Raw genomic sequence first — 57,266 nt, 5'->3', positions numbered from 1 at the left:
CTGGTGATCCAAGTACCCGGTCGCCATGGGCTTTCCATCTTTCTGAATGCCACCGCCAGCGTCGAGAATATACCTACCACGCAACACAATCCAGTGGCGAGACGCTAGCGCCTAAAGGACGCCCCTGAGGTCGATTAGACGTAAGCTTCCAAGGCTTGAGCCTTCGAGGCCGCACCGCCCTCCCCGTTCAAGCTATGGATGGCAGCCCACCCCTGCACACCTTAATATAGAGGCTCCTGAAACAGCGTCTTGTCGCCGTCCACCAGCGCCTTGATCTGGGCGGTGCCGTCGCTGGCCAGTGCAAGACGGATCCCGAACGGGCGTACCCGCATGTCGTTCTGGATTGCCATCCCCTCGCCTTCCGGCAGGTAGAACCGTTCGATGCCGTAATCCGGCGCGATCGTCAGTCCCTCGCCGCGAAGATCCCAGCCTCCGGCGACATGACCGCGAATATCGGCCTCGTCGGCACCGGTCGGTGTCGGCGCCGCGCCGAACCACGCGGCGCTCGGCGTCCAGTAGCCGTCGGCGTTCTTCTTCAGACGGACGACGATCGAGGTGTCGTCGCTGGAAAGTTTTCCGGCCGGGATGTTGGCGATCATCTTCACCGGTATGCGCGAGATGTCGTAGCCGAGGATGATATGGTCGCCGCGCAGCAGGTCGCGCGGATCGACAGGCTCGATCTTCAGCAGCACTTCCTTGCCGCTGCGCAGGATCGCCGCCCGGCCGGCGATGATCCAACCCAGGAAGCCGATCTGGACGAGCGCCAGCACCAGCGCCGAGATGACGAGCCTCTTTCCGGTCATCATGCCGTGGCTCCTCCGGTGGCCGGATCCTTCATGCGTTTCTCCACGCGGATGATGACGATCGCCAGGATGCCAAGCAGCACCGCCGCGGCAAGGAAGAAGCCGGCGGTGTCGAGCATCGACTGCAAGGTCACGACATAGATCATGGCGAGTTCGAAGGCGAAGCCGAGATAGGCAAGCCAGCGCAGGCCACGGCTCTCGCGCCCCGCGAGCACAATGGCGGCGACAATGCCGGCCAGCGCGACGACCGAAGCAATGGCGAAGCCTCTGTCGTAGCTGCTTTCGCCGGCCAGTTCGAACTGGATGATGGCCAGTCCGGTGAGGAAGCCAAGCAGAGCATGCAGCGGCAAGCGGCCGCCAAGCTGCACGATCCGGTCTACCGGTTCCGGCGCGAAGAGGGAAGCCACGAACAACAATACCGATACGATGACCAGCGGGATCGCCACAGGCAGCGTCTCGTGATCCACGGCGACCAGCACAAGATAGAAGAGCAGCGACAGGATGATCAGGTGCCGCGCCGCCTGGCTGCGGGTCCAGAACGAGACGGCAAACAGCACAGCCGCCATGACGAGGAAGAGATGCGGAAATTCGCTGCGATTGAAATAGTCGAACCCTTTCAGGAACAGCCAGGCGTCGGCGATGCCGACCGCGGCGACGGTCAGCGGGTTGGACCGCAGCGCCACCGCCGCCAATGCGGTGCCGGCGCCCCAGGTGATCAAGGCCGAGGCCTCGTCGCCCGACAGATGGTACATCTGGCCGATCAGCGCGATCGAACCGCCGAAAGCCGCCGCCGCCACGATCCACAACGCCTCGCCGATCGCCGCGTGGTCGCGGGTTTTCAGCACTGCACCGCCGACATAGCCGCCAAGGATCACGGCAAAGAGCGCGGCAACGCGCGCCAGCCGCGGGATGGCTTCCCAGTTGGCGGCGACGAAGATCAGGATGGCCGCGCCGAACAGCAGCGCCGCCATCATCGCCAGGATCGAACCGAAGCTCAACGACTGGCGCGCGTTGATCTCGACGTCGCGCCGCAATGCATCGGCCGTCGGGGCGTCGATCAGTCCGGCCTCAAGCCATCGCGCAATGTCCGACCTGACCCGTGTCGCGTAGCCCGCCATGCTTCCCCCTGCTGCTTGGTCGGTTTTTCAGCTGGAGCTGCCAAACCGTTGACGTCACGGCACTTTCTGATTCTGGCTTCTTTGTGTCAGGTCCGCGAAGGCTTGTTAATGTTGCATTGCACAATTTGCATTGCTGCCATGCAGCCATAGCGCTTTTAAATCGATATGGGCCCGCCTATTTATGGTTTGTACACAAACGGAATGATCCGCAAGAAAAGACGAAACGAGAAATACCATGAACCTGATCCGCAACTACCGCAACTGGCGCCGCTACCGGGACACAGTTTCCGAGCTGAGCCGCCTGAGCAACCGTGAACTGACCGACCTCGGCATCAGCCGCAGCGACATTCCTTACGTCGCTCGCAAGGCGGTCTAATCCTTCGGACCGCGAATGGTCCGAACCAGTTTCGAGAAGAGCATGACAATGAACCTGATCCGCAACTATCGTAACTGGCGCGTTTATCGCGAGACGGTTACCGAGCTGGGTCGCCTTTCCAACCGCCAGCTGCACGATCTCGGCATCGTCCGCGACGAAATCAAGATCATCGCCCGCCAGGCGATCTAACAACGGAATTTCGCCAGGGTCGACCTCCTCCCCGACCCTGACGAATACGGTCACCCCTTACCTCCTCCCAAGGGTTGACCACCAAAACGGCGCCCGCCGCACCTCCTCCCGCGGCGGGCGTTGTTTCTCGGAGCAAAACGAGTTTTGCTCCAGAGGCTTCGCCCCTCTTCAAAATGGCGAAAAGAATTTCGTCAAAGCCGACCTCCTCCCCGGCGATGACGGATAGGCCCGACCTTCACCTCCTCCCGAAGGTTGGCCACCCAAACGGCGCCCGCCGCACCTCCTCCCGCGGCGGGCGTTGTTTCCCCGGAGCAAAACGAATTTTGCTCCAGAGGCTTCGCCCCTTTTCAAACGGCGAAAGGAATTTCGTCAAAGCCGACCTCCTCCCCGGCGATGACGAATACGGTCGGCCTTCACCTCCTCCCGAGGGTCGACCCCCAAAACGACACCCGCCGGACCTCCTCCCCCGGCGGGTGTTGTTGTTTTCAGGGCAGCCTTCGCCGCCGCGGCCATGTCGTTCCAGGCGCAGCAATTGCAATCGTCCCGCCAAGCGATTATTCCGGCGCTCATGAGCAAAAACCCCATCCACATCATCGGCGGTGGCCTCGCCGGATCCGAAGCCGCATGGCAGGCAGCCCAAGCCGGCGTTCCCGTTGTGCTGCACGAAATGCGGCCCGTTCGCGGCACAGAGGCGCACAAGACCGACGGTCTGGCCGAACTCGTCTGCTCCAATTCCTTCCGCTCCGACGACGCCGAGAACAACGCCGTCGGTCTTTTGCATGCCGAAATGCGGCTGGCCGGCTCGCTGATCATGAGCGCCGGCGACGCCAACCAGGTGCCGGCCGGCGGGGCGCTGGCCGTGGACCGCGACGGATTTTCCGACGCGGTGACGGCCAGGATCGAGGCACATCCGCTGATCTCCATCCAGCGCGAGGAGGTTCCCGGCTTGCCGCCGGTCGAATGGGACCAGGCCATCATCGCCACCGGCCCGCTGACCGCACCGTCGCTTGCCCAATCGATCGCCGAGGCAACCGGCGCCGATGCGCTCGCCTTCTTCGACGCCATCGCGCCGATCATTCATTTCGACACGATCGACATGGACACCTGCTGGTTCCAGTCGCGCTACGACAAGGTCGGGCCCGGCGGCACCGGCAAGGACTACATCAACTGCCCCATGGACAAGGACCAGTATCTTGCCTTCGTGCAGGCACTGGTGGACGGCCAGAAAACAGAATTCAAGCAATGGGAAGGCACGCCCTATTTCGACGGCTGCCTGCCGATCGAGATCATGGCCGAGCGTGGCGTCGAGACGCTGCGCTACGGGCCGATGAAGCCGATGGGCCTGACCAATGCGCACAATCCAACCGTCAAGGCCTACGCCGTCGTGCAACTGCGGCAGGACAATGCGCTGGGCACACTCTACAACATGGTCGGCTTTCAGACCAAATTGAAGCACGCCGAGCAGGTGCGCATTTTCCGCACGATTCCTGGTCTGGAGAACGCCGAATTCGCCCGCCTCGGCGGCCTGCATCGCAACACCTACATCAACTCGCCGACCTTGCTCGACGCCTCGCTGCAGCTGAAGTCGCGCCCGGGCCTGCGTTTCGCCGGCCAGATCACCGGTTGCGAAGGCTATGTTGAAAGCGCCGCCATCGGCCTGCTCGCCGGCCGCTTCGCCGCTGCCGAGCGGCTCGGCCACGCGCCGTCGCTGCCGCCACTCACCACGGCGTTCGGAGCGCTGCTCAGCCACATCACCGGCGGACACATTGTTTCAGACGACGAGCCGGGAAAGCGCTCTTTCCAGCCGATGAACGTCAATTTCGGCCTGTTCCCGCCTGTCGAGGCGGTGAAGATCGAAGGCAAGCGCCTGCGCGGCAAGGACAAGACGGTCGCCAAAAGGCACGCGATCACGTCGCGTGCGCTGGGTGATTGCCGGCAATGGCTGGGGCTGCCGGCGCAAGCTCAAGCGGCGGAATAGCCTTTCAGATTGGCTTGCCGCGGAAAGTAGGATAGTATCCTACTCGCTCGATCATTGGAGTCATCGCTTGGAACCAGCCGAGAAACTGTCCGTCACCGTCACGCCCGCCATGGCGCGCATGATCCGCGAAAAAGTCGAGGACGGTTCCTTCGGCTCGGCGAGCGAAGTCATTCGCGCAGCACTTCGCGCTTTCCAGCGCGAAGAGGACGAGCATGCCGAACGCATGGCGTCGATCCGGGCGCGGGTAAAATCTTCGATTGAGGACACAAGGCCGAACCTTTCCGGAAAAGAGGTTCGCGACCAGCTTAAGAAATTCGCTGAGCAATATTCGAGCCGCATTGATGATTCGGCGGCTTGAGGTCGAGTATCGCGAAAGTGCCAAAGACGATCTTACCAACATTTTCAGATACATAGTTGAGTCGGGCGGAAGCCCCAACGCGGCGCTGAGATTCGTGCTTCGAATTGAAGACCATTGTCAAAACATCGGCAACGCACCTCGTGGCGGTCGCCTGCGCGACGACATCGTGCCGGGACTGCGAACCGTTCCGTTCGAGCACTCCGCCGTCATAGCCTATAATCGAGAGCGACATCATTCGCGTCGTCAACATCTTCTACAGTGGCCGCGACTACGAGACATTGATGCGAGATGGCGGATCGAGTGGCCTTTCCTAGAAAGGGCTACGAAATAACTACTCGGCCGGCTCGGCACGCGCCGGTCGCAGCCCGGGCTTCCCGGCCTCACCCGGATTTCGCCTGACATAGGCTGCTTTCAGGCTCTCGGAGGTTTCGCGCGAGCCGTCATGGCTCCAGCCGGGCGGCTTGATCAGGTAGTTCAGGCGGTCGCTCAGGGTCAGATCAGGTGCGAAGGCATCCCTGAACATGCCGATCCATTCGTGGAAAGCCACTTTCAGCGGATTGAAGGTGCCAAGATTTTTCACGATGCCGTAGCGCGGGCGGTCCTCTTCCAACTCTTCGACGAAGGTGGCGAACATGCGGTCCCAGATGATCAACGTGCCGGCGTAGTTGGCGTCAAGGTAGCGCGGATTGGTGGCGTGGTGGACGCGGTGGTGCGAGGGCGTGTTGAAGACGAATTCGAACCAGCCCCACATCTTGCCGATCGTCTCGGTGTGGATCCAGAACTGCCAGATAAGGTTGAAGCCGAAGGTGAAGGCAATCACCGCCGGATGGAAGCCGAGCAGCACCAGCGGCGCCTGCAGCACGAACATGAAGGTGAACAGGCCCGTCCAGCTCTGCCTGAGTGCCGTCGACAGATTGTAGTGCTGGCTGGAATGGTGGTTGACGTGCTCGGCCCACACCCAGCGCACCCGATGCGCGATGCGGTGGTAGATGTAGTAGCGCAAATCATCGAGCAGGAAGGCCGCCAGGAACACCCAGATCGACAGGCCGAGGTTGAAGAAACGGAACTGCCAGAGCCACAGCAGCGCCCAGTAGGAGACGACGCCGAGCAGCAGCCCGGCGACGACATTGCCGGTGCCCATCATCAGGCTGGTCAGCGTGTCGTGCGTCTCGAACGAGCCCTTGGCCCGGCCGGTGCGCACCAGCCACAGCTCGATCAGGATGACGGCAACGAAGAACGGGATGGCGAGCTGGGTAACCTGCGGGAAATTGTAATCGCCCATCACGCGGCCTCCTTGGTCGAACTAGGATGCTGCGGCTGAAGAACTCTTAGCACAGCGTGCGCGTCGGCAGCGTTAGCGAAGGTGAAGTGACCGCCTTTCCAGGTGAAATCGGCAAGGCGCAGCGCAATCGTCCCGGCACCATCGTCACTCCGCGCCAATACATCGCGCGGCGTGATGATACGCGTCAGGAAACGATCTCCGATGGCATGGACGATGCCAAGGCGCCCTCGCCCGAGTTCCAGGAACGCGGTTCGGCCATCGGATGTGAGGTGGATGGCGGCCGCCGGTTCATCCGGAAAATCCTCGGCAAAACGCTCTCGCGCCTGCTCTGCATCGGCCAGCCTGGCCTTGCGGCTGCCGCCGGTGAAATGAACGGCGGCGACCGACAACGCGATGCCGAATACGACGATCACGACCAGCACGGGCAGGCTCATGGACAGGCATCTCCTCCAGCCGGCCTGTTGTCTTGGCAACAGTTCCGGTTGAGCGATCCCTTATCACAATTGACGTTTACGTCAAACTGCTGGCCAGCCCACCATGGCGCGACGCAGCATGAGCCAGTGGCGGCGCATGGTCGAGAGTCGCACCGTGCCGTTGAGCGGCGGACCGCGTTCCATTTTCGTCAGGTAGGCTCGTGACAGGACCAGTGGCAGAAAGGCCGGGCGCAGCGAAGCCGGCAAATCCGATGCGCCTTTCTCGAAGGCCGAGAGATGCTCCCGCGCCAGCGCGATCATGGCGGCGACGGCGCGCTGCGCACCTGGTCCACCATGGTCGGTGACGAATTCCTCCGGAGACGAACCCGCCGCGGCCAGGATATCGGCCGGAACAAAACACTGTCCGCGACTGCGGTGCAGCGGCAGCAGGAGCAACAGTCCCGTAATCGCCTGCGCGCAACCGGCCCTACCGGCCAGTTCGGCGAAACGTGGCGCCACTCCTGGATCCAGCACCATTGCCGCCAGTTGAATAAGCGCGGCTGCCGTTTCGCCGCAATAGCCTTCGAGATCGGTTCGCGACGGCATCGGGTCGTCATAGAGGTCGAAGATGCGGGCCTCGAGCATATTCTCGAATGCCTGTTTCGGCAGGCCGTACCTGGAAATCGTGGCCTTCAGCACATCCGCGATCGGATGGCCCGTCTCGGACCCTTCGGCTGCGATGACATCGCGCCACCATTGCAACCGCACCTCGCCCGGCAAGGCCTCGCGGATGCGATCCCGAATGCCCGCGATTTCGGCATTGAAGGCGTAGAGCGAAAACAGCGCTTCGCGCTTGTCCGTCGGCGCGTAGAGCGCGCTGAGATAGCGGTCATGGTCGGCGGCGCGCACGGCGCCCATGACGATTTCGCCCTTTTGGTCCACGTCAGTCGACGGCGATCAGCGCGGCGGCTACCGCGCGATCCTCTGCGAGCAGGACATTATATGTCCGCACCGCTGCACCGGTCGCCATCGGGTCGGCGGCTATGCCCGCGGTCTTCAAGGCGGCGCGAAGCCCCGCCGGCAAGGGTCGTAAATCCTTGCCCGTGCCGACCAGCAGGATTTCGATCTTCTCGGCCTGGGCCAGCAGCCGTTCGAAATCCGCCACCGTCAGCGCAGATGGGTCCGCCGGCTCCCAGCCATGGATACCCGACGGCAGGCACAGAAGCGAACCGCGATGCGACATGTCGGCGAAGCGGAAGCCGCCATTGCCATACGCCTCGATAGGGGCGCGGCCGGGGAAATGCGCCTCGCGGATGACGATGCCTTTGGCCATCCCTGCCGATCCGCCCTTCGGGTCGCGCGTCAGGTCGCGACCGCCTTGCCGCCGCCGACCGGCTTTTCCTCGTCCGAGCTCGTGGCCTGCGGCCGCAGCTTGAACAGGATCAGCAGCGGCGCGGCGATGAAGATCGACGAATAGGTGCCGAAGATGACGCCGAACAGCATTGCCATCGTGAACGAGCGGATCACCTCGCCGCCGAACAGCACCAGTGCCAGGAGCGCCAGGATCGTCGTCACCGAGGTCAGCGTCGTTCGCGACAGCGTCTCGTTGATGGCGTTGTTGAGGAGCTGCGGCAGCGGCATCTTCTTGTATTTCCTGAGATCCTCGCGAACGCGGTCATAGACCACGATCGTGTCGTTCAGCGAGTAGCCGATGATGGTCAGGATCGCCGCCAGCGACGATTGGTTGAACTCCAGCCCGGTTATAACGAAGAAGCCTATGGTCATGACCACGTCATGGACCGTCGCCACGATGGCGCCGACCGCGAACTGCCATTCGAAGCGGAACCAGACATAGATCAGGATACCCACCAGCGCGACCAGCATGGCGATCGTGCCTTGCTTGGCCAGTTCTCCTGACACGGTCGGTCCCACCACCTCGACGCGGCGGAAATCGTAATTGTCCTGCAACTCGCCACGAACCTTGTCGATGACGGTCTGCTCGGCATTCTCGCCGCCGTCCTGCGTGCCGACACGGATCAGCACGTCATTCGGCTCGCCGAACTGCTGCACCTGCACTTCGCCGATATTCAGTTCCGAGAGCCTGGCTCTGATGTCGGCAAGATCGGCATTGCCGCTCTTGGACTTCACCTCGATCAGCGATCCGCCCTTGAAATCGATGCCGTAATTGATGTCGACGGTCATGAACAGCACCACCGACAGGACCGACAGCAGGCTCGACAGCGCGAAGGTCCAGCGGCGGATGCCCATGAACGGGATCTTCGTGCCGGGCGGAATGAAGGTCACCGGCGCCCGCGGCAATTCCTTCGGGCGCGCGCGGCGCAGCCAGATGGACACCAGCAGCCGGGTAAAGGTGAAGGCGGTGAACACCGTGGTCAGGATGCCGATGGCGTAGGTGATGGCAAAGCCCTTCACCGGCCCCGTTCCGAGATAGAACAGCACCACGGTCGCGATCAGCGAGGTGACGTTGGAATCGACGATCGTCGCCAGCGCCTTCGAGAAGCCGGTGTCGATCGCCTGGATCACCGAGCGTCCGGCGCGCCGCTCCTCGCGGATGCGCTCATAAATCAGCACGTTGGAATCGACGGCCATGCCGATGGTCAGCACGATACCGGCAATGCCTGGCAAGGTCAGTGTCGCGCCAAGCAGCGACAGCAGTCCGACGATCATCGCCACGTGCACCGCCAGCGCGATGTTGGCGAGGAAGCCGAGGAAGCCGTAGGCGACGAACATGAAGGCGACGACAAGGATAGAGCCGATGATGCCGGCGACCTTGCCGGCATGGATCGAATCCTGGCCGAGGCCCGGACCCACCGTGCGCTCCTCGATCACGGTCAGCTTTGCCGGCAGCGCGCCTGCGCGCAGCAGGACCGCGAGGTCATTGGCGCTCTCGGCCGTGAAATTGCCTGAGATCTGGCCGCTGCCGCCCAGGATCGGCTCGCGGATCTGCGGCGCCGAAATCACCTGGTTGTCGAGGATGATGGCGAACAGCTTGCCGACATTCTGCGATGTCGCCTGCCCGAACCGTGTCGCGCCGCGCGAGTTGAAGGTGAAGGAAACCACCGGCTCGTTGGTCTGCGAGTTGTAGGTTGCGGTCGCTTTGGAGAGGTCTTCGCCGGAAACGATGACGCGGTTTTCGATCAGGTAGGGAACCGGCGGATCGTCCTGCGAATAGAGGATCGATGAACCGGCCGGCGGACGGCCCTTCAGCGCATCCTGCACCGGCATAGACTGGTCCACCATCTGGAAGGTCAGCTTGGCGGTCTGGCCGATGATTTCCTTCAGCCTTTGCGGGTCCTGCAAACCGGGCACCTGCACCAGAATGCGGTCGTCGCCCTGCCGCTGCACGATCGGTTCGGTGGTGCCGAGTTCGTTGACGCGGCGTTCGACGACTTCGATCGACTGTGCCAACGCAGCCGACGTGCGATATTTTATGCCGGCGTCGGTGACGGTGAATTTGAGCAGGCCGGGCTCGGAATCATCCAGCGCCATCTCCTGGACGGAGCCGCCGGTGAACAGGCTGGCGGCGACCGGATCGGTCAGCGGCTTCAGTGCCGTCTTGGCCGCATCGAGCTGGTTCGGGTCCTGTATGCGGACCTGTACGGTCCTGCCCGTGCCCGCCAGGCCGGTATAGCCTATCTTGGCCTCGCGCAGCAGTGTCCGGATCTCGTCACGCGTCGTCTCCAGCTGCGCCTTCACCAGATCGTTCTGATCCATCTGGAGCAGGATGTGCGAGCCGCCCTGCAGGTCGAGGCCGAGCGTCATCTGCCGCTTGGGCACCCAGCTCGGAAGCTGCGCCAGCGTGCTTGCGGGAATGAGATTGGGCGCGGCGAGGACCACTGTGGCGGCCACGGCCAGCCAGATCAGGATCATCTTGAAGCGCGAGAAATAAAGCATCAGTTCTTATCCGTTCAGGCGTACAAGCGGCAGCATTCCGCCATCGGTTCGGTTCGCGGGCCCGTTTCTCATTCTGAGCACGGCCGGCCCTATCGTGCTTCTTCAGCGATTGTCAATCTTGCCGGCAATGGGCCGGTTCGCAACAGCATGGCGATGGTGTTGGCTTCCCGGACAGTGAAATTGCCCGAGACTTGACCGTAACCACCATCGATGGGCTCGCGAATGACAGGTGCTGAAATCACGTGGTCATCCAGGATCACAGCCAATGGCTTGCCCACATTTTGCGTTGTAACCTGTTTGAACCGTGCCGCGCCTTTGGCGCCAAACCGGAACACGACAACCGGTTCGTCATTTTGCTGCCCACTGTAAGTTGGGCGGGCGTCGAGCACGTCCTTATCCGAGAGGATGACCCGATTCTCGACCAGGTAAGGAACCGGCGGATCGTCCTGCGTATACACCACCAGCGAGCCAACAGGCGGGGAACCGCTGATCGCATCGTTCACCGGCATCGAAAGGTCAACCAAATGGAAGCTCAGGCGACCAGGCCGGGTGAGAATTTTTTCCAGCGTTTGCCGATCGGCGATGTCTGACGTCTGAACAAGTATGCCGTCTTGGTCCGCTGGTTGGGCCACCGTGCCGGCGACACGCAGATCTTGGAGACGATTTTTGATGACCTTAATCGACTGAGAAATCGCGTTAGAGGTCTGATACTTCAAACCCGCATCCGTCAGCGTGAATTTGAGCAAGCCGGCTTTGCCGGAATCCAGCGTCATTTCCTGAACGCGGCTGTCCGGGGCAACATCCGTTACCGTCTTGAGCGCTGTCTTTGCCGCCTCAAGCTGAGCCGGATTCGTGATGCGCACCTGCAAGGTCCTGCCCGACACAGCAAGCCCCGTGTAGCCGATCCTGGCCTCCATCAGAAGCGCCCGGACATCGCCACGCGCAATCTTCAGCCGGCCGTCGATCACATCCGCCACCACCAGATGGAGCAGGAGATGCGAACCGTCTTGCCCTGCTCGAACGACTGCCGGACTGTCGGCAGGCCGCTCGGGCCGCATGGCATGCGGACTGGCGGCGAAAAGGTTGGACGCGTCGAAGACGGTCATCGTGGCTACGGCAAGCCACGTCAGCATCATCTTCAGGCGCCAAAAATGAGACATATGCCGTCGCTTGTCAGGGCCCCGTCCGCGGATCGCTCCGCCTGGAATTTGGTTATTTCTTGGCGTTCTGGTTCGCTACCGGCTCGCCCTTGACGCGCACGTCGGCGATCGTCGAGCGCAACGCCGTCACCTTCGTGCCGCCACCGAGGTCGATCTCGAGCTCATGGTCGTCGATCACCTTGGTCACCTTGCCGACGAAGCCGCCGCCGGTGACGACCGTGTCGCCGCGGCGCACGGCCGCCAGCATCTCGCCGCGCTTCTTCAGCTGCGTGCGCTGCGGCCGGATGATGAGAAAATACATGATCACGAAGATCAGGACGAACGGCAAAATGCTGATGAACATGTCGGGAGAAGCCCCAATGCCTTGGGCATATGCCGGTGTCACGAACATCGAGGTACTCCTGAATTTTGAAAACAGCCGCCAAACGGTTCAGTGGATTTGGCAGCCCCGCGAAATTTGGCCGGAATATAGTCGGTAAAGTTGCCAATGCAACTGCGTGGCCGGGCAAATCGGCTGCTTTTCCGGCCTGTTCGCCCGTGTTAGAGCATGACCGCGAAAAGCGCGAGCGGGTTTTCGCAAAAGATCGCGCTGTAACAAACGGTTGCAGCGAGTTTCGAAACCGTCGGGATCGAACCCGGCCACACCTTCCCTCGCGGAACCAGAGCAAAAGACCTGAGATGACCGATACCAGCATCGACGCATTGAACCAGAAACTCGACCGCCTGATCGAGGCGGTCAGCCGCCTCGCCCCGCCGCCTGTGCCTGAAACCGACCTTGGCGGAGCCGATTGCTTCGTCTGGCAGGCGGATCCGGGTTACCTGGAGCCGGTGCGCAAGGTGAACCGCGTCGACATCGGCCTGATCCGCGGCGTCGACCGTGTGCGCGACATCCTCGTCGACAACACAGAACGCTTCGCCTCCGGCTATGCCGCCAACAACGTGCTTTTGTGGGGCGCGCGCGGCATGGGCAAATCGTCGCTGGTCAAGGCCGTGCATGCCGCAATCAACGCCTCGCCGAAACTCGACCGCCCGCTCAAGCTGATAGAGATCCATCGGGAGGACATCGATACGCTGCCGAAGCTGATGACGCTGCTGAAGGCCGCGCCTTACCGCTTCATCCTGTTTTGCGACGACCTCTCCTTCGACCATGACGATACCTCCTACAAATCGTTGAAGGCAGCACTCGAAGGCGGCGTCGAAGGCCGCCCGGCCAATGTCATCTTCTACGCCACATCGAACCGCCGCCATCTTCTGCCGCGCGACATGATCGACAATGAGCGCTCCACCGCCATCAATCCGTCCGAGGCGGTCGAGGAGAAGGTTTCGCTCTCCGATCGCTTCGGCTTGTGGCTCGGCTTCCACAAATGTTCGCAGGACGAATATCTCGAAATGGTCAACGGCTACGCCAGCCATCATGGGCTCGACATCGACCCTGGGCAGTTGCGGGCCGAGGCGCTGGAATGGGCGACGACACGCGGCAGCCGATCGGGCCGCGTCGCCTGGCAGTTTACGCAGGACCTGGCTGGCCGGCTCGGCAAGCCGTTGAAGGACTAGGCGGGGTACAACGGGTGGGCAGGAGCCGGTCACAAGCTTCGTGGCCGACCCTGGACGCCGGGTTGTCTATATCGTGTTCATTCCCGCACAGGCTTTATGCTTCCCAGGACCATCGGAATATCGGTTTGTATCCCGAGTGCGTCAGTCGCCCAGGCCTGCATTTCTGGTGAAGCATCACCTGATTTCAGGATGGAAATGGCCAGCTGGGACATGTCTGTGGGCGGCTTGGTATTGATCACCGCATAGGAGAAATAACCGGCCAGAGCGGCACTTGCGATCGAAATGACCGGCGCAACAATTAAAGCAGTTGCTCGCACATGCGATTGCCAGCGATGCGTTGGGCTGGCGGACGGAAGTTCATCCTCTTCGACAGATTCAGTCATTCCACTCTCCTTGCAGAGCGTCGAGAATGACTTTCCTCTACATTAGTTAAAATGCAGATAACCGCTTTTCTGACTGCGGCCCCGGTTTTGGAACGACAACATACATTGAGACAACGACGTGCATCCAGCAACCAACTGAAAAAGCCCGCTCCTTGCGGGGCGGGCTGAGCCGGCGGGCCGGACTGGAGGTCAGGCGGCCCGCAAATCGCTTTTTTTATTCTATTCGAAATAGCCCCGACTATTCGAGATAGCCGGAGGGATCGACCGGGGCCGAGTTCTTGCGCACTTCGAAGTGCAGCTTCGGCGAGTCCGTCGTGCCGCTCATACCCGACAGCGCGATCTCCTGGCCGCGCTTGACCTTCTGGCCGCGCTGGACCTCGATCGAGCTGGCGTGACCGTAGACGGTGACCAGGCCATTCTCGTGCCGCACCAGCACCGTATTGCCGAATTCCTTGAGGCCGTCGCCGGCATAGATGACGACGCCATTCTCGGCCGCCTTGACCGGCGTGCCTGCCGGCACGGCGATGTCGACGCCGTCCTTGCCGGAACCGAAGCCGGAAATGACGCGGCCGCGCACCGGCCAGCGCATCTTGCCTATGCCGGTGGCGTCCGGCGCCACAGCGTCGTCATCCTCGGCCTGCTGGATGACCTTGGCGTCTTTCTTCGGCGGCGTGTAGGAAGCCAGCGTTTGCGACGGCGTCGTCTTGGCCGTCGGCTGCGTCGTGGCTGTCGTCACCGGGTCTACCGTCGCCGGCTTTGCGGCGGCCACCGTGGCCGTTCCGCCGGCCGGCACCTTCAGCGTCTGGCCGATCTTCAGCAAGCCGTCCTGCATGCCGTTCGCCTGCTTGATGGCGACAACCCCGACGCCAGTCTTCCTGGCGATCGAGGAAAGCGTATCGCCCGACTGCACCGTATAGGCGCCGGCGCCGGCCTTGGGCGCGGCGGCGGCCGTTTGCGGCGCGGGCTTGCTGTCTTTGGGCTTGTTCGCCGCGGCCGAAGCATCGACCTGCGCGGCTGACTTGCCCTCCTTGAGCTTCGGCTGCTGCGGCAGCACGGCAACCTTTTCCGGCGCGGTGGCCGGCACGTCGCGCTTGCCATTAGCGGGCTTGGCATCGGCCATCTTGGGCTCGGCCTTGCTGGAATAGGCGTAGGCCGGAATGATGATCTTCTGGCCGGTCTTCAGCCCCTTGGTCGCGCTCAGCCCGTTGACCTTCATGATCACGTCGGCCGGCACCTTGTAGTGCTGCGCCAGCCCGGAGATCGTTTCACCGTCCCTGACGACGATTTCGGTGGCATGCGCCGTGCCGGCTGCCTTGGCGTCGGGCTGGGCATCCTTGAAGGGCTTGGCCGCGGGAGCAACCGTGCCGGTCGCCGTCCGGTCGACATGCGGTGCCGGGCGCACCAGAGCGGGCGCCGATGCAACACGCACCGGATTGGCGGCGGGTGCCAGCGCGGGAGCGGGCTGCGCCTGGGCGACCGGTGGCGGCAGCGGCCGCGTCGACACCGGCTCGAGGCTGGAGCGGCTGACCGACTGCGTGTGGCTGCCATCGAGCGGCGCGGCCGCGACATCCCCCGGATAGGGCTGCTGCACGGCATCCTGCTTGTTGATGATGGCGCGCTGATTGTTTGTCGAGGAGGTGAAGACGTCGTCGACGCCGTTGAACCGCGACACTTGCGAGCTGCACCCAGCCGCGGCACCCGCGATCATGAGAACAGCGCAGCCCCGCGCCAAATTGCGATTGTTTGCCTTCAAAACACTGAGTTGCATCGCACTAACCCGCACAAACTCTGCACCAACTGGACAGGATTAAAGCGCGTTAATGTTACTGGTCGGTTAACCCCTTAGAATCAGACGCAAAATTTCTTAAAATATTTGAGGCCGCCCAGACTGCCCATATAGAGGCACGCGCAGCCGCCGTTGCAGGCCGGCTGACATGGACAATCCCTAGATAACGGCCGCCAGGCTGCGCAATACCGGCTGCAGGCGCACGAGGCCGATATCCTCGCGCTCGAAACGGCTGCCGACCTTGGTGAGCTTGGCCAGCACCTGCTCGCCCTCCTCCGGTCCGATCGGCGCGATCACGATGCCGCCGCTCGACAACTGGTCGAGCAGGAAACGCGGCAGGCTGTCGAAGGCGGCCCAGGCGACGATCCGGTCGAACGGGCCTTCTGCGGCCAAACCGGAGGAACCATCCACCTGGCGCGCGATGACGTTGCCGATGCCGAGCGCCTCGAAGCGCTGCCGCGCCTGTTCGACCAGCGTCTTGTAGCGGTCGATGGTGACAACCCGGCCTGACAGGCGCGACATCACCGCTGCCGTATAACCGGAGCCGGTACCGATCTCGAGCACGCGATTCCCGACTTCGATGGCGAGTGCGGCGATCACCGCCGCCTGCATGTCCGCGCCCTCGATCGCTTCGCCGCATTCGATCGGCAGCATGCGGTCCGACCAGGCGATGGAATGGAATTGGGCGGCCAGGAAGCCGCGCCGCGGTGTCGCCTCGAAGGCCGCGATCAGCGCCTTCGGCACGGTCCCCCTGCCGCGCAGGCGCAGCAGGAAGGCGGCAAATCCTTCTCGGTCATCGATCGGCAGGTTCATGCAAGGGCCTTGCTCAGCTGGTCACGAATCTCATGCGCTGTGAGGTCGAGCTGCAACGGCGTCACCGACACCAGGCGATTGCGCAGCGCAAAAAGGTCGGTGCCCTGCTTGCCCTCGACGGGTTCGCGGCCGAAGCGCAGCCAGTAGTACGGCAGCCCGCGCCCATCGCGGCGTTCCTCGACCCACAGGCTGTGTACGAGCTTGCCCTGCGAGGTGACCACCGTGCCGGCGACCTCTTCAGGCAGGCAGTTCGGAAAATTGACGTTGAGCAGCACGCCGTCCGGCAGCGGCGTCGCGACGAGTTTCTTGAGCAGCGCCGGCGCCAGCGCCTCGGTGGTCTCGTAGGGAACGACGCGGTCCTCGCCGATAGTGCTGTAGCCCTGGCTGAGCGCGATCGAGCGTATGCCGAGCAACGCGCCCTCCATCGCGCCGGCGACGGTTCCCGAATAGGTGACGTCGTCAGCGATGTTGGCGCCGGAATTGATGCCCGACAGGATCAGGTCGGGCGCGCCGGGCAGAATCTTCTTCACGCCCATGATGACGCAGTCGGTCGGCGTGCCGCGCACGGCAAAGTGCTTCTCGCCGATTTTCCTCAGCCGCAGCGGCTCCGAGATCGAGAGCGAGTGCGCATAGCCGGACTGGTCCTGCTCCGGCGCCACCACCCAGACATCGTCGGACAATGTGCGCGCGACGCGCTCGAGCGACGCCAGGCCCTCGGCATGAATGCCGTCGTCATTGGTCAGGAGAATACGCATTATTTCGATTCGATCTTTTCCAGCCCGCCCATATAAGGCCGCAGCACTTCAGGAATGGTTACGCTGCCATCCTCGTTCTGGTAGTTTTCGATGACGGCGATAAGTGCGCGCCCGACAGCCGTGCCTGAGCCGTTCAGCGTATGGACGAAGCGGTTGCCCTTGCCGTCTTTGTCCTTGTAGCGGGCTTCCATGCGCCTGGCCTGGAAATCGCCGCAGACAGAGCAGGACGAGATTTCGCGATAGGCGTTCTGGCCGGGCAGCCACACCTCGATGTCATAGGTTTTTCGCGCGCCAAAACCCATGTCCCCGGTGCACAGCACCATGGTGCGGAACGGCAATTCGAGCCGCTTCAGCACTTCCTCGGCACACTCGGTCATCCGCTCATGCTCGGCGAGCGAGGACTCCTGATCGGTGATCGACACCAGCTCGACCTTGTAGAACTGGTGCTGGCGCAGCATGCCGCGCGTGTCGCGCCCTGCCGAGCCGGCCTCCGAGCGGAAGCACGGCGTCAGCGCGGTGTAGCGCAGCGGCAGTTTCTCATGGGCGGTGATCTCCTCGCGCACGAGGTTGGTGAGCGGCACTTCGGCGGTGGGGATCAGGCCAAGCCTGCCGTCCCCATGCGGGGTGAAGAACAGATCCTCCTCGAATTTCGGCAGCTGGTTGGTGCCGAAAAGAACATCGTCCTTGACCATCAGCGGCGGGATGACTTCCTCATAGCCATGCTCGGTCGTGTGCAGGTCGAGCATGAACTGGCCGATGGCGCGTTCCATCCGCGCCAGCCCGCTCTTCAGCACGGTGAAGCGCGAGCCCGACAGCTTTGCCGCACGCTCGAAATCCATCATGCCGAGCGCTTCGCCGATCTCGAAATGCTCCTTCACCCAGTTCGGGCGGGTCGGCACCTTGCCGATGATATGCTTGACCACGTTGTCGTGCTCGTCCTTGCCGACCGGCACATCGTCGAGCGGCACATTGGGCAGCACCGCCAGCGCGTCGTTCAGCGCCTTGTCGAGCTCGCGCTCGCGCGCCTCGCCGTTCTGGATGAAGGTTTTTATCTCACCGACTTCGGCTTTCAGTTTTTCGGCAAGGGCGGCATCGCCCGAACGCATGGCATTGCCAATCTCTTTCGAGGCGGCGTTGCGGCGTTCCTGCTTGGTCTGCAGCTCGGTAACATGTTCGCGCCGCGCCTCGTCCCTGGCGATCAGGTCATCGACGGTGGACTGCGCTTCCTCGACCGACCACGAGCGCTTGACCAGCGCCTCGACAAGGGCCTTCGGGTTGTCGCGAATCCATTTGATGTCAAGCATGGTCTGAAAGCTCCTGCGGTAGCTTGCCGCCAAAGCGCGCGGCGGTTTGCGCTACGATATGCTCCAAGAATATAGCCTGAAACGCATCGTCGGTTTCGCGATGCGTTTCAGGCCAGAGGGGGTAAACCGCATCTCTGATCGATGCAAGATCGGGCTTGCTGACGGCAGGGGCCGCGAGCCCGCTTTCGAGTGGTGAGGGATAGCGCGACAGTCCAGAAATAAAAAACCCGCCTCGGCGGCGGGTCGTTGGCGCAAATCAGCACCATAACCGAATATGTACCATAGCGGCGGGCACCAAGTCAAGAAAAAATTCCTATCGGCACCGGGCCGCGCACCGATTCCGAGGCCGGCAGCCCGCAGGGGCGACGCGCCTGCCCTATGTGGAGGATGCGTCTGCCGGCTTTTCCGCCACCTCTTCCTCGGATTGCTGCTTCTCCCGCGCCAGGCGCTCGCGCTCCTGGCTGCGTTCAATCATCCGCGCCGACCAGATGGCGACCTCGTAGAGCAGGATGGTCGGGATGGCGAGGCCGATCTGGCTCATCGGGTCGGGCGGCGTCAGCACCGCCGCGACGACGAAGGCGATGACGATCGCCCATTTGCGCTTCTCGGCCAGCGCCTTGGATGACAGCATGCCGACGCGCGTCATCAGGCTGGTCACCACCGGCAGTTGGAATACCAGGCCGAAGGAGAAGATCAGCGTCATGATCAGGCTGAGATATTCCGACACCTTCGGCAGCAGCGAAATCTGCACCTGGTCGTTGGTGCCCGACTGCTGCATGGCGAGGAAAAACCACATCACCATCGGCGTGAAGAAGAAATAGACCAGCGAGGCGCCCATCAGGAACAGGATTGGCGACGCGATCAGGAACGGCAGGAAGGCGTTGCGTTCGTTCTTGTAGAGGCCGGGCGCGATGAACTTGTAGATCTGCGTGGCGATCAGCGGAAAGGCGATCACCATGCCGCCGAACATGGCGAGCTTGACCTGCGTGAAGAAGAATTCCTGCGGCGCGGTATAGATCAGCTCGACCTTGTGCGGGTCGAGCCCCGCCCATTGCGTCGCCCATTTGAATGGCACGACAAGTAGGTTGAACAGCTTCTTGGCGAAGAAGAAGCAGACCAGGAACGCGGCGAAGAAGCCGCCGAGCGACCAGATCAGTCGGCGGCGCAACTCGATGAGATGCTCCATCAGCGGCGCCGAGGATTTCTCGATCTCGTCCTTTTCCTTGTCCGAAACGCTCACTTGGCGGCTCCCGCCGTCTTTTTGGCCACCGGCTTCTTCGCTGGAGCCGGTTTCGCCTCGGCCTTGGTCGTCGCCGCCTTGGCTGCTGCCGGTTTTGCAGCCTTTGACGCCGCCACGGGCTTCGCCGGCGCTTTGGGTGCTGGCGCGGGTTTGGCGGTCGCCGCTTTCGCAGGCGTGGAAGCTTTCGCGCCGTTCGCCGAAGCCTTGGCGGGCTTGGCCGCTTTCCCTGCCGCAGGTGTCTTTGGCGCCAGCTCTGTCGGCGCTGAGGACGCCACCACCGATTCATCGGTCATGACTGGGAAGATCGGCGCGGCCGGCGCGGTATCGGGTTCATTGGGCCCCGGCATGGTGGTCGCGCCGTTCTTCAACGGTTCGGCCGCCTGCGGCACCGAGCCGGCGGGCGCTGCCGTATCGACGGCCGGCTTCGGCTTCATCGCCGCGTCGACGCCGGAACGTACATCGGCGGCCGCCTGCTCGAACGGATTGAGCTGTTTCCTGATCTCGGCAACCGGGCTGAGCCCCCTTAGCTCGTCGACCGATTTTTTGACGTCGTCGAGCTCCGCTTCCTTCAGCGCCTCGTTGAACTGCTTCTGGAAATCGGCCGCCATGGCACGCAGCTTCGCCGTCGTGCGGCCGAAGGTGCGCAGCATGTTGGGCAAATCCTTCGGCCCGACGACCACGATCATGACGATCGCGATCACCAGCATTTCGGTCCAGCCGACTTCAAACATGGCTATCCGTTCCGACTAATGCATGCCGCCCAAAAGTGCGAAGCGGTTCTGGGACAACGACACGCACAAAGCAACAACCCTTGGCTCAGCTCTTGCTGGCCTTTTCCTTCGCTGCCGAAACGGTTTCGTCGGCGCGATGTTCGACGGTACGCTTGTCGTCGGCAACGTCGTCGTCCGCCATGCCCTTCTTGAAGCTCTTGATGCCCTTGGCCATGTCGCCCATCAGCTCGGGTATCTTGCCGCGGCCGAACACCAGAAGCACGATGACCAGCACGATCATCCAGTGCCAAATCGAAAATGAACCCATAGCAACTCTCTCTCGAATGGTTTCCCTGGCGATGATCTATGCGTTTTCGCGTTGGGATTCAAACACAACCGCGACAGAGTTTATGAAAGGGTGTCGGATGTCACGCATTTTCGGCAATGCGGTCCGCTACCAATCGGCGCATCTGGCCCGGGAAAGCCTCCAGGAACAGAGGCTTGCGGTCAATCTTCCGTGACGCGCGGCGTCAGCAGGCCGAGTTCCTCGAGATCGATATCGGTCAGCGGATCCTCGTCCTCGGTCAGTACATCCGGGTCCGCCGGCGGCTGCGGAATGGAGAAATTCGAAGGCATGCGGCCCGAAAGCAGGCCGGCACCCTTCAACTCCTCCATGCCGGGGAGATCGCGGATTTCCTCGAGCGCGAAATGGTCGAGGAAGGTTTCGGTGGTGCCATAGGTGACGGGACGGCCGGGCGTTTTGCGCCGGCCGCGCATGCGCACCCATTCCGTTTCCAAGAGCGTATCCAGCGTGCCTTTCGAGGTTTCGACGCCTCTGATGTCCTCGATCTCGGCGCGCGTTACCGGCTGGTGATAGGCAATGATCGCCAGAACTTCGAGCGCCGCGCGCGACAGCTTGCGCTGCTGGACGGTGTCGCGGCTCATCAGGAAGGCGAGATCGCCGGCGGTGCGAAACGCCCAGGCATCACCGACCCGCACCAGGTTGACGCCGCGCCGCGCATAGATCTGCTGCAGCTCGGCCATCGCGAGGGCGATGTTGATGCCATCGGGAAGGCGCGCGGCCAACTGCTTTTCGCTGACCGGCTCGGCACTGGCGAAAACGATCGCCTCGGCCATGCGCACCGCCTCCGCCATATGCAGCCGCTCGGCGGGATTCTGCGCCGGATTCTGGGTCGGATTCTGAACCGAAGCCTGGTCGACCTCGCCCTCCTCCGGTTCGTTGTCCATCTTGAACGGGACAACCGAAGCGTTGGCGCGTTCGCTCATGATGCCACCTCGACTGCCTTGATTGCCTGTGCGCGGTGGTCGCGCAGATAGATCGGCGCGAACACCTCGTCCTGCCGCACATCCATCTTGCCCTCGCGCACGAGTTCCAGTGTCGCCGCGAACGAGCTGGCGATCGCGGTGCGCCGCTCTTCCGGGCTGGACAGATATCGGACGAGAAAACTGTCGAGCGCCGTCCAGTCCTGCAGCGAGCCGATCAGCCTTGTCAGGATATCGCGGGCGTCCTTGAGCGACCAGACGCCGCGCCTGGCGATCGTGACATTGGTGATTGCCTGCTTCTGGCGCTGCTGGGCATAGGCGGTGAGCAGATCGTAGAGCGACGCCGAATAGGCATTGCGCTTCTCGATGATGACCATTTCCGGCATGCCGCGCGCGAACACGTCGCGGCCGAGGCGGTTCCGGTTGACCAGCCGCGCCGATGCATCGCGCATGGCTTCCAGCCGCTTGAGCCGGAATTGCAGCACCGCCGCCAGTTCCTCGCCGCTTTCGCCTTCCTCGCCCGGCTGCTTCGGAATCAAAAGCTTCGATTTGAGGAAGGCGAGCCACGCCGCCATCACCAGATAGTCCGCGGCGAGCTCAAGTCTTAGCGCCCTCGCCGTCTCGACGAAGGCCAAATACTGCTCGGCGAGCGCCAGGATGGAGATGCGCGCGAGATCGACCTTCTGGTTGCGGGCAAGATGCAGAAGAAGATCGAGCGGGCCTTCGAATCCTGCGACGTCGACGACCAGCGACGGATCGCCGGTCAGCCGGGTATCATCGCTTTCGGCCCACAGGCGGTCCATCGGTGCGGCCTTCCCGGCCTTGCTTTCCAATGCTTCCGCCACGTCCCGTTCTTCCCTCTGTCAGGCCACCGCATCGAAATAGGTGGCGAATTCGGCGCGTATCTCGGTTTCTTCAGCCGCGTCGCGTTTTTCTATATAGGTCATTGCCCGGTTTGCGCGCTCAAGCGACTTGCCCTCAAGCCCTTTGGTTCGCGATGCGATGCCCGCCATCTCCTCGAAAACGCCGTTGCAGTGAAGGACCAGATCGCAGCCGGCCGCAAGGATCGAGGCCGCCTTTGTCGGGAAATCCCCAGAAAGTGCCTTCATCGAGGTGTCGTCGCTCATCAGCAGCCCATCGAAGCCGATCTCGCGGCGAATGATCTCGTCGATGACCTTGCCGGAGGTGGTTGCCGGGTTTTTCGGGTCGATCGCGCTGTAGACGACATGCGCGGTCATGGCCATCGGCAGGTGGTTGAGTTCCCTGAACGGCGCAAAATCGTGCCGCTGCAGCTCGCTCATCGAAGCGTCGACGACAGGCAGTTCGAAATGCGTGTCCGCGAAAGCCCGGCCATGGCCGGGAATATGCTTCATGACCGGCAGCACGCCGCCAGACATCAGGCCTTCCGCCGCGGCGCGGCCGAGCTCGATGACCGGGCGCGGCTCCTTGCCATAGGCGCGCGCGCCGATGACGTCGCTCGCCCCTTCGATCGGCACGTCGAGCACCGGCAGGCAATCCGCCGTGATGCCGTAGCGCAGAAGGTCGAAAGCGTGCAGCCGCGCCATCAGCCAGGCGGCGCGGGCTCCGGCGTCATGGTCGTCGCGCCACAGCGCACCGAGCGCGCCGCCGGCTGGATAGTTCGGCGCCAGCGGCGGCCGCAGCCGCTGCACCCTGCCGCCTTCCTGGTCGATGAACACCAGCGCGTCCGGGCGTCCGATGCAGTCGCGCATCTCGGCGACCAGGTCGCGGATCTGCTCGGTCTCGCTGATGTTGCGGGCAAACAGGATGAAGGCCCACGGGCATTCATTGCGATAGAAACTGATTTCTTCGCGGGTGAGCGATTTCCCGGCACAGCCGAGGATCATGGATTTTGATTCGGTCATGCCGACGAGTCTAGAATCTTCCGCGGCCAAAGGGAATCACGTCGAAAAGTGCAAAATGAAAACCGGCGCGGCGTTGAGGCCGCGCCGGTTTTCAAACTGCTCTCCTCCGACACGGGAGGTGAATGACTACCTCGACACGAAGCAGTTGCCGCCGGCAGCCTTGTAGCTGGTGCACAGATTGATGGCATCGTTGCGCGACTGCGCGGGCACGCGGACGCGGTAGAAAGTCCCCTTGCCGGCGATCTCCGCCTTGACGATGTTGGCGGTGCGGCCGGAAAGCACGCCACCATAGCGACGCTGCAGATCCTGATAGGTCGACTGCGCGCTTTCGACCGTCGGCTGCGAGGCGATCTGCATCGACCACGAACCGCCGCCGGTCGAGGGCGCCGCGGGACTGATGGAGGCAACCTGATCGGGCTTGACCTCGCCGACCACGTCGACCGGCTGGTCGGACGGGCGCTGCGGCGCGACCGGAACCTTGGCCGGCGTGTTGGCCGACTGGGCCTTGGCTTCCGCCTTGGGCTCGGCCACCGGTTTCAGGGCTGGCTCGTCGTCCGCCTGCGCGGCGTCCGGCGCCACCGTGCCGGTCTGGTCGGCATCGGCCTGAGCCGACGGCGCGACATGTTGCGGCGCCGGATCGACCGGCTCCACGGCAGCCACTTTCGGTGCGGCAGGCGCCGGATCCTCACGCGGCACCAGCGACCCGTCCGATTTGACCACCATGGTCCTGACCTTGCGCGGCGCCACGGCGACGACGTCGGGATTCGTTCCCTTGTCGGCATCCTGGAGAACCTGCGCGATACGATCCTCGGACTTGGCTGCGGGCGCGGCGTTGTCGGCTGGCGCCGCTACGGCGGTTGAAGCATCGCCGCTGTCGCCGTCCGCGCCGGCTGCGGTCTGGTCGGGCGAGAGATCGACGGCGCGAGCCGGATCTTTCGCCGCCACATCGACCGGTTCCTCGACATTGGTGACGAGCTTCTGCTGGACCGGCTCGGCGGGCTTGGCGCCCTTGGCCACCGCGTCATAGACCTTGTTGTCCTGGTTCGGCACCACGGCGCCGCCCGGGTTTTCCGGCTTGACCTTGATCGGTGCGTTGTCCGCCTTGACCAGGACCGGGGCGTCACCGCTGCCCTGGCCGCCCGGAGACAGCGCGAAGGCGCCGAGGCCTCCGGTGACAACGACTGCACCGACAATGGCGGCGATGAGCAGGCCGCGCCTGCGCGGCGACCCGCCGGCCTCGCGTTCGGCGAGACCAGGAACCGACATCGCCTCGTCCAGCTCGGGATCGTAGTCGAGCTCGTCGACGGCAAAATCGTCGGCCTGTGAAACCGGCTGGCTGCCGGGCAAGTCGTCGACGTCGAAGCCATTGGTGGCGTCGGCATAACCCGCCGGCGCTGTCGCGCGGGCAGACATTTCCGCTGGCCGTGCCGCGTAGGTGCGCGCCTCGGGCTGATAGCCCGGCTTGAGCCCCTCATAGCCCGGCTTGAGCGTCTCATAGCCCGGCTTGAGAGCCTCATAGCCCTGTTCAAAGGCATCGTATCCCGACTTGAAGCCGGGATTGTAGGAGTCGTCGGCATAGGGCGCGCTGGTGTTTGCGGGAGCCGCAGCGACATCCACTGTATTCATCTCGGTCAGCAGATTGGAGAATTCGGCGTCGAGATCGTCGTAGCCGGGCGCGGCCGGCTCATCCTCTTCGAAGTGCAATTCCGGAATGTCGAGATCATCCTGAAGCGCCACGACGCGCTCCGGCACATCGACGGTCTCGACATCAGGCATCTCGTCATCGAACGCGGACTGCTCGCGCTGTGCGGCGGCCGGCGCCGCATAAGCGGCAGGCTCGGCCGCACGATAGGTCGGGACCGCGGCAGACGGCGCCGCGGCCATGGGGGCCGCCGAAGCCATCGGCTGGGCGGTAAAACTCGCCTGTTGCGGCTGTGGGACCGGCGTAACCCGGCTCCACGAGCGGGCCGGCTCGGGCGGCGTGGACTGCATCGTCAGCCAATCGAGGGGATCGTCGCGGAAAGTTTCCGGCGCGGCGGGATCCGCGGCGACGTCTTCATCCCGGTCGATGCCTTCGGCCAGGTCGATGCTTGCGGCGAGTTCCGCTTCGAAATCATCGCCTTCAGAGGCAGCGGCATGCGCGCCGAGGTCCTGGTCCTGAAGCTCATCGAGCATGAGATCGTCAAGATCGACGTCAGCGGCCGAGACCGCCTGATGCTGCTGCGCCGCCGCAGGTTCGTCCAGGTTCCAGTCGAGGTCACCGGCCGCCGGTTCTTCGTCGGGTTTCGCGGTCGCGGCGACAGGCTGCTGAACCGCTACCTCCTCCTCGGCCACCGGCGCCGAGCGTGCGCTCATGGCGCCCAACAGCGCGTTCAACTCGTCTTCAAGGCTACGCTCGTCGGCGGCGGCATGCACCGGTTCGGCCATAGCCGGGGCGGCCGGATGAACGGGGGCAGCCACAGGCTCAGCGGCCGGCTCGTCCGTCGCTTCGGCAAGCGCGTCGTTGAAATCCTGCTCGAAAGCATCGTCCAGCGGCTCATCGGCGGCCAGGTCTGCCGCCTCGCCTTCCGCATCCGTCGCCTCGGCGAACACGTCCTCCATTTCGTGCGCATCTGCCGTCTCGGCGATCACGTCATGCGCGTCAAGCGCATCCGTCTCCGCAGCCACGGGCGCATCGGTCGCGACCGAGTGATCGGCAGCCAGATCGAAATCGATATCCGCCAGCCCGTCGTCGAAAGCCGTGGCGTCATCAAAGCGATCGCCAAAATCCTCTTCGGAAACCGCATGGTTCGCGTTCAGCGCCGCCTCGACGGGAGGCTCGACCGGAGCCGCGGCCGCTTCAGGCTGCTGCTCCGCCACGTGACCATCGAGCATCAGTTCGTCTTCGAGCGAAAGGGCAAAGCCATCGTCGAATTCATGGTCGACGGTAGGCTCCGCGACAGGCTCCGCCACTTCGGCGGCCAAGGCGGGCTCGGCCGCATCGGTCGCGTCATCAAGCCGGAAGTCCTGATCGAGCGATGCCGCAAGCTCGTCCGCCATGGGCAGATCGTCATCGAGCGGCGAAACGCCATCGAGAGAGCTGGCTACCGCATCGTCGAAATCCGTATCGAAAGCGGCATCGACGGTTGGCGCGGCCTCGGCAACAGCGTCGTCGGCACCATGCTCATCGTCGAGCTGCATGTCGTCGAACGCCATGGCGAGTTCGTCATCCATGCCGTCGGTAGCGGCGGCGTCGAACGCCGGCTCATCAACATCGGCGACCGTCGCGGCGTTGCCTTCGGCAAAGTCGAAGTCGCCCATCAACTCCTTTTCGAGATCGATGTCGAAATCGACCTCCTGCGCCTGCTGATCAGCGGCGGCTTTCGGTTGGGCGGGCGCCTGTGGCTTGACCGGCTGGCGCGGGTCGAACCCCATGATCCTGGTCAGTTCCGCGAACGGATCATCGTTGGCGATGTCGTTGTTGTCGGCTATTCTCAGCTGGGTTCTGTCTGCCATTATTGTTCCCGAACTCGCACTCATTCGGACGCCATGGACGTCGCGCAGGGTTGGCCCTTACCAGCGCAATGTGGGCAAAAGGTGACAGGTTTTTTAGTCAAACCTAACGCATTTCGGTGGGCGCCGCGGCGCCGATCAGCGTCAGGCCGGACGTCAAGACATCCGAAACAGCCTGCACCAGCCCTAGTCTGGCATGCGTCAATTGTCGGTCGTTAACCTTAACAAAACGTAAGTCCGGATTATCGGTGCCGCGGTTCCAGTGCCCGTGGAAGCTTGAGGCCAGATCGTAGAGGTAGAATGCCAGCCGATGCGGCTCGAGCGCAAGTGCCGCCGACTCGATCAACCGTGGATATTCAGCGAGTTTCCTGATCAGGCCGATCTCGCCTTCGTCGGTCAGCAACGCCACGGCAGCCGCCAGGCTGTTGCGATCGAAATTGGCCTCTCCCAACTGCTCGCTCGCCTGCCGGAATACCGAATGGCAGCGCGCCGAAGCGTACTGCACATAGAACACCGGATTGTCCTTGGACTGCTCGGTCACCTTGGCGAAGTCGAAATCGAGCGGCGCATCGTTCTTGCGATAGAGCATCATGAAGCGGATGGGGTCGCGGCCGACTTCCTCCACAACCTCGCGCAGCGTCACGAAATCGCCGGACCGCTTGGACATGCGCACCGGCTCGCCATCGCGAAACAGCTTTACCAGGTTGCACAGAAGAACCGTGAGCTTCACCTCGTCGCCGGCGATCGCCCGCGCCAGCGCTTCCAGCCGCTTGACGTAGCCGCCATGGTCGGCGCCGAGCACGTAGATCAGCTCGACGAAGCCGCGATCGACCTTGTCCTTGAGATAGGCGACGTCGGCGGCGAAATAGGTGAACGAACCATCCGACTTGACCAGCGCCCGGTCCATGTCGTCGCCGACCGCCGTCGAACGGAACAGGGTCTGTTCGCGATCTTCCCAGTCGTCCGGCCTCTCGCCCTTGGGCGGCGGCAGCTTGCCCTTGTAGATATGGCCCTTCAGCGTCAGGTCGTTGATCGCCGAGCGGATCTTCCTGGCATTGTCGGCGTGCAGCGTGCGCTCGGAGAAGAACACGTCATGATGCACGTTGAGCAGCGCCAGATCCTCGCGGATCATCGCCATCATCGCGTCGATGGTGCGGTCCTTGACGATGGCGAGCGCCTCTTCGTCCGGCATCTGCAGCAAGGACCGGCCGAACTCCTTGGCCAGCGCCTGCCCGACCGGGACCAGATAGTCGCCTGGATAGAGCCCGGCCGGAATCTCGCCGACCTCGTCGCCAAGCGCCTCGCGATAACGCAGCATCACCGAGCGGCCGAGAACGTCGATCTGCGAGCCGGCGTCGTTGATGACATATTCCTTGGTCACGTCGTAACCGGCAAAGGCCATCAGATTGGCAAGCGCATCGCCAACGACGGCGCCACGGCAATGGCCGACATGCATTGGCCCCGTCGGGTTGGCCGATACATATTCGACATTGGCCTTCCTGCCGCCGCCGATGCTGGAGCGGCCGTAATTGCGGCCCTCGCCCAGAAGCGTCGTGAGATGTGCCTGCCAGAAACCGTCCTTGAGCCGCAAATTGACGAAGCCCGGGCCAGCAACCTCGGCGGCCGCGATATCCTTGTCGTCCCGCAGCGCGAGCGCCAGGCGCTCAGCCAGCGCCCGCGGGCTCTGGCCGGTGGGCTTGGCCAGCACCATCGCCGCATTGGTCGCGAGGTCGCCATGGCTGGCATCGCGCGGCGGCTCGACGGCGATGCGCGACAGGTCGGGCGAAACGCCGTCATTGTCTTTCAGATCAAGCGTCTCGACGGCTTTTATGATTCGCGCGGTGAAGTCGGCGAAGATGTTCATGGGTATGACTCTGGCGGCTTTGCAGGGAATCCGGCTTGTTGGCCGGCAAAATCGAGCCCGCCCTAGCTCAAATCCGGCGTATCGTCAAACAAACGCCGGTGTTCCTTCAGCGCGTAGGTGTCGGTCATCCCCGCCAGAAAGTCGGCCACGCTGCGCGCCTTGATGCGATCCTCGGCCCGGTCGAGCCCCTCGCGCCAGCCGTCCGGCATAGCGCGCGGGTCGGCGAAATAGACGTCGAACAGGTCCCTGACGATCCGCTCCGCATCGGCGCGCACGCGCATGACTTCCTTGTGCCGGTAGAGGTGCTTGTAGAGAAAGGCCTTCAGCTCTTTCTCGGCGACGGCCATTTCGGCGGAAAAGGTCACCATCGTCTCGCCCGCCGCCCTCACCGCATCGGCGCTCCGCGGCCCGGTGCGTTCCAGGTTGGCGGTGGTCGACCTGATCACGTCCTCGACCATGGCGGTGATCTGGCGCCGCATCAGCTCGTGGCCGGTGCGCACCTCGTCGAGATTGGGATAGCGCGCGCGCACCCCCTCCAGGATGGTCCCCGGCAGCGAGACGGCCTTCAGCATGTCCAGCGTCAGCAGCCCCGCCCTCAGGCCGTCGTCGATGTCGTGCGTGTTGTAGGCGATATCGTCGGCGATCGCAGCACACTGCGCCTCGATGCCGGCGAACCGGTCGAGTTCGAGGTCGTGCAGTTCCGAATAGTCGCGGATCGCCTGCGGCACCGGACCCTTCAGCCCCTTGCCGTTGGCATCGGTCAGCGGACCATTGTGCTTGACCAGGCCTTCCAACGTTTCCCAGGTCAGGTTCAGTCCGTCAAACTCGGCATAGCGCGCTTCCAGCCTTGTCACGATGCGCAGCGATTGCGCGTTGTGGTCGAAGCCGCCCCAATCAGCCATCTTCTCGTTGAGGGCGTCCTCGCCGGTGTGGCCGAAGGGCGTGTGGCCGAAATCATGCACCAGCGCCACCGCTTCAGCCAGATCCTCGTCGCCGCGCAGCGCCCGCGCCAGGGCGCGTGCGATCTGCGCCACCTCGATCGAATGGGTCAGCCGGGTGCGGTAATGATCGCCTTCATGGGCGATGAAGACCTGCGTCTTGTGTTTCAGCCGGCGGAACGCGGTGGAATGGATGATGCGGTCGCGGTCGCGCTGGAATGGCGTGCGGGTCGGGCTTTCGACCTCTTCGAACAGGCGCCCGCGCGAGCGCGCCGGATCGCTGGCATAGGCCGCGCGGGGCCTATAGCCAAATCCGATGTCGCCCAACTCGTTGGTCATGGTCGATGCCGCCTGACTTTGGCCGCCTGACTTTGGCCGCCAGACTATGGCCGGTTGACTTGGCCCTTCGCGCTTCATACCTATCATGTGAAACCGAAAGCAAGGTGACGCCCATGGGCGCGGATGCCAAGACCGCCATGAAAGTCGAGATGACCGATGCCGCCGCAAGGCGGATCGCCAAGATTGTGTCGGACGAGGCCGGCAAGACGGCGTTGCGCGTTTCCGTCGAAGGCGGCGGCTGCTCCGGCTTTTCCTACAAGTTCGATCTGGTCGACGCGCGCAACGACGACGATGTCGCCATCGAGAAGGACGGCGCCACGGTTCTGATCGATGATCTGTCGCTGGTCTATATGGGCGGGTCGGTGATTGATTTCGTCGACGACCTGATGGGCCAGTCGTTCCAGATCCGCAACCCGAATGCGGTCGCCTCCTGCGGCTGCGGCACAAGCTTCTCCATTTAGGAACAACATGCCTGCCATTGGCGCGGTTCGTCAGGTCGCGCTCTCGGCCGGGCGAGACCTCGACGCGACTCTGGCCTTCTGGTGCGACGTGCTCGGGATGAGCGTGCATGTGCGTTACGATCCGCCGGGCATCGCCTTCATCATGGCCGGCAGCGTGCGGCTGCTGTTCACCGACGGCATTCCGGCCGGAACCGTCTATCTCGACATATCAGGTCTCGAGGATTTCCACGCCGGCGCGAAAGCTGCGGGCGTTCCCTTCACCGCGCCTCCAACGCTTGTTCATCGCGACACCGAGGGCCAGTTCGGTCCGGCGGGGGAAAGCGAGTGGATGGCCTTTCTAAAGGATCCCGCAGGCAATACGATCGGCCTGGTCGAACGTCTTGCCCCGGAAGAACATTGAGGCCGCCATGAAGATCGTCACCTGGAACATCAACGGCATTCGCGCCCGCATCGGCAATCTCACCCATTGGCTGACCGAAAGCGCCCCCGACATCGTCTGCCTGCAGGAGATCAAGACGGTCGACGAGCAGTTCCCGCGCGCCGAGATCGAGGCGCTTGGCTACAATGTGGAAACCCACGGCCAGAAGGGTTTCAACGGCGTCGCCCTGCTGTCGAAATTGCGCTTCGACGAGGTCATCAGAGGTCTGCCCGGCGACGACGCCGACGAGCACGCGCGCTTCATCGAAGGTGTGTTCTCGACCGACAAGGGCGCGCTGCGTGTCGCCTCGCTCTATCTGCCGAACGGCAATCCGATCGATGACGAGAGGAAATTCTCCTACAAGCTGTCCTGGATGGCACGGCTGGAGCGCTGGGCCGAGGAGCGGCTGAGGCTGGAGGAAGCCCTGGTGCTGGCCGGTGACTACAACGTCATTCCCGAACCTGTCGACGCGAAGTTCCCGGAGAACTGGCTGAATGATGCGCTCTTCCAGCCGCAGACGCGGCAGGCGTTCCGCAGGCTGAAGAATCTCGGCTTCACCGAAGCGGTGCGTTCGGTCACCGATGCGGGCGACACCTTCACCTTCTGGGACTACCAGGCCGGCGCCTGGCAGAAGAACAACGGCATCCGCATCGACCACCTGCTGCTGTCGCCCGAGGCCGCCAACCGGTTTTCATCGGCCTCGATCGAAAAGCATGTGCGCGCCTGGGAAAAACCGTCCGACCACGTGCCGGTGGCCATCGATCTCGATTTGCTGCCGGCCTGAGGGAGACCCCGGGCCCGCGCTGGACCTCGTATCGCCACAATCAGGCGCATGATGGGAGATCATCATGGCGGCTGGGGTTCCCATGACCATACGACTTGTCCTTTGTCCGATCGGCCTGGCATTCGCTGTCGCCGTCCCTGCGGCGGCTTTCGCCGCCGAGGAATGTCTTGCCAATGGAAAATCCTACCCGGTCGGCCAGGTCGCCTGTCTGACGATCGCCGACAAGAACCACCTCGCCCGCTGCGAGATGGTGCTCAACAACACCTCATGGACGAAAGTCGGGGACAGCTGCCCGCAAGACAGGCTGGCGCCGCACCGGCGGATGACGCCGATCTCGGCGCCGGCTCCCAGCATGGTGCCGGCGGAGCCGACCGAGAATTAATGTCTGATTAGCGATCTCCTCGTGGGGAGATCATCCTTACTGATCGGCGCTGTTGCCCTTGGTCAGGATGTCGTCAGCGAGCGAGATCGCTGTGCGGCGGTCGGCTTCGCCGGCGGCGGCAAAGGCCTCCTCCTGCATGCCGCGGATCCAGGGCTGGTCGGCGGGCGCCGCACGTTCGAGTGCTGCCGTCATCATCGCCAGGCCGCGCACGATCTTGCCGCTCTGGAACAACAGATGGCCAAGCGTCGCCTGCGCGCCGGCATGGCCTTTTTCGGCGGCGAGCTGGAACCAGCGCCCGGCCTGCTTGACGCTGGCCTTCACGCCGCCCTCGCCCTTCAGGAACATCTGCCCCATCTCGAACTGGGCATTCGGGTTGCGGTAGTTGGCGGCGGCGCGCATGTAATATTCCTGGGCCGCCACTTCGTTCTCGGTCACCGGGCTGCCGGGAATGCCCTTGCGCAGGTAGTCGCCCAGCGCCACCAGCGCGTCGGAAACGTAGCTTTCTTCCGGTGAGCCGGGCTCGACGTCCTGATCGACGATCTCCGAAAAGAACTTGAACGCCTCGTAATCGTCGCGCGCCACGCCGTCACCCTCGGCATACATGCGGGCAAGCTTCCAGGTGGCGCCGATCTGGCCGTTCTCGGCCGCGTATTTATAGGCCTCCGCGGCCTGTTCCTTGTGGCCGTTCTTGTAGGCGGAGAAGCCGAACTGGAACACCGCCCAGGGGCTCGACTGCGGCTTCACGCCGGTCTTGTCGTCGAACACCTTGTCGTCGAAGGCCATGGCCTGGCCGACGGCGCCAAAGATCGCTAACGCGACCAGTGCCGGAAGGACAGACGACCTCAACAACTCTGGTGTTGACTTCAACAACTCAGATGTCCGCATAGCAGTGTGTTTCTTTGGCACCGCCCGGATGGGTGACCGCGCCGTCGCGGGCGGACCCTACCGTCTGTGCGTATTTCCATATCGCGCCGGACTGATAGTCGGTCGTGCGCGCCTTCCAACTCTTTGCCCTCGCAGCCAGTTCCCTATCGGACAACGCCACATCGATCGTGCCGTTCACGGCGTCTATAGAGATCACATCGCCATCCCTGAGCAGCCCGATCGGACCGCCAACGGCTGCCTCCGGCCCGACATGGCCGATGCAGAAGCCGCGCGTCGCGCCCGAGAAACGGCCGTCTGTGATCAGCGCCACCTTGCCACCCATGCCCTGGCCGTAGAGTGCCGCCGTCGTCGACAGCATCTCGCGCATGCCAGGTCCGCCGCGCGGCCCTTCGTAACGGATGACGAGAACTTCGCCTTCCCGGTAGTTGCGATGCGTCACCGCTTCGAAACATTCCTCTTCCGAATCGAAGCAGCGCGCCGGGCCGGAGAATTTCAACTCCGTCATGCCCGCGACCTTCACGATCGCGCCTTCGGGGGCAAGGTTTCCCTTCAAGCCCACGACACCGCCGGTTTGGGTAATAGGTCTGTCGGCCGGGCGGACCACATCCTGGTGTTCATTCCAGGCAACATGCTCCATATTTTCGGCCAAAGTGCGGCCGGTGACCGTCAGGCAATCGCCATGCAGGTAGCCGTGGTCGAGCAGCGTCTTCATCAACAGCGGGATGCCGCCGGCCTCGAACATGTCCTTGGCGACATATTTGCCGCCGGGCTTGAGGTCCGCGATGTATGGCGTCTTCTCGAAAATCCGGGCGACATCGAACAGGTCGAACTTGATGCCGGCCTCATGCGCTATGGCCGGCAAATGCAGCGCCGCATTGGTCGAGCCGCCGGTGGCCGAAACCACCGTCGCCGCGTTCTCCAGCGCTTTCAGCGTGACGATGTCGCGCGGCCGGATGTTCCTGGCGATCAGTTCCATGATCTTTTCGCCGGAGGCGAAGTTGAAACGGTCGCGCATTTCATAAGGCGCCGGCGCGCCGCAGGAATAGGGCAGCGCCAGGCCGATCGCCTCGGCCACGGTCGCCATGGTGTTGGCGGTGAACTGGGCGCCGCAGGAGCCGGCCGACGGACAGGCGGCCTGCTCGATTTCAAGCAGCTCGGCATCGCCGATCGTGCCGACCGAGTGCTGGCCGACCGCTTCGAACACATCCTGCACGGTGATCTGGCGGCCGCGGTAGCTGCCGGGCAGGATCGAGCCGCCATAGATGAAGATCGACGGCACGTTGAGCCGCACCATGGCCATCATCATGCCGGGCAGCGACTTGTCGCAGCCGGCGAGCCCGACCAGCGCGTCGTAGCAATGCCCGCGCATGGTGAGCTCGACCGAATCGGCGATGACCTCGCGCGACACCAGCGACGACTTCATGCCCTGGTGGCCCATGGCGATGCCGTCGGTGACGGTGATGGTGCAGAATTCGCGCGGCGTGCCGTTGGTGGCCGCGACGCCCTTCTTGACCACTTGCGCCTGGCGCATCAGCGAAATGTTGCAGGGCGCCGCTTCGTTCCAGCAGGAGGCGACGCCGACCAGCGGCTGTGCGATCTCGGCCGCCGACAGGCCCATGGCATAGAGATAGGAGCGATGCGGCGCACGCGCCGGACCGACGGTCACATAGCGGCTGGGGAGCTTAGCCTTGGAGATGACTTTGGCGTCCATACTCTTCCTTGCCCCACATCTTCCTCGCAAGAGGGCGGTGCGGCCTGCTCCCATCGCCGAGCCTTTTGGCGCGTGTCCCGAGACAAGATCGAGGTGCGCCGGGTTTATGGCGGGAAATGGGCAATTTCGTCGGCCTGACTTCTAGCGCAGGGGTTGTTCAGAAAGTGTTGCCAAAACATCACAACGACACGAGGCGGAGCTGGTGCGGTTTATCTGCAACGCAGCCCTGGGGCCGACAGGCTCGGCCACAGCCCCGGAACGAAAAAGGCCGGGCATTGCCCGGCCTTTCATTTGATTTTACAGAGACTTAGAACTTGATCTTCACACCACCAGAGATCGCCGTGATCAGATCATTCCCGAAATCATAGCTGGCATCCTCGCCTGCAACATAGCCGTTCTCACCAGCCAATGTCCCCGAGTGGCCGCTGGTCAAAACGCCGACCGCTCCAGCGAGCCGCACTTCGATGTTGGGCTGCGGCGTATAGGCGACGCCGCCGCCCAGGGTCCACGTATCGGTCTGCGCACCATAGCCATGCGAGGTGCCACGATCCCAGGTCAATTGACCGGCGGCACTCCATTGATCATTGAACTTGTGGCCGATACCACCTGAAACGGTCCAGCCGTCACGATACATCAGGTCGAGCGACGTCACCTGACCCGGGCCGTTCGTGAAGCAAGCCGCCCCAGGCGCAATTGTTGGACAGATCGGAACGCTCTGCAGCACGCTCCAGTTGACCCACTTGATTGAGCCGAAGGCCAGCCAGTCAGGCGCAATACCGGACTGCAGTTTCAGTTCCAGCGAATCCGGCATCGACTCCTCTGCGCCATAGATCGGCCGAGAACCTCCAAGAATAGCTGGTAAGGTGAGTGTGCCCGAAATGTTGTCTAGCTTGACCTTCGAATTGTAGACCAAGCTGGCGCGGAGCGCGATATCAGGGATTTCGTAGGCAACGCCGGCGCGCCAGCCCCAACCGTTAGCCTCCAGATCGACACGACCAAGCAGCGGTTGTCCGAGGGGAGTAAAACCGACCAAGCTTTCCTTGAAGCCTGAAATGTCCTGATAGAACAACCCGCCGATAAAGCGGAGCTGGCCCTTGCCAGCATCAAACTTGTAGGAACAGGTGCCGGCGTAATTGTTGCTCTTGATATCAGTCTCGACGTTAGAAAGCGCTCCGTTCCACATACCTGGTGCGGTATGCGCGCCCCAAGGCTGCGAATAATCGACCATGCAGTCGACGCCCTGCACAACCTGGGCCTTCATTCCTATGCGCGGTACCCAATAGCCCTCGGCTCCGTCGGCCGAGGTACCAAGGCCGAGATTGGCTCCGCCGGGACCACGCGCATTCTCGTACTTACGGTCCGGCATCACATAGGTCGCTTCCGCGTCCGTCGCGAACGGCGCCGGATCAAACAGCAGGTCGATATCGTAGCCGCCACGTTCCAGGCCGCCGGCATGTGCCGAGCTCATTGCCGTCCCCAGCAAAGCCAGCGAAAAGCACCCTGCCCCCAGCAGTGCTTTCAAACGCAGATTGTTCATGGATGTCCTCCCCGAATAGTCAGTGCATCCAGCTAGAACCAATTCGGGTTAACGGTGCAACAACGAATTCTTGGGGCGTACATGTACATGTCCACCGGACGCATTCCGGACAAAATGCAGACCAGCGCAGCGAGGCAGAAAAACGGTTCGCCGGGCGTGTCTCACTCAGAAAAACGGGAGAAAATCGGCCAAAAAGGCCAAAAATAATCAGTTTTGAGCAGTCGAATGCCCCATTGTTACATTATGGCAACAATGGGGCGAAAACTTCCGTTTACGTCAACATTAACGCTACGGAATGCCGGTTTCGAGGCAAAAAGCCACCCCATTTTAGAGGGCCCTAAAGTCTCCCGAATCTGCCCTCAACCCGCTTCGCGAACCCTGGCCAGCGCCACCGAAAGCTTGCCCTGCGCCTCGCGGTATTCGGCCAGCTTTTCACGCTCGGCTTCCACGATCTCGGCCGGCGCGCTGGCGACGAATCTTTCGTTCGACAGCTTCTTGTGCAGGCGTGCGATCTCCTCGGTCACCTTGGCCAGTTCTTTCTGCAAGCGCGCGGCCTCGGCGGCGAGATCGATCAGGCTGCCGAGCGGCAGGCAGACCGTTGCCTCGTTGAGCACGATCTGCGCCGAGCCCTTGGGTGCGGCGTCAACCTGCGAGATGTCGCCGACGCGCGCCAGCCGCTTGATCGCGGCGGCGTGGCGCTCCAGCCGTTCGCGGGTAAGCGTGTTGGCTCCGATCACCATCAGCGGCGCGATGGCTGCCGGCGGCACGTTCATTTCCGAACGCACGGAACGAATGCCGGAGACGAGATCAACCAGCCAGTTGATGTCGGCGGCCGCTTCAGCGTCCTCGAAATCCGGCGACGGCCACGCGGCATGGCAAAGCAGCGAAGCGCGCTCCTTGCCCTCGCCCGCGGTCTGCGCCCAAAGTTCCTCGGTCATGAACGGCATCATCGGATGCAGGAGCTTGTAGATTTCGTCGAGCACGAAGGCGACGCAGGCGCGGCTTTCGGCCTTGGCCGCCTCGTCCGTGCCCATGAACACCGGCTTCAGCAGCTCCAGATACCAGTCGCAGAACAGGTTCCAGACGAAGCGGTAGGCCGCCCCCGCCGCCTCGTTGAAGCGATATGAGGTGATGCCGTCCGTGACCTCTCGCGCGGCGCGCGTCAGCTCGGTCAGGATCCAGCGGTTGACCGCCAGCTTGGCGTCGTTCAGCCAGAAATCGTCGTTGCGCGCGACTTCGTTCATCTCGGCGAAGCGCGTCGCGTTCCAAAGCTTGGTGCCGAAATTGCGGTAGCCGGCAATGCGCGCCGGGTCGAGCTTCACGTCACGCCCCTGCGCCGCCATCACCGTCAGCGTGAAGCGCAGCGCGTCGGCGCCATATTCGTCGATGAGGTCGAGCGGGTCGACGACATTGCCTTTCGACTTCGACATCTTCTGCCCGTTCTTGTCGCGCACCAGCGCGTGCATGTAGACGGTGTGGAACGGCTCCTCGTCCATGAAGTGCAGGCCCATCATCATCATGCGCGCGACCCAGAAGAAGATCAGGTCGAAGCCGGTCACCAGCACGTCGGTCTGGTAGTAGGTTTTCAGCTCCGGCGTCTCATCCGGCCAGCCCAGCGTCGAGAACGGCCACAGCGCCGAGGAAAACCAGGTATCGAGCACGTCCTCGTCACGGGTCAGGATTTCGCCCGGCTGGAAATTCTCGAGCTTGTCCTCGACCCAGGCCTTCCAGGGTCCTTCGAGCGCCAGATAATATTCGATCGCGGCACTCAGCGCCTCTTCCTCCGTCTTCTCGACGAAGACGCGCCCGTCCGGCCCATACCATGCCGGAATCTGGTGGCCCCACCAAAGCTGGCGCGAGATGCACCAGGGTTCAATGTTCTCCATCCACTGGAAGTACGTCTTTTCCCAATTCGCGGGTATGATCTTGGTACGCCCCTCGCGCACCGAGGCGATCGCCGGCTTGGCCAGTTCGGCGGCGTTTGCATACCACTGCTCGGTCAGGAACGGCTCGATCGGCACGCCGCCGCGATCACCATGCGGCACGGCGTGGCGATGCGGCTCGACCTTGTCGAGGAAGCCGCCTTCTTCCATCAATTCGACGATCCTCTTGCGCGCGACAAAGCGGTCAAGGCCGTTGAGTTCATCCCAGACGGCTTGGCGCTCCGGCGTCACCTCGAGCCCGGCGAGGAAATCCTCGTTGTCCCTGAGGTTTACCGCCGCCTCGACGGTGAGGATATTGATCGCCGGCAGCTTGTGGCGCTTGCCGACCTCGAAGTCGTTGAAGTCATGCGCCGGCGTTATCTTAACCGCGCCAGAGCCCTTCTCGGGGTCGGAATACTCATCCGCCACCACGGGAATCTTGCGGCCGACGATCGGCAGGACGACATTCTTGCCGACCAGGTGCCGGAAGCGCTCGTCGTCCGGATGCACGGCGACGGCCGTATCGCCCAGCATCGTCTCGGGGCGCGTCGTCGCCACGATGATGAAGGTCTTCGGGTTTTCCGGATCGAAGGCCACGCCTTCGACGGGATAGCGGAAGTGCCAGAGATTGCCGTTGACCTCCTGCTGCTCGACCTCGAGATCGGAGATCGCGGTGAGCAGCTTGGGATCCCAGTTCACAAGGCGCTTGTCCTTGTAGATCAGGCCTTCCTTGTAGAGCGTGACGAACACTTCGAGCACGGCCTTGGACAGGCCTTCGTCCATGGTGAAGCGTTCGCGCGACCAGTCGGCCGAGGCGCCGAGCCGCTTCAGCTGGTTGAGGATCGCGCCCCCGGATTCGGCTTTCCACTCCCACACTTTCTCGATGAACTGTTCACGGGTGAGGTCGCGGCGATGGATCTGCTTTTCCATCAACTGCCGCTCGACCACCATCTGCGTGGCGATGCCGGCATGGTCCATGCCCGGCTGCCACAGCACGTTCTTGCCGCGCATGCGCTCGAAGCGAACAAGAATATCCTGCAACGTGTTATTGAGCGCGTGGCCCATATGCAGCGAGCCGGTGACGTTGGGCGGCGGGATGACGATGGTGAAGGCCTCGGCCCCCTCCTCGGCGCCGGCGCCGGCGCGAAACGCGTCGGCCTCTTCCCACACCTTGGCAATCTTCGGTTCGACGGTTTTGGCGTCGTAGGTCTTTTCAAGCATGGGAAAATGGTCCGCGCTGTCGGATTTTTGCTGGTCCGGTGTAAATCGGAAGGCTTTGACCGAGTCAACCGTAGGGGCCGCCTCGGCAACCGGCACAACGAAAGAGGATCACCGTTCAGATAGTGTCTGTCCCGTATGCGACAATCCCTGGTGGCGTCGGCACTGTCACCGGCTCCAGCCGGAGAGGCATTGCACGCCTACGCCGCCCAATCCCAAATGCCAGCTCGGGTCGTACGAAACGAGGAATAGTGCGACGTCTCAGGACGCGCTGGAGTCCTCTGGTTTTTCTTTCAAAGCTTCGGCGAACTTGCACATGAGCCGCACGAGTTCGTCGATGTCGTGTGCGTCCCAGCTTTCGAAAACGGCGCGAGCGTTTCTCTCTCGTGCTGCGTCGATCTTGTCGGTCATCGCCTTGCCCTTTGGCGTGACGACAGCCTCATTCACGCGGCGGTCTGTCTCGCTCTGCCGGCGCACGGCCAGGCCAAGGCTTTCGAGCTTCGCCACCTGACGGCTGACAGTGGTGTAATCGCGGCCAGCCCGGTCGGCGAGGTCCACTATCCCGATCGGCCCAAGCCGCTCTATCCCGACCAGCAGAGGAAACAGTGCGCGGTCGAGTGCAATTCCGGCCTCCTTTACCATCTGCTCATCGCGCTGAGGCCGGTTCATAAGGCTGGCAATCTCGATCAGCGCTCCGTGGAGTTCACGAATCTGATGACTCCCAATATGTGTATTTTTCACGTTTTTCATTGACGCCACTCCGACTCTCCATTATGTGCATTTTACACACAAGGAGATCGACATGACAAACGGTTTTGCGGCAGATGTGCTCATCTGCGGCGCGGGAGCGGCTGGCCTGACGCTTGGGATCGAGCTTGCACGGCGCGGTATATCCTTCCAGCTCATTGAGAAGATGAGCGAACCCTTCCGTGGCTCGCGCGGCAAGGGCATCCAGCCGAGGACACAGGAGATTTTCGAAGATCTTGGCATTCTCGACAGGGTCGTTGCCGCAGGCGGCGTCTATCCGCCGATGCGCGTGTATGGCGATGACGGCAGCTATATCGAAAAGGACACCGGCGAGCGCCCCGATCCGACCCCGGCAGAGCCTTACGCCATCGCGCTAATGATTCCGCAATTCCTCACCGAGCGGATCATGCGAGAGCGGCTGGCAGAACTAGGCCATAGGGTCGAGTACGGATGTGAGTTGGTTGGGTTCGAGCAAGGTGAGAACGGTGTCATGGCACGTCTTGCGGGGCCGAATGGCGAGCAAACCGTTCGCGCACGCTATCTTGTCGGGGCGGACGGCGGGCACAGCTTCGTGCGCGGCGCGCTCGGCTTGAATTTCCCCGGCAAGACGCTGGGCGTGCGTGCGGTCGTGGCGGATGTGCTGTTGACCGGGCTGGACCGCGATGCGTGGCACCAGTTCAACGACGGTGACATGGAGCGAATGGTCGCGATTTGCCCGCTCGCCGGAACCGATCTCTTCCAGATTCAGGCACCCATTCCGCTGGACGGCGAAGTGGACCTCTCAGCAGAACAGCTGGGGCGCTTGATTAATGAGCGGACCGGCCGCGGCGACGTGCGGGTGGATTCGGTCGCCTGGGCGTCGGCCTACCTGATGAACGCCCGGCTTGCCGATCGCTACCGGGTCGATCGGGTATTCCTCGTTGGCGATGCAGCTCATATCCATCCGCCAACCGGCGGCCAGGGCCTGAACACCAGCGTGCAGGATGCCTATAATCTGGGCTGGAAACTTGCCGCCGTCCTCGACGGCGCGGATGATTGCCTGCTCGACACCTATGAGCAGGAACGACGTCCGGTCGCAGAATCGGTTCTCGGCCTTTCGACCCGGCTGCTCGACGCCCAGAAACAGGGTGGAATACACCGCGGCCGCGAGGTGCGGCAGCTCGATATCGCCTATCCGGAATCGCCGCTCTCCAGGGAAATGGCCGAACGCAGCAGCGGCCTGCGTGCGGGGGACCGCGCGCCGGATGCCCAAATCAGGGGCACAGCGGGGCAACCATGGCGACTGTTCCAATTGCTGCAAGGGCCGCATTGGACACTGCTTGTTCATCAAGCCGGGAGAGAGACGGTTAGGCCACTCAAGGGGCTGCATGTCCACCACATCGGCCCGCAAGGCGATGTCATAGATGCCTGGGGACACCTTCGCGATGCTTATGCACTGGCACCGGGCGAGTGTGTGCTGATCCGGCCGGACGGATATATCGGTGTGATGGCGATTCTTGATGCAGACCGAACCGCGAAGCTCGAAACCTATTTGGCCCGCATGGGCCTAGTCCAACCCGGAGAAGACCCGAAATGACTGCCGAGATATGTTCGAACAATGAGGTTGGCGGGCTCTATGCTTGGGTCGGGCCTATATGAAGCGTGGAGCGGCGTGGTCGTGGCAATCGCCATCATCGGAGCTATTATTGCGGCCACCGCCTCCTTCGACGTGCCGATCCTGAGATTACCGTGCCTGCGCCAGGGTGAAGGCGCAGCGGTGTCCAACTAGCCACCTAAGGCGACCCGGGAAAATCATTACGCGCCGCGCGCCACGCGCTCGATCTCCTCGCGCACCAGGCGCTCGACCAGCGTTGGCAGGTTGTTGTCCAGCCAGTCCTGCAGCATCGGCCGCAGCATCTCCTCGGCCATCTCGTCGAATGTCTTCTTGCTGCGGCTGGCAAAGGCGTCGGAGAGTTCGCCAAAGGCCGCGGCGACCTGCCGGCCCGTATGCTCGGAAAGGATTGCCGGACGGGCCGCAGGCGTTTCATCCGCCGCCTTGCGCGCCTCGTCGGTGCTCGCCGGGGCGGCGATCGAAGGGGTCCGCTCGAACGCCGGCTCCGGCATCGGCTCGTCCACCGGCGCTTCGGGCTGGACAACCGGCTTGCGAATGCCTGGTATCGCCTTCGCCTGCTCGCCGACCGCCGCGATCTCGCGGCGCCAATCGGCGACGATGGCATCGCTTGCCGCGCCGGCCTCGGGCGTCGCGGGCCTGTCGGTCCTTTCGGCGGGCAGCGGCTCGGCGGCGATCCGGGCGCTCACCTCGGCAAGCGTCATCGACGCCCTTGGTGCCACGGGATCGGTTCGCTCCGGCGCTTCCATGCGCGCGACCGTTGGTTCGGCCGCCGATGTCTGTGCCTGCACCTCCGCCAGCGTGACCGGCTTCCTGACCTCGGGAGCGGCATGCAATTCGGCGCGGAACGCATCGACGTCGGGAGCAGCGCCCGCCGCCGGCTTCAGATCCTGCCGCAAGTCATCGGCATCGTCCGGCTGCTTGCGGCCGCTGTCGCTGTCCTCGATGATCCTCCTGATGGAAGCCAGTATCTCTTCCATGGAAGGTTCGCGCTGTGCGCTGCTTGCCGTTGCCATCGTCACATCCGCCGCCCTTGTGACCTGTTACAGACTTCCGCTCCGGTAAACGCCGGATTCGAATCATGGCGACAGCGTAACCGACGGAGCGCCGTACGAGAATCCCCATTCTGGGGACATGTGGGATTTCAACAGATTAGCGCAATTCGTCGGAAAGCATGTGACGGGTTGCCGGCGCAGTTGCGCAAACAACGAAGCGACCCGGCGTTTCGATCGAACGCCGGGTCGCTTCGAGAGAACTACTCGAATCTGTGGAGTTTAGCGGCCGTCCGGCGTGCGCAGGCCGATCCACTTGTCCTTGACGGCATTGTAGTGCTCTTCAGGCCTGTACTTCGTCGCCTGCAGCGCAAGGCGCTCGGCCGAGAGGCGGCCGATCGCCGACAGGATGGCATAACTCGCCACCACAACGTCGTGCTCGGAATTTGCCTGGTTGATCTTGGCGGTGATGACGGTGGCCTGCGCGTTGAGCACATCCAGCGTGGTGCGCTGGCCGACATTGCGTTCCTCGATGACACCGTTCAGCGCCAGTTGAGCGGCGTCGATCACCTGCCTGTTGGCGGCGACGCTCTGCTGCGCGGCGGTGTATTGCGACCACGCCGAGGCGACGGCCTGGCGCACCTGGTCGCGGCTGACGTCGACCTGGATGCGGGCCTCGCCAAGCGATTCCTTGTTCTGTCGCACGACCGCCGAGGTGCGGCCGCCCGAATAGATCGGGATCGTCAGTGTCGCACCGATGTTGGCCGAGGTCGAACCGCCGTTGCTCCCCTGGAGGTCGGGATTGCGATGCAGATAATCCTCCGAAATGCCGGCCGATGCGGAAAGCTGCGGCAGCAATGCGCCCTCGGACGACTTCACCGAAAACGCGGCCGCATCGACCAGATGCTGGGTGGCGAGGATCGCCGGATGCTCGGCCGAGGCGATGGCTATCGCCGAATCGAGGCTCGGCGGCAGCAGCCTGGCCAATGGCGAGGCAGGCCTGAGCTTGCCCGGCTCGTCACCGACGATCTGGTGATAGCTCGCCGCACTTGCCAGCGCCTGCGCGCGGGCGGCGCTGAGCGACGCCACGGCGGAAGCGCGCGACGCATCGGCCTGCGCAACGTCGGTGCGCGTGCCTTCGCCGACCTCGAACCGCGAGCGCGCGGCGCGCGCCTGCTCGGTCAGGAACTGCAGATTCTGCTCCGTCAGCACCGCGATCTGCCGGTCGCGAATCACGTCCATATAGGCCGTGGCCGCGCTCAACAACGTGTTCTCCTCGGTGTTGCGCAGGCTTTCGACGGATGCCTTGACCCGCGATTCGGCTGCCGCCACATTGTTTCTCGTCTGGAAGCCGTCGAACAGGCTCTGGTTTATGACGATGGCCACACTGGCCGACCCCGTCTTGACGTTGGCGCCGCTGGCACGGGTATTCACATAATTCGTGTCGGCCGTCCCGGTGATGGTCGGGCGCCAGCCGGACTTGGCTATGGCCACGCTCTCGTCGGTGACGCGTACGCCGGCTCGTGAGGCATTCAGCGAGGAATTGTATTGATAGGCCTTTGCAAGCGCGCCGGAGATGGTTTCGGCCGAGGCGGCCAGCGGGGAAAGCGCGGTCGCCGAAACGAGGACGGCGGTGAAAAGTGACTTGCGTAGAGACGGCACCATTAAACCCTCATTCGTTTTCCATGGGAACCACGCCGCACCGGCTTCTCCTTAGAGAACCGGAGCGGCGTGTCAGAATGTTCCCTGTCGCTCGGCCCAAAGTGCCCCCATTGGGATCAGCAACGATTGTTCAAATGCAAGCGACCATGACAAAGCCTCTGCTGCAAGGCCAAATCATTCAGAATTCGAAAGCATGCTCACGTTCGAACCCGGGTAGTGGCTTAATTGCCGCATTAAATGCCCGTCTACCGGTTACAACCCCCCCTGCTTTGAAAAAAAGCCGCGCCACGCCAGAATTGCCCTGCCCTTCGACCGCGACGAGGCGGCCGCCTTCGGCGAGCTGGTCGAGCAGCGCCGCCGGCACTTTGCCGACGCTGCCGCCGACGAAGACGACATCGTAGGGCGCCTTGGCCGCATATCCCTGCGGCAGCGGGCCCTGGACCACGGTCACATTGCCGCAGCCCAGCGATGAGAGCACCGACTTTGCGGTTTCGGCCAGCGCCGAATCACTTTCAAGCGCCACCACGGAGCCCGCCAGTCGCGACAGGATGGCCGAGGCATAGCCGGTGCCGCAGCCGACATCGAGGACCGAATCAGCCTGACTGATCTCGGCCAGTTGCATCAGCTTGGCCAGCGGCGAAGGCTCCATCAGATATCGCGCGCCGCCGGGGCCGTCCGCGATGCGGATGTCTTCGTCGATGTAGGCGAGATTGCGCTGGCGTTCGTCGACGAAAAGCTCGCGGGGCACGGAAAGCATGGCGTCGAGCAGCGGCGTGCTGGTCACGTCGGTGGTGCGGATCTGGCCATCGACCATCTTGACGCGAAGCTCGGAGAAATCAGCGCTCATGTCCCAACCAATCCGCTTGCCGCGCCACATCGCGGTTCATTTAGACGGGAACGGCGAGCTCCCTGCGCTGACGCGCGGGAGCCCGGAGATTGGAGGCCTCGCCCGGAATCGAACCGGGGTGCAAGGATTTGCAGTCCTCTGCGTAACCACTCCGCCACGAGGCCTCGTTACTCCCGGCGTTCCACCCGGTTCCAATAGGTTGCGGCGAAAAAGCCGTCAAGCGGCGACAATGCATTCGCGACGGTTTCGCCTGCGCCAGTCCCCGCACCCCGCCCTAAATGCGAGACAGGGCGGTTCGAGCTGCGTTAGCAAGCCGTTAAGCATGGCGGATGATCGGGAGAAACTCCGCGCACCGGGCTGCGTTGAGGCCGAGGAGGACTGCGCCATGCAGCTGGCCAAACCGGACGAGTCGACCAACAACGCGGACAGCTCGCCGCTGCTGGGGTGCGAGGAGCTGGTGCGCTACGCCATGGATTGCCTCAAGATAGAAGGCACCGGCCGGCTTTCACCGCGCGACCGCGCGCGCCTTGCCTCGGCTTCCGCCGTCCTGAAGGAAATCAGCGAGGATCTGAGAGCAGGCCAGCAGGACGCCCCGGAGGAGGCGAGCACTGGAACGCAGGATAGCGCTGCGATTTGATTCGGGCCCCAAAGGCCGCCGCGACGAAGCCGGGCAAGGTCCCCGGCGTGGCCGATCAATCCGGCCGGCGCCGCCGTTCCCACCAGACGACGAACCGGCGCCGATGGCGGCGCACCATGGCGAATTCGTAGGAGAGCACCAAAAGTCCGAGCGGCACCATCCAGAAACCGAGAATCGGCAAGAACCCCAGAATGCCGCCAATCGTCAAAAGCACGCCGATTGCAATCCTGAGGCCGCGCGAACGCGGCATGGTGAACTTGCGCCCGAAGACCGATATCTTTCGCGCCGGTGCCTGGTTTTCTTCTGCTGCCGTCATCTCGAATGGCTGGTCCGTCTGGTGGTTTGAGGATGTCACTTGACGAAAGCCGCGACCGCGCATTCGGTTCCGCGCCCTCGCAAGACGGCTAATATGAGGACGAACGCCGCCGATTGCGAGAAACGCCTGAGCGAAAAAGTCTCGGAAAAATGCGAAATGGTTCTTTGCAAAGCCGAAAAGGGTTTGCTATAGGCTGCGCCACTCGCATGAGAGCCTCTGTTCCCCGGTAGCTCAGTGGTAGAGCAACCGGCTGTTAACCGGTTGGTCGCTGGTTCGAATCCGGCCCGGGGAGCCAACATTTTCAAAGACTTAGTCGATCCTAAAAAGCTCCGGAAATCGGCCGATCTACAGCATATCTACAGAATCTGGTTTCGCTATGGACCTATTCTGATGATTGCCGCGATCAGCGTGACGGAAGGCTTTGTACGAACTTCACCATCGCCCAACGCCCTTTCACGGCGGCAACGGGGGGTTCGATTCCCCTTGGGCGTCCCAGCAAGTTCACCAACATGACGCCAGTCCGATATTTGCGGTCCCGATAAGAGACCCGTAACGCAGCGTTCGCCGCAGCCGAACCCACTTTCTCGCGATGGCCCGAGCCTTCGGCGGCGAACCCAACAACAGTCAATCGGAATTCGCGACGGGTGCATGTACAGCGCATTTCGTCGTACTTTTCTTAACCGCCAATCACGCGGGTAAAGGAAGGTCAGCAAGCGGAGGATCAGATGCCGCGCACGAGCAAACGTCAGAAGCAGCCTGAAGAAGAGCACACGCATCTGGCCCTCAGGGTGGAACGCTGCGAGGCGAGCGTCGAAGCTGCCGTCAACTACAACGTTTACGCGCCGCAATCCGCTTGGCACTCAGATGATGACGACCCACTGCATCGGTTCACTACGCGCCTGACCGTCGCTGGAATATCCACCTACCCTGAGGAACGGGCCGGCGACGCCTATGAGGTTACAATCTATGGCGACAACTTGGGCTCTGGCGACATTCGTGCGACGCTCAAGGATGTGCAGGAGCGCGATGAGCACGGCTCGCCCAAATATCGTCAATACCGAGGTAGGCAGATCCCCATATACAAGCCACCTCCGGGCATGGGTCTCATCGATAAGATCCGCGGCGAACCGCGCTGGACGGCGTGGCTTCGCGTGTCCCCACGCTTTGCGAGCGACGCACTCGCACTAATGAGCAACGGACGATCACTGTACCTAGCGATACACGAGCGCAAGGCGCACCGCACGCGCTGGGTTCAGAGCGTGAGCTTGCAAACGACCGACCCTGCAGAGGAATAGGCGACCGCTGAGCACCCTCAGTCACCGCGCTGAGGCGCCCCACTTGCTCAGTGAGGAGAGAAGCCTTCACGTGCTTAAAGGCAGCCGACAATGTTGACCACGCCGAGATTCCGCTATAGAACAAAGCGCGAACATAAGACCTGTGGCGATTTTATGTGCGGAGCAAACTTGTTGTTAGGCTGATTGATCGTTAGCGCGGTTGCATCCACCAGCAACTTCCTACAATTGACGAATCATGACACCGAGCTGATGCTGCTCGAAGACGGGGACGATGGACATTGCCTTACCTGGATTGGGAAAAGTTGCTCAATGCCCAACGCCGGAAGGATAAGGCCAAAGGTCTTGGCGCGGAGCGCTCGGCCAAAACAGTTGAGCAGCGGACCGAGCTAGAGCGCGATCATGACCGCATCCTGTTTTCTACACCTGTGCGACGCATGCAGGACAAGACGCAAGTTTTCCCACTCGATCCGAACGACAGCGTGCGAACGCGCCTCACACATAGCCATGAAGTGGCCAACATGTGCCGCAGCTTCGGCACGGCGCTTGTCCACGCATATCCTGAGCAGTTTAGCTTGTCCAAAGAGCTCAACGCCGAGCGGAACATCCCTGCCCTGCTTGAAGCTATCGGCCTGGCCCACGATCTTGGCAATCCCCCGTTCGGTCACCAGGGTGAGGATGCGATCCAGTCATGGATAGAATCCAAGGCCCCGGAGATATTCGAGGGGCTTCAGGAAACCGCATTGCGCGAAGATTTCCTCAAATTCGAAGGCAACGCCCAGGCGTTCAGATTGCTGACCCGCTTGCAGATCGTCAACGACGACTTCGGGCTGAACATGACCTATGCATTCCTTGCGGCTCTTTTGAAGTATCCAAGTCCTTCGGACAAGGTCGACAAGTCTGTTCTGGCGCGAAAGAAGTTCAATTTCTTCCAATCGGAGGCAGGCATCGTCGAGGAGGTATGGAAAGAAACCGGGCTTTCAGAAGGCATCCGCCACCCGCTCACCTTCATTATGGAAGCCTGCGACGACATCGCCTACTCCGTCGTGGACGTCGAAGACGCCGCGAAGAAGGGCCTTGTCAACTTCGATAGTCTTGTCGGCTACTTGCTGCACAAGGCAGACGACGACGTCGTCGTGCTGAAGGTGATAGCAAAGGCCAAAGAGCAGCATGAAGAATTTCGCGAGCAGTCGTTGTCGGCAGCCGAACTCGACGACATCACCATGCAAATGTTCCGGGTCAATGCAATCGGCGCGATGATAGTCGATGCGACTGATGCGTTTGTCGCAAACTTGAGCGCCATCATGGCCGGGACCTTCGGTGGGGAATTGATGGCTGCATCAAAATCCGCTCGTCTGTGGCGTCTGCTCAAGGAGTTTGCCGGCCAGCACATTTACCCGCGTCGCGAGGTGCTCGAGGTGGAATTGACAGGCCATCAAACGATTCACGGGCTCATGGACGTGTTCTGGGCGGCCATAACGAATCGCAAAGACGCAGCGAATCTGTCTTCGAAGCGCACTTCGCCGCTGCACAGCTATGTCTATTCTCGAATTTCAGAGAACTATCGCCGCGTAGCGGAGCACCAGAATAATCGTATGCCAATGCGCTACCGAGAGCTGCAGCTGATGACGGATATGGTGTCGGGGATGACGGACAGCTTCGCGATCTCAATGCTCCAAGAGTTGAGGGCACGCGGCGCCTCATGACCAACTGCGAGCTGTTGCTAGACCGCTATCTGGGCGGAGATATAGCCAATTTCATCAGAGGATCGGAGGGGCACGAGATCGGTGAGATCATAGATGGCCTTAGCCCGGTGGGGAATTGTGCGATTTTTGGCGGCCTTCCCCGCGACTTTGCGCGCGAAGGCCGCGACGCCTTCGAATCGGATGTGGATGTGGTGGTGGATGGCGCCCCCAGCGCGCTCGAGCCCCTGCTTATGCGCATGAATGGCCGGCGCAACCGGTTTGGTGGATACCGCCTGAAGTACGGTCGCTTCGACTTCGACGTTTGGCCCCTGCAAATGACTTGGGCGGCCAGAGCGGGTCACGTGAACGTCTCTTCGCTGAAGGACCTCACCAAGACCACATTCTTTGATTGCGATGCGGTTCTGTTCGATTGCCGCAGCTTGGAGATCAGTCGATCCGATCGGTTTTGGACGAGCATCGGCAACCGTATCGTCGACATAAATCTTGAGGCCACCCCCAACTATATCGGTACGCTCGTTCGCATATTGCGCCTTCATTTCGATAAGAAGCAGCAGCTGGCGCCGCGGCTTGCTGGCTATCTGGCAAAAGGCGTTGCACATAGCCGCAATGAAATCCTCGACTATGTCGCGCGAAATAACCAACAAATAGGCTTGGGGTCGCAGATGGAACTGGATGGCGCGTTTCGTCTTCTGGCGGGCCGTCGCTCTTGACGAGGGTTGACTCGCCATGCCCCTTCCCGGCTCTACCACCACCGAACTGGAACATTCCCAACGTTCGCATAGGGACAACGGTTCTCACGCGCAGGCTAGGGAAGCATCGGCCGGGGGCTTCAAAGGCCTATGCTGGTGAACTCAGGAAAGGCTGAAGCGCAAGAATCGTGCGGTCAACTTCGACTTGCGTGGTTTGGATCGACAGGCTGAAACGCAGCGTCGCGCGTGCATCGTCCAAGGATACACCCATCGCTGTCAGCACATGAGAGGGAGCGGTAGCACCAGCCGTGCACGCTGATCCGGTAGCGATGCAAATGCCACGCAAGGCAAGCTGTTCGGTGGCGTCATCAGCTAGAAGCTGGGGAAAAGAGATCGAACTCGTGTTGGGCAAGCGCGGAGCATCGCGGGAATGAACCACCGCATCGGGTCGCAGGGCAACAAGTCGGGCTTCAAGCTGATCGCGCAGCTGGGCCACCTTCGCCATTTGATCAAGTCCCGCCGTGGCCAGTCGGGCTGCGACTGCCAAGCCGGCCGCACCGGGCACGTTTGACGTCCCGCCGCGTAGACCCTTCTCCTGCTCTCCCGAGATCAGGGCGTTTATCGCCACACCACTGCGGATGAAAAGACCGCCAATCCCCTTGGGGCCGTGAAACTTGTGCGCGGAAAAGGAGAGAAGATCGACTTGTTCGAAGGCATTAGAAAGGTCAATTGCAAGGCGCCCCACGGCCTGGGTGGCGTCGGTGTGGAACAGTGCAGAGGGCGCCAGCTCCCGAACCAGCACGCCAAGGGATGCGAGCGGCTGAATCGCACCGGTTTCGTTGTTGGCCATGTGGATCGAAACGAGCCGCGTTTCTGGACGAAGTGCGGCAGCTAGACTCTCACCGTCAATCAAACCCTGCTCATTGACCTCTAGGACATCAATGTGATGCCCGCGCGCCTGTGCTGATCGCGCAGCATGCAGTATGGATGAGTGTTCGCTAGCCGAGATCACTCCATGTGAACCCGGCGCAAGTGCGCCGAACATGACCCAGCTATTGGCCTCACTCGCGCCTGAGGTGAGGACGATCTGATCGGCGTCTTCCTCCCCACCCAGCAGACCGAGCATTGCGATACGCGCCTCCCGAAGTGGGCGTGCCGCCCCTAGGAGCTCGCCCGCTGTGGAGGAGGCGTTGAGGAAGAGTGTCTCTTGGTAGTAGCGCACGGCCTCAATCACCTCACGGTGGGGGCGAGTGGTCGCGTTGTTATCAAGATAAGCGTTGATTTCCATGCGCGTCAGCCTAGCCCACGCACCAACGCAGCTACTAATTGCTCAAGACGATCGGTATCGATAAAGGGAACCTGGGCATAGATCGGCGTGGTCCCGCCGCCGATAATAGCAGCAAGATGGCCCTTCCCGAGCAGTCGCTCGGCTCCTCCACCCTTGACACCCAGGGAAAGATCCGAGGTGCCAGCGCTGTCTACGCGCAGGATGAGGCGGTTTCCTAGATTGCTGCGCAGTTGCATTGGAAACACACTGGCGTCGGGACGCTGCGCTGCGAAGATCAAATAGATGCCTGCGGCGCGTGCCTTGATGCCCAGCCGGTTGACAACGGCTTCAACGCCAGCGCGGTAAGTGTCGAGCTGCATCCAGTCGGCAAACTCGTCGTGGATCAGCCAGAGGAGAGGCAGAGGGTTGCTCGTCGCCTTGTTGTAAGCAGTTATGTTCGAGACACGAGCTTCCTTGAAGAGTGAATAGCGGCGCTGCATCTCCACCACCAGCTCATCAAGGCGGGTAAGCGCAACATCTTCCCGATCGATGATTGGTCCGTCGAGGTGCGGGAGCGTTTCAAAAGCAAAGTAATCAACGCCCGCCTTCGGATCTATCAAGATGATGCGAGACTGATCGGGCCGATTTGTGGCAGCAATACCGAGAATGATGTTTTGAATGAGGATCGATTTTCCGCTACCGGTGCTACCGGCCACGAGGGTGTGGGGCGCCGGCTCGGGTTCAAGGAACAAGGGTGTGCCATCATCTTCCTTGACCGCGATCAGCAGCTTTGCATTTGCGCCCTCGGGTTGGGTTTTCCATCCGGCCCAGACCTCGGGCAGACCAAGCGTCATCCGATGCGGCCGCTTAATCGAGACGACCACGAAACCCGGTTCGGCTCGCACCCCGATGAGTTCGAGGCCATGGGTCGACTCAAGCTCTTCGCGCTTGTTCTCGACTTTCGCAACAGTGAGATCGTCAGAACCCCGGAACCGCAGCAAAGCGGCATTGGGGGTCAGCACCTGTTGTTCGAGTCGAGCCGACATGCCGTATCGTAGCAGCGCAGCGCGACATCGCTGTGCGGTATCGTCGAGCCACAACGTGTCGCTTTCCTGTGAAGGTCGGTCCTGCGCCCATAGTTCGAGCAGTGCCTGGAAGCTGAGTGAGGTCTTCGATCCTTCGCTAAACTCCGACCCTTTGGAATCTTGGGCATGGGCGGACGTTCGTTCGGCCTCGCCGTTTTCACGAGGAGTCACCAACTCAGTGGGCCTGTCGAGGGGAAGACCGGGAACGGCGGACGCCTGCGTCACAGGCAGCCGGGCCGCAAGCGTCTCGGCAAGCAATGTGGCGCCAAGTTGGAGGCGCAGCGGCGTGGGATCGCGGTTGTCAGCATAAGTCTTCACAATCTCGCGAACCGTCGCTGGCGCAAATCGCTCCTGGTACCCCGAACGCGTTCCCTCCACTCCGGTCATGTGATCGGCCAAGGCGATCTCAGCGTCACCAAAGCCATGACTGAAAACATGGCTGTAGCCAGCCACGCGGATCGTGCATTTGCCGTCCCGGATCGCTATGCGCCAATTCGGATCGAGGCTGGTGCCGTCGCGCTGCGCATCTTGCAACATCTCAGCTAACCGCGCGCGCCAGATTGCGGCGTCGGCGGGCTCGCCTTCGGCGGAAAGTGCCTTTTCGAACCGCCGCAGGCTGGCCTTGAGCTGGCCCTGGCTGTGATCAGCCTTGTCGCGCAGCTTGGTCGTTGAGACAAACTTGGCCTCGGTGACGATGACATCCAGATAGCGGTTGCCATCGACGTCTATCGATGGGGCGAGACACAGCAGATCGGCCATGCGGCCCTCTGCTTGACCAAGCCAGCTTGCGTAATCGTCCAGGAAGAGCCATGCGCGGGGACGATGGCCAAGCTCCCGGTCGACCAGATATTTGCTAAGGACCACACCGATCAACTCGCCGGCACTCGTCCCGCGCCGCGCGGCGCGCAACACAATATCGCCTGATACCGAGTTAGCGTCGTTGATGAGCCTACCGGCAAGCGCCCCGGCGGTTTCTGCATCATAACTGGCATCGAGCCCGCGAAGGCGGCTGCACAAGGTTGCGCGGAGCAACGTGTCGGAAGCCTTGGACGAGATGATCAGCGAACGGTTGCTGCCTGCTGCATGCTTGTAGCGGATGACCGAAATACCGCTGTTGAGAAGCTGGCGCCGGTCGAGAAGGTCGTCGAAATTTACGACCCATGCTCCTAGGCGATGGGTCTCGTCGAGCACCTGCCGGGTTTCGTCGGACTGGAGCACGGTACGCCGATCGGGCACGCGACACAGTCCGCGATCGCGCGCGGCAAGCGCAAGCCCGGCGTCGGCGAGCACAGCAACCGCATCGAGATAGCTCCAGCCAGCCTTCGTCTGGGCTGGACAAGTAAGGTGCAGTACAGCGTCTCGATCGAAACGCCCGATCGCCTTGCGGCGCGACCACTGGGCTGGATCAATGTCGATCGCTGGTCGCTCTATTCGTGGCACATCAGACCAGCCGAGTTCGGCTTGACGAGAGATCACATCGTGGCAGAAGACAATGTCAAACGGAGGCCCATCGCTGCTCTGCGACGGGCGTTGCTCGTTGACCAGGATCGAAATGCGGAGCCGCGACATAAAATCGCGCGCCGCTTCACTCGCATGCAGCCCATCCTGTTGAAGTTCGCGATTGACGAGCTGCTGGTAGAGCGCACGGAGCTGTTTGCCATCTGTGTGCCGCAAAATCACCTGGCACATCGCTTCTTCGCCTTCTCTCTCGGCGTCTTTGCGGACCGCATCCACCACCGCTTGAGGCAGAGCCGCAGCATCGCAATTGAAAAGCACGATCGATAAATTGTCGCGCTCATGCGGCTGTAGCTGGAGATAGACCTGGGCGAGATCGGCAATCTGCCGGGCAGTGGGAAGCACATTCTCATTGCTCGGCGCATCGGCGCCGGCGCGCGTGACCGGTCGTTCTAGAAGCGAGTAACCGTGGAGTGTATCCACCTCGCTGATCAGGATTGCCTGTGCGCTTGGCCACGTCATCGTGATGTCGGGACGAGCGGGATTGCGAAGATTGCGCGAGAGTTCGTCGAAAAACATCGTGCCGCCGTCAGCGAACTCCGGCGCTTGCGGAGCAAAGAGCGCTTCGAGCGCGCGACGAAACTTTGCGAGTTGGGCGTTAAGAGCTTCGAGGCGGAGCGGGTGCCACGGGCAGACGATGACCGACGAGCGAGCGCTCGTCACACCCTGGATCGGCGCGACCCCTATCTCGAACAAAGGGCGAAGGAGGCCTTCAATGACCATTGGGTGGCTGGAAAGGGAAGCGCAAACCGTATCGATCAGTGCGCCATAAGCTTGCGCTTGAACTGCCAGCGATGGCGAGCGCAGACCATGCGAAGCCCAATCGGCCAGTGCGCCCTCATAGGATCTTTCAAAAGTGTCAAAAGCGCCAGCGAGTCGGTCGGCCGATTCCATCTCAAGCACACCAGCCTTGCGCGCATCGGCAAGCGCCCGGCGCCAATCCAAGGCCAGAGATTCACAACGAGAGCTCGACGGCACGAACGACCCGCGGTTACGTTGAGCCGCCGGATCAAGTCCAGAAAGGTCGCGCATATTGATACCGGCCTGGGTGGCGCGCGCACGCTGGCGATAGCCAGCAGAACATCGCACCAGCGTGGTGCGTGACTTGTTGTCACGTAGCCGCTCAAGATCGCTCGCAAGGCCAATGCCGACCGCGTCGAGTGATCCCTCCCATACCAACCTGACGGAAGCGCCGCTGGTTGCCTCTTCCTCTACACGAACTTTGAATCGAAGCTGTCGAGACTTGCGCGCGGTACTTTGCGCACTCCGCCGACGGCTGGCAATTTCGTCAACAAAGCTGTCATGGCGGAACGCAAGAACACGCCTGAAGCTCACCAAACCTTCAAGTGCAGCCTCAAGCCCGCGGTAACGCGCAGCGAACATCGCACAAATGTCTTCGTTGAGCGAAAGAAAGGCGCGTTTCTCATCCTCCACTGCTTCGACAACGAGGATCTGTCGACCCGGCGCGCCCGGTCGATAGAGTCGGCGTACGCATTGAAGCAGGCCCTCGATCAGGTCGGTACAGGGAACTTCGGGGCCGAAGATGAAGCGGTCCCACAGAGCGGCGAGCCTAGGCTCGTGACGAATGTCGACAATGTGGTCGCTGTAAAACTCCTCGTCGCGCTCGTCCTTGCTGGGATTGCGTCCGCGCTCATCGGCCAAGTCATCCAGGTAGCGCCACTCCGCGTGGGTCAGCCGGTCTTCGCGCGCGAGCTTGTAGAAGGCGCGGGTCTCGCTTCCTATCGACTTGGAGTCAGCACGCTGCGCCTCCTCAAAGAACTGACGTACGTCAGGCCAGTCGAGTTCGAAGGGAGCAAAGGATGCAGGACCTATCCCTGGCGGAGCTTCAACATAGGCCGCGAGCACGGCATAAACGTCGCCCGGCAGGATCGAAGACATACCGTCGAGCTTCTCGCGCAGCCTCGCGGTCGAAAAGGGTGTCTGGCTTTGATCACGCTTGTAAATGTAGCAATCGCGCTTCCAATGCGCGAGGAAACGCGCCCGCCACTGGGAATAATGCCCGCGCCGCGCTGGTGAAATATCGTCGAACAGTTGATCGAAGCGAGGAAGATGCAATTTGGGAAGTGCGGCGCCCAAGGCAGCAGGCAGGGGGTTGCCGCCGCGGAGGTTAGCCGCCACAGCGACCAGATAGTCAGCGAACTGCCGCATCGACACGCGGTCGAGCTCCATCAGTGCTCTGATTGCCGCGCGCCATTGAATCGCGCGATCGCTGTCTGGAATCTCGGCAGCAGCGCCGCTGTGACCGAACCACAGATCGAGATGATCCAATGAAAGGAGGGACCCCGCGTCAATTGGATCCACTTGCGATAAAGACTGCGCCTGCGATTCATCAAGTAGGACCAGCAGCCGCGCTTCCTTGTCGCATTTGGCGTGCCGCAGATCGGTCGTGTTGATATCGGTCAGATGCTCAGGCGCTATCCCCTCGACACCGGCAAACGCATAAGCTGGGAGACAGATGTCGAGCCGCCGGCACAACCCCTTGTCGTCCTGTATCGCAAGGACGATGGCAACCATCTCTGCTGGCTCCAAGCCATACAGAACGAACCGCGCCGTGCCATGATCCTGATGCGCGCGGTCAATTCCTGAGCGGATGATGTCGCGACCCACGCGGCCAATGAGCGTCAGACCAGCGGACACGTCACTGCTCCACTGAGAAGGGGTTTATGACATAGGCACAGCCGTCAGACAGCCGTTGCAACAGACCCATGCTGGCGAGCCGAGCCTCCAGCCGCGCACGGTTGCGCTCAAAAGCTGCCGCGTCGAATTCCACCGGGTCGAGTGCCGCGCGCGCCTCGGTCTCACCGAACACAAGGCCGTACTGGTGATAGAGATCAGAGAGAAAACGCTTGAACTCGACACGCTGAGCGACGCGCGTAATAACGAGCGTCTTGAGCAACGCATCATTCGGCGCGTAGCGCATGCGGTTGGTTCCACGGGAGGAAGCGAGGCCAATCTGTTTGGTGTAGCTGCTGTGGACCCGGCCAGCGCCCACCTCGTGCTTTTCTTCCACTTCGCGGCGAAGGTTGGCGATGAGATCGTGCGGTGCGGTGCTCCGGCCGGCTGTTTCGCGATAATGGAAGCGCGCCTCGACCAAACCGGCAGCACGATCCGCGCGTTCCTGGTCCGAGACTTCCTCGCTCAACAGCGCCAACCACTCCGACTCCTCTTCGAACCTGTCGATTGCCGCGTCGAGCGCGCGCAAGGTAAGACTGTCATTGTCCTGGTAAGAAATGATCGAGCGCTGACGCACGAATTCCCGCCTTTGCGCGATCAGTTCGCATACGAGTGGGGGACGCACGGGACGACCAGCCAGTGCGGCGGCAGTTTCCAGCTGATAGAGGACGACATGGAACGCCCCGATTGGTACCAGATGCGCAAACGCATCTTGCCCGGGCAGCCCAAGTGCGAAGATCGCTATCCAATCTTCCGCTAGACGATCGAATGCCGGGTGTTGGCGATAAGGGAGGTAAGTCTCGCCTTTCTGATCACGGTTCGTATCATCGTCTCCAGGAGCCGAAAGCAGAGCGATCAGCCGATTCTTGGGCTGGTTGGGATCGAATAATGAGGCGAATGACGCACGCAATTCGGCACCCCTGTGGGCGCGGCTTGCCATCATGTAGAGGATT

Annotated in this window: 51 protein-coding genes and 2 tRNA genes (2 of these 53 only partly in view); 16 read left to right on the top strand and 37 right to left on the bottom strand. The window is 62.3% G+C overall.

Features of this window, described 5'->3' with window-relative positions; genetic code table 11:
* The 3 genes from FJ953_RS05150 to FJ953_RS05140 form a co-directional block, all read right to left on the bottom strand.
* A protein-coding gene (locus FJ953_RS05150; protein ID WP_140495784.1) for a hypothetical protein crosses the window boundary here: on the bottom strand, positions 1-27 show its beginning. Its footprint begins 192 nt before the window's first position; the window shows 27 of its 219 coding nt (coding positions 1-27); the start codon lies at positions 25-27; its stop codon lies beyond the left edge, outside the window.
* Between the two features lie 194 nt (positions 28-221).
* Positions 222-806 (bottom strand): GDYXXLXY domain-containing protein, encoded by a 585-nt coding sequence (locus FJ953_RS05145; RefSeq protein ID WP_140555295.1) that lies wholly within the window; start codon positions 804-806, stop codon positions 222-224.
* A complete protein-coding gene (locus FJ953_RS05140) occupies positions 803-1,921 on the bottom strand; it encodes a DUF2157 domain-containing protein (protein WP_140555293.1) in 1,119 nt (372 codons plus the stop codon). The genes FJ953_RS05145 and FJ953_RS05140 overlap by 4 nt, the downstream gene beginning before the upstream one ends.
* A gap of 235 nt (positions 1,922-2,156) precedes the next feature.
* Between FJ953_RS05140 and FJ953_RS05135 the strand changes: the two genes are divergently transcribed.
* The 5 genes from FJ953_RS05135 (at position 2,157) to FJ953_RS05115 (ending at position 5,153) form a co-directional block, all read left to right on the top strand.
* Positions 2,157-2,297, top strand: a complete 141-nt coding sequence (locus FJ953_RS05135; RefSeq protein WP_013531315.1) for a DUF1127 domain-containing protein — start codon at positions 2,157-2,159, stop codon at positions 2,295-2,297.
* A gap of 48 nt (positions 2,298-2,345) precedes the next feature.
* Positions 2,346-2,486: a DUF1127 domain-containing protein gene (locus FJ953_RS05130; RefSeq protein WP_013531314.1), complete on the top strand. Its 141-nt coding sequence runs from the start codon at positions 2,346-2,348 to the stop codon at positions 2,484-2,486.
* Between the two features lie 568 nt (positions 2,487-3,054).
* Complete coding sequence (trmFO, locus tag FJ953_RS05125) at positions 3,055-4,464, top strand: methylenetetrahydrofolate--tRNA-(uracil(54)-C(5))-methyltransferase (FADH(2)-oxidizing) TrmFO (protein WP_140555292.1); 1,410 nt, start codon at positions 3,055-3,057, stop codon at positions 4,462-4,464.
* A 67-nt stretch (positions 4,465-4,531) separates the two neighbouring features.
* The gene (locus FJ953_RS05120; protein WP_140517110.1) at positions 4,532-4,822 is read left to right on the top strand and encodes a type II toxin-antitoxin system ParD family antitoxin; all 291 of its coding nucleotides are present in this window, start codon (positions 4,532-4,534) and stop codon (positions 4,820-4,822) included.
* On the top strand, positions 4,806-5,153 hold the full coding sequence (locus FJ953_RS05115) for a type II toxin-antitoxin system RelE/ParE family toxin (RefSeq protein ID WP_318013603.1): 348 nt from the start codon (positions 4,806-4,808) through the stop codon (positions 5,151-5,153). Before FJ953_RS05120 ends, FJ953_RS05115 begins: the two co-directional genes overlap by 17 nt.
* Here FJ953_RS05115 and FJ953_RS05110 read toward each other — a convergent pair whose 3' ends face one another.
* From FJ953_RS05110 to yajC, 7 genes are all read right to left on the bottom strand, one after another.
* Positions 5,154-6,104, bottom strand: coding sequence for a sterol desaturase family protein (locus tag FJ953_RS05110; protein ID WP_181174999.1), 951 nt, complete (start codon positions 6,102-6,104; stop codon positions 5,154-5,156).
* Positions 6,104-6,538 (bottom strand): type II secretion system protein, encoded by a 435-nt coding sequence (locus FJ953_RS05105; RefSeq protein WP_140521028.1) that lies wholly within the window; start codon positions 6,536-6,538, stop codon positions 6,104-6,106. Before FJ953_RS05105 ends, FJ953_RS05110 begins: the two co-directional genes overlap by 1 nt.
* 81 nt (positions 6,539-6,619) lie before the next feature.
* The gene (locus FJ953_RS05100; RefSeq protein ID WP_140623388.1) at positions 6,620-7,435 is read right to left on the bottom strand and encodes a phytoene/squalene synthase family protein; all 816 of its coding nucleotides are present in this window, start codon (positions 7,433-7,435) and stop codon (positions 6,620-6,622) included.
* Between the two features lie 25 nt (positions 7,436-7,460).
* Complete coding sequence (locus FJ953_RS05095) at positions 7,461-7,850, bottom strand: Mth938-like domain-containing protein (protein ID WP_140495776.1); 390 nt, start codon at positions 7,848-7,850, stop codon at positions 7,461-7,463.
* A 29-nt stretch (positions 7,851-7,879) separates the two neighbouring features.
* Positions 7,880-10,432, bottom strand: coding sequence for a protein translocase subunit SecDF (secDF, locus tag FJ953_RS05090; protein WP_140495775.1), 2,553 nt, complete (start codon positions 10,430-10,432; stop codon positions 7,880-7,882).
* Positions 10,433-10,521: 89 nt separating this feature from the next.
* A complete protein-coding gene (locus FJ953_RS05085; RefSeq protein ID WP_140623387.1) occupies positions 10,522-11,592 on the bottom strand; it encodes a hypothetical protein in 1,071 nt (356 codons plus the stop codon).
* Positions 11,593-11,644: 52 nt separating this feature from the next.
* The gene (gene yajC, locus FJ953_RS05080) at positions 11,645-11,983 is read right to left on the bottom strand and encodes a preprotein translocase subunit YajC (protein WP_140495773.1); all 339 of its coding nucleotides are present in this window, start codon (positions 11,981-11,983) and stop codon (positions 11,645-11,647) included.
* 287 nt (positions 11,984-12,270) lie between these two features.
* Between yajC and FJ953_RS05075 the strand changes: the two genes are divergently transcribed.
* A complete protein-coding gene (locus FJ953_RS05075; protein ID WP_140561514.1) occupies positions 12,271-13,146 on the top strand; it encodes an ATP-binding protein in 876 nt (291 codons plus the stop codon).
* Positions 13,147-13,223: 77 nt separating this feature from the next.
* Here the strand turns inward: FJ953_RS05075 and FJ953_RS05070 are convergent, their stop codons facing one another.
* The 14 genes from FJ953_RS05070 to FJ953_RS05005 form a co-directional block, all read right to left on the bottom strand.
* Positions 13,224-13,529: a hypothetical protein gene (locus tag FJ953_RS05070; RefSeq protein ID WP_140555283.1), complete on the bottom strand. Its 306-nt coding sequence runs from the start codon at positions 13,527-13,529 to the stop codon at positions 13,224-13,226.
* Positions 13,530-13,767: 238 nt separating this feature from the next.
* The gene (locus FJ953_RS05065) at positions 13,768-15,297 is read right to left on the bottom strand and encodes a LysM peptidoglycan-binding domain-containing M23 family metallopeptidase (RefSeq protein WP_140623385.1); all 1,530 of its coding nucleotides are present in this window, start codon (positions 15,295-15,297) and stop codon (positions 13,768-13,770) included.
* Between the two features lie 177 nt (positions 15,298-15,474).
* Entirely contained in the window at positions 15,475-16,128 is a 654-nt protein-coding gene (locus FJ953_RS05060; protein ID WP_140495769.1) for a protein-L-isoaspartate(D-aspartate) O-methyltransferase, read from the bottom strand.
* The gene (gene surE / locus FJ953_RS05055) at positions 16,125-16,883 is read right to left on the bottom strand and encodes a 5'/3'-nucleotidase SurE (protein WP_140495768.1); all 759 of its coding nucleotides are present in this window, start codon (positions 16,881-16,883) and stop codon (positions 16,125-16,127) included. Before surE ends, FJ953_RS05060 begins: the two co-directional genes overlap by 4 nt.
* Positions 16,883-18,187 (bottom strand): serine--tRNA ligase, encoded by a 1,305-nt coding sequence (gene serS, locus FJ953_RS05050; protein WP_140623383.1) that lies wholly within the window; start codon positions 18,185-18,187, stop codon positions 16,883-16,885. The genes surE and serS overlap by 1 nt, the downstream gene beginning before the upstream one ends.
* 376 nt (positions 18,188-18,563) lie before the next feature.
* Entirely contained in the window at positions 18,564-19,427 is an 864-nt protein-coding gene (tatC, locus tag FJ953_RS05045) for a twin-arginine translocase subunit TatC (RefSeq protein ID WP_140495766.1), read from the bottom strand.
* Positions 19,424-20,158 carry a Sec-independent protein translocase protein TatB gene (tatB, locus tag FJ953_RS05040; RefSeq protein ID WP_140517126.1) on the bottom strand — a complete coding sequence of 245 codons (735 nt, stop codon included), beginning with the start codon at positions 20,156-20,158 and terminating at the stop codon, positions 19,424-19,426. Before tatB ends, tatC begins: the two co-directional genes overlap by 4 nt.
* Positions 20,159-20,243: 85 nt before the next feature.
* The gene (locus FJ953_RS05035) at positions 20,244-20,465 is read right to left on the bottom strand and encodes a twin-arginine translocase TatA/TatE family subunit (RefSeq protein WP_015317533.1); all 222 of its coding nucleotides are present in this window, start codon (positions 20,463-20,465) and stop codon (positions 20,244-20,246) included.
* Positions 20,466-20,644: 179 nt separating this feature from the next.
* Complete coding sequence (gene scpB / locus FJ953_RS05030) at positions 20,645-21,424, bottom strand: SMC-Scp complex subunit ScpB (RefSeq protein ID WP_140623381.1); 780 nt, start codon at positions 21,422-21,424, stop codon at positions 20,645-20,647.
* Positions 21,421-22,224, bottom strand: a complete 804-nt coding sequence (locus tag FJ953_RS05025; protein WP_140623496.1) for a ScpA family protein — start codon at positions 22,222-22,224, stop codon at positions 21,421-21,423. The genes scpB and FJ953_RS05025 overlap by 4 nt, the downstream gene beginning before the upstream one ends.
* A 60-nt stretch (positions 22,225-22,284) precedes the next feature.
* Positions 22,285-23,304 carry a beta-N-acetylhexosaminidase gene (gene nagZ / locus FJ953_RS05020; protein ID WP_140517130.1) on the bottom strand — a complete coding sequence of 340 codons (1,020 nt, stop codon included), beginning with the start codon at positions 23,302-23,304 and terminating at the stop codon, positions 22,285-22,287.
* Positions 23,305-23,430: 126 nt separating this feature from the next.
* Positions 23,431-26,799, bottom strand: a complete 3,369-nt coding sequence (locus FJ953_RS05015; protein ID WP_140623379.1) for an SPOR domain-containing protein — start codon at positions 26,797-26,799, stop codon at positions 23,431-23,433.
* A 103-nt stretch (positions 26,800-26,902) separates the two neighbouring features.
* Positions 26,903-28,660 carry an arginine--tRNA ligase gene (argS, locus tag FJ953_RS05010; RefSeq protein ID WP_140495761.1) on the bottom strand — a complete coding sequence of 586 codons (1,758 nt, stop codon included), beginning with the start codon at positions 28,658-28,660 and terminating at the stop codon, positions 26,903-26,905.
* A gap of 62 nt (positions 28,661-28,722) precedes the next feature.
* Positions 28,723-29,937, bottom strand: coding sequence for a deoxyguanosinetriphosphate triphosphohydrolase (locus FJ953_RS05005; protein ID WP_140495760.1), 1,215 nt, complete (start codon positions 29,935-29,937; stop codon positions 28,723-28,725).
* 113 nt (positions 29,938-30,050) lie between these two features.
* Between FJ953_RS05005 and erpA the strand changes: the two genes are divergently transcribed.
* The 4 genes from erpA (at position 30,051) to FJ953_RS04985 (ending at position 31,982) form a co-directional block, all read left to right on the top strand.
* Complete coding sequence (erpA, locus tag FJ953_RS05000) at positions 30,051-30,398, top strand: iron-sulfur cluster insertion protein ErpA (RefSeq protein WP_140495759.1); 348 nt, start codon at positions 30,051-30,053, stop codon at positions 30,396-30,398.
* A 7-nt stretch (positions 30,399-30,405) separates the two neighbouring features.
* The gene (locus tag FJ953_RS04995) at positions 30,406-30,798 is read left to right on the top strand and encodes a VOC family protein (RefSeq protein WP_140495758.1); all 393 of its coding nucleotides are present in this window, start codon (positions 30,406-30,408) and stop codon (positions 30,796-30,798) included.
* Between the two features lie 7 nt (positions 30,799-30,805).
* Complete coding sequence (gene xth, locus FJ953_RS04990; protein ID WP_140495757.1) at positions 30,806-31,600, top strand: exodeoxyribonuclease III; 795 nt, start codon at positions 30,806-30,808, stop codon at positions 31,598-31,600.
* 64 nt (positions 31,601-31,664) lie between these two features.
* Positions 31,665-31,982, top strand: a complete 318-nt coding sequence (locus tag FJ953_RS04985) for a hypothetical protein (RefSeq protein ID WP_140579767.1) — start codon at positions 31,665-31,667, stop codon at positions 31,980-31,982.
* Positions 31,983-32,018: 36 nt separating this feature from the next.
* Here the strand turns inward: FJ953_RS04985 and FJ953_RS04980 are convergent, their stop codons facing one another.
* The 5 genes from FJ953_RS04980 to FJ953_RS04960 all read right to left on the bottom strand — a co-directional run bounded on the left by FJ953_RS04980 (position 32,019) and on the right by FJ953_RS04960 (position 40,014).
* Positions 32,019-32,867 (bottom strand): tetratricopeptide repeat protein, encoded by an 849-nt coding sequence (locus FJ953_RS04980; RefSeq protein ID WP_140495755.1) that lies wholly within the window; start codon positions 32,865-32,867, stop codon positions 32,019-32,021.
* The gene (gene ilvD, locus FJ953_RS04975) at positions 32,854-34,578 is read right to left on the bottom strand and encodes a dihydroxy-acid dehydratase (protein ID WP_140623377.1); all 1,725 of its coding nucleotides are present in this window, start codon (positions 34,576-34,578) and stop codon (positions 32,854-32,856) included. Before ilvD ends, FJ953_RS04980 begins: the two co-directional genes overlap by 14 nt.
* A 307-nt stretch (positions 34,579-34,885) precedes the next feature.
* A complete protein-coding gene (locus tag FJ953_RS04970; RefSeq protein WP_140495753.1) occupies positions 34,886-36,115 on the bottom strand; it encodes an OmpP1/FadL family transporter in 1,230 nt (409 codons plus the stop codon).
* 359 nt (positions 36,116-36,474) lie between these two features.
* Entirely contained in the window at positions 36,475-39,258 is a 2,784-nt protein-coding gene (locus tag FJ953_RS04965; protein ID WP_140495752.1) for a valine--tRNA ligase, read from the bottom strand.
* 258 nt (positions 39,259-39,516) lie between these two features.
* Entirely contained in the window at positions 39,517-40,014 is a 498-nt protein-coding gene (locus FJ953_RS04960) for a MarR family winged helix-turn-helix transcriptional regulator (RefSeq protein ID WP_140623375.1), read from the bottom strand.
* 43 nt (positions 40,015-40,057) lie between these two features.
* Here FJ953_RS04960 and FJ953_RS04955 point away from each other — a divergent pair, with 43 nt between their 5' ends.
* The gene (locus tag FJ953_RS04955; protein ID WP_140623373.1) at positions 40,058-41,578 is read left to right on the top strand and encodes an FAD-dependent oxidoreductase; all 1,521 of its coding nucleotides are present in this window, start codon (positions 40,058-40,060) and stop codon (positions 41,576-41,578) included.
* 218 nt (positions 41,579-41,796) lie between these two features.
* Here FJ953_RS04955 and FJ953_RS04950 read toward each other — a convergent pair whose 3' ends face one another.
* From FJ953_RS04950 to FJ953_RS04935, 4 genes are all read right to left on the bottom strand, one after another.
* Positions 41,797-42,627, bottom strand: a complete 831-nt coding sequence (locus FJ953_RS04950; RefSeq protein ID WP_140495748.1) for a PopZ family protein — start codon at positions 42,625-42,627, stop codon at positions 41,797-41,799.
* 258 nt (positions 42,628-42,885) lie between these two features.
* Positions 42,886-44,265, bottom strand: a complete 1,380-nt coding sequence (locus tag FJ953_RS04945; RefSeq protein WP_140495878.1) for a TolC family outer membrane protein — start codon at positions 44,263-44,265, stop codon at positions 42,886-42,888.
* A 178-nt stretch (positions 44,266-44,443) separates the two neighbouring features.
* A complete protein-coding gene (locus FJ953_RS04940) occupies positions 44,444-45,112 on the bottom strand; it encodes a protein-L-isoaspartate O-methyltransferase (protein ID WP_140495747.1) in 669 nt (222 codons plus the stop codon).
* A 90-nt stretch (positions 45,113-45,202) separates the two neighbouring features.
* Positions 45,203-45,276: transfer RNA gene (locus FJ953_RS04935), tRNA-Cys, on the bottom strand.
* Between the two features lie 221 nt (positions 45,277-45,497).
* Between FJ953_RS04935 and FJ953_RS04930 the strand changes: the two genes are divergently transcribed.
* Complete coding sequence (locus FJ953_RS04930) at positions 45,498-45,749, top strand: hypothetical protein (protein ID WP_140495746.1); 252 nt, start codon at positions 45,498-45,500, stop codon at positions 45,747-45,749.
* Between the two features lie 55 nt (positions 45,750-45,804).
* Here the strand turns inward: FJ953_RS04930 and FJ953_RS04925 are convergent, their stop codons facing one another.
* The gene (locus FJ953_RS04925) at positions 45,805-46,065 is read right to left on the bottom strand and encodes a hypothetical protein (protein WP_140495745.1); all 261 of its coding nucleotides are present in this window, start codon (positions 46,063-46,065) and stop codon (positions 45,805-45,807) included.
* Between the two features lie 220 nt (positions 46,066-46,285).
* Between FJ953_RS04925 and FJ953_RS04920 the strand changes: the two genes are divergently transcribed.
* From FJ953_RS04920 to FJ953_RS04905, 4 genes are all read left to right on the top strand, one after another.
* Positions 46,286-46,360 (top strand) — tRNA-Asn (locus tag FJ953_RS04920).
* Positions 46,361-46,790: 430 nt separating this feature from the next.
* Positions 46,791-47,360 carry a hypothetical protein gene (locus FJ953_RS04915; RefSeq protein ID WP_140623371.1) on the top strand — a complete coding sequence of 190 codons (570 nt, stop codon included), beginning with the start codon at positions 46,791-46,793 and terminating at the stop codon, positions 47,358-47,360.
* Positions 47,361-47,638: 278 nt separating this feature from the next.
* Positions 47,639-49,063: a dGTP triphosphohydrolase gene (dgt, locus tag FJ953_RS04910; protein ID WP_140623369.1), complete on the top strand. Its 1,425-nt coding sequence runs from the start codon at positions 47,639-47,641 to the stop codon at positions 49,061-49,063.
* Positions 49,060-49,773 carry a hypothetical protein gene (locus FJ953_RS04905; protein ID WP_140623367.1) on the top strand — a complete coding sequence of 238 codons (714 nt, stop codon included), beginning with the start codon at positions 49,060-49,062 and terminating at the stop codon, positions 49,771-49,773. Before dgt ends, FJ953_RS04905 begins: the two co-directional genes overlap by 4 nt.
* Before the next feature lie 127 nt (positions 49,774-49,900).
* Here FJ953_RS04905 and FJ953_RS04900 read toward each other — a convergent pair whose 3' ends face one another.
* The 3 genes in view from FJ953_RS04900 to FJ953_RS04890 are tightly spaced (at most 5 nt apart) and all read right to left on the bottom strand, a layout consistent with a single transcriptional unit that may run on beyond the window.
* On the bottom strand, positions 49,901-51,040 hold the full coding sequence (locus FJ953_RS04900; protein WP_140623366.1) for a cysteine desulfurase family protein: 1,140 nt from the start codon (positions 51,038-51,040) through the stop codon (positions 49,901-49,903).
* A gap of 5 nt (positions 51,041-51,045) precedes the next feature.
* Positions 51,046-56,277 carry an FtsK/SpoIIIE domain-containing protein gene (locus tag FJ953_RS04895; protein ID WP_140623364.1) on the bottom strand — a complete coding sequence of 1,744 codons (5,232 nt, stop codon included), beginning with the start codon at positions 56,275-56,277 and terminating at the stop codon, positions 51,046-51,048.
* Between the two features lies 1 nt (position 56,278).
* On the bottom strand, positions 56,279-57,266 hold the 3' portion of the coding sequence (locus tag FJ953_RS04890; protein WP_140623362.1) for a hypothetical protein. The gene runs 581 nt beyond the window's last position; 988 of the gene's 1,569 nt are visible here — the last part of the coding sequence; its start codon lies beyond the right edge, outside the window; it ends in the stop codon at positions 56,279-56,281.

Source organism: Mesorhizobium sp. B2-3-6, from assembly GCF_006442305.1.
In the GTDB taxonomy this organism is placed as follows: domain Bacteria; phylum Pseudomonadota; class Alphaproteobacteria; order Rhizobiales; family Rhizobiaceae; genus Mesorhizobium.
This window is presented reverse-complemented; position numbering and strand designations above follow the sequence as displayed.

Coding starts and splice junctions, on each gene's coding strand:
- FJ953_RS05100 (WP_140623388.1), bottom strand. CDS start 7,435: ATGGGCGCCGTGCGCGCCGCCGACCATGACCGCTATCTCAGCGCGCTC.
- FJ953_RS04980 (WP_140495755.1), bottom strand. CDS start 32,867: ATGCGGACATCTGAGTTGTTGAAGTCAACACCAGAGTTGTTGAGGTCG.
- FJ953_RS04915 (WP_140623371.1), top strand. CDS start 46,791: ATGCCGCGCACGAGCAAACGTCAGAAGCAGCCTGAAGAAGAGCACACG.
- FJ953_RS05130 (WP_013531314.1), top strand. CDS start 2,346: ATGAACCTGATCCGCAACTATCGTAACTGGCGCGTTTATCGCGAGACG.
- FJ953_RS05035 (WP_015317533.1), bottom strand. CDS start 20,465: ATGGGTTCATTTTCGATTTGGCACTGGATGATCGTGCTGGTCATCGTG.
- ilvD (WP_140623377.1), bottom strand. CDS start 34,578: ATGGACGCCAAAGTCATCTCCAAGGCTAAGCTCCCCAGCCGCTATGTG.
- FJ953_RS05005 (WP_140495760.1), bottom strand. CDS start 29,937: ATGACCAACGAGTTGGGCGACATCGGATTTGGCTATAGGCCCCGCGCG.
- FJ953_RS04930 (WP_140495746.1), top strand. CDS start 45,498: ATGCAGCTGGCCAAACCGGACGAGTCGACCAACAACGCGGACAGCTCG.
- FJ953_RS05060 (WP_140495769.1), bottom strand. CDS start 16,128: ATGAACCTGCCGATCGATGACCGAGAAGGATTTGCCGCCTTCCTGCTG.
- trmFO (WP_140555292.1), top strand. CDS start 3,055: ATGAGCAAAAACCCCATCCACATCATCGGCGGTGGCCTCGCCGGATCC.
- surE (WP_140495768.1), bottom strand. CDS start 16,883: ATGCGTATTCTCCTGACCAATGACGACGGCATTCATGCCGAGGGCCTG.
- FJ953_RS05025 (WP_140623496.1), bottom strand. CDS start 22,224: ATGGACCGCCTGTGGGCCGAAAGCGATGATACCCGGCTGACCGGCGAT.
- FJ953_RS04985 (WP_140579767.1), top strand. CDS start 31,665: ATGGCGGCTGGGGTTCCCATGACCATACGACTTGTCCTTTGTCCGATC.
- tatB (WP_140517126.1), bottom strand. CDS start 20,158: ATGTTTGAAGTCGGCTGGACCGAAATGCTGGTGATCGCGATCGTCATG.
- FJ953_RS05015 (WP_140623379.1), bottom strand. CDS start 26,799: ATGGCAGACAGAACCCAGCTGAGAATAGCCGACAACAACGACATCGCC.
- FJ953_RS04965 (WP_140495752.1), bottom strand. CDS start 39,258: ATGCTTGAAAAGACCTACGACGCCAAAACCGTCGAACCGAAGATTGCC.
- FJ953_RS04925 (WP_140495745.1), bottom strand. CDS start 46,065: ATGACGGCAGCAGAAGAAAACCAGGCACCGGCGCGAAAGATATCGGTC.
- FJ953_RS05145 (WP_140555295.1), bottom strand. CDS start 806: ATGATGACCGGAAAGAGGCTCGTCATCTCGGCGCTGGTGCTGGCGCTC.
- FJ953_RS05110 (WP_181174999.1), bottom strand. CDS start 6,104: ATGGGCGATTACAATTTCCCGCAGGTTACCCAGCTCGCCATCCCGTTC.
- FJ953_RS04955 (WP_140623373.1), top strand. CDS start 40,058: ATGACAAACGGTTTTGCGGCAGATGTGCTCATCTGCGGCGCGGGAGCG.
- nagZ (WP_140517130.1), bottom strand. CDS start 23,304: ATGACCGAATCAAAATCCATGATCCTCGGCTGTGCCGGGAAATCGCTC.
- FJ953_RS05095 (WP_140495776.1), bottom strand. CDS start 7,850: ATGGCCAAAGGCATCGTCATCCGCGAGGCGCATTTCCCCGGCCGCGCC.
- FJ953_RS05135 (WP_013531315.1), top strand. CDS start 2,157: ATGAACCTGATCCGCAACTACCGCAACTGGCGCCGCTACCGGGACACA.
- FJ953_RS05065 (WP_140623385.1), bottom strand. CDS start 15,297: ATGCAACTCAGTGTTTTGAAGGCAAACAATCGCAATTTGGCGCGGGGC.
- FJ953_RS05115 (WP_318013603.1), top strand. CDS start 4,806: ATGATTCGGCGGCTTGAGGTCGAGTATCGCGAAAGTGCCAAAGACGAT.
- xth (WP_140495757.1), top strand. CDS start 30,806: ATGAAGATCGTCACCTGGAACATCAACGGCATTCGCGCCCGCATCGGC.
- yajC (WP_140495773.1), bottom strand. CDS start 11,983: ATGTTCGTGACACCGGCATATGCCCAAGGCATTGGGGCTTCTCCCGAC.
- scpB (WP_140623381.1), bottom strand. CDS start 21,424: ATGAGCGAACGCGCCAACGCTTCGGTTGTCCCGTTCAAGATGGACAAC.
- FJ953_RS05105 (WP_140521028.1), bottom strand. CDS start 6,538: ATGAGCCTGCCCGTGCTGGTCGTGATCGTCGTATTCGGCATCGCGTTG.
- argS (WP_140495761.1), bottom strand. CDS start 28,660: ATGAACATCTTCGCCGACTTCACCGCGCGAATCATAAAAGCCGTCGAG.
- FJ953_RS05075 (WP_140561514.1), top strand. CDS start 12,271: ATGACCGATACCAGCATCGACGCATTGAACCAGAAACTCGACCGCCTG.
- FJ953_RS04940 (WP_140495747.1), bottom strand. CDS start 45,112: ATGAGCGCTGATTTCTCCGAGCTTCGCGTCAAGATGGTCGATGGCCAG.
- FJ953_RS05070 (WP_140555283.1), bottom strand. CDS start 13,529: ATGACTGAATCTGTCGAAGAGGATGAACTTCCGTCCGCCAGCCCAACG.
- secDF (WP_140495775.1), bottom strand. CDS start 10,432: ATGCTTTATTTCTCGCGCTTCAAGATGATCCTGATCTGGCTGGCCGTG.
- serS (WP_140623383.1), bottom strand. CDS start 18,187: ATGCTTGACATCAAATGGATTCGCGACAACCCGAAGGCCCTTGTCGAG.
- erpA (WP_140495759.1), top strand. CDS start 30,051: ATGGGCGCGGATGCCAAGACCGCCATGAAAGTCGAGATGACCGATGCC.
- FJ953_RS04995 (WP_140495758.1), top strand. CDS start 30,406: ATGCCTGCCATTGGCGCGGTTCGTCAGGTCGCGCTCTCGGCCGGGCGA.
- FJ953_RS04900 (WP_140623366.1), bottom strand. CDS start 51,040: ATGGAAATCAACGCTTATCTTGATAACAACGCGACCACTCGCCCCCAC.
- FJ953_RS05085 (WP_140623387.1), bottom strand. CDS start 11,592: ATGTCTCATTTTTGGCGCCTGAAGATGATGCTGACGTGGCTTGCCGTA.
- FJ953_RS04905 (WP_140623367.1), top strand. CDS start 49,060: ATGACCAACTGCGAGCTGTTGCTAGACCGCTATCTGGGCGGAGATATA.
- FJ953_RS05140 (WP_140555293.1), bottom strand. CDS start 1,921: ATGGCGGGCTACGCGACACGGGTCAGGTCGGACATTGCGCGATGGCTT.
- FJ953_RS04950 (WP_140495748.1), bottom strand. CDS start 42,627: ATGGCAACGGCAAGCAGCGCACAGCGCGAACCTTCCATGGAAGAGATA.
- FJ953_RS04970 (WP_140495753.1), bottom strand. CDS start 36,115: ATGAACAATCTGCGTTTGAAAGCACTGCTGGGGGCAGGGTGCTTTTCG.